Source organism: Haematospirillum sp. H4485 (assembly GCF_012102745.1).
Classification (GTDB): Bacteria; Pseudomonadota; Alphaproteobacteria; order Rhodospirillales; family Rhodospirillaceae; genus Haematospirillum.
Genome location: NZ_JAAVSY010000013.1, coordinates 1 through 57671 on the forward strand (window position 1 = coordinate 1; position 57671 = coordinate 57671).

At 54.2% G+C, this 57671-nt stretch carries 55 protein-coding genes, 1 tRNA gene and 2 pseudogenes (1 of these 58 running past the window's edge); 24 read left to right on the top strand and 34 right to left on the bottom strand.

Annotated elements, in window-relative coordinates; genetic code table 11:
- Positions 1 to 146: 146 nt before the first annotated feature.
- The 8 genes from recA to flgB all read right to left on the bottom strand — a co-directional run bounded on the left by recA (position 147) and on the right by flgB (position 7198).
- The gene (gene recA / locus HEQ61_RS09370) at positions 147 to 1232 is read right to left on the bottom strand and encodes a recombinase RecA (protein WP_168021123.1); all 1086 of its coding nucleotides are present in this window, start codon (positions 1230 to 1232) and stop codon (positions 147 to 149) included.
- Positions 1233 to 1320: 88 nt separating this feature from the next.
- Positions 1321 to 3699, bottom strand: a complete 2379-nt coding sequence (locus HEQ61_RS09375; protein ID WP_322099240.1) for an ATP-binding protein — start codon at positions 3697 to 3699, stop codon at positions 1321 to 1323.
- Positions 3696 to 4835 (bottom strand): flagellar biosynthesis protein FlhB, encoded by a 1140-nt coding sequence (gene flhB / locus HEQ61_RS09380; RefSeq protein WP_168021121.1) that lies wholly within the window; start codon positions 4833 to 4835, stop codon positions 3696 to 3698. The genes HEQ61_RS09375 and flhB overlap by 4 nt, the downstream gene beginning before the upstream one ends.
- A 7-nt stretch (positions 4836 to 4842) precedes the next feature.
- Positions 4843 to 5607, bottom strand: a complete 765-nt coding sequence (gene fliR / locus HEQ61_RS09385) for a flagellar biosynthetic protein FliR (protein ID WP_168021119.1) — start codon at positions 5605 to 5607, stop codon at positions 4843 to 4845.
- A gap of 24 nt (positions 5608 to 5631) precedes the next feature.
- Positions 5632 to 5898, bottom strand: a complete 267-nt coding sequence (gene fliQ, locus HEQ61_RS09390) for a flagellar biosynthesis protein FliQ (protein ID WP_168021117.1) — start codon at positions 5896 to 5898, stop codon at positions 5632 to 5634.
- 31 nt (positions 5899 to 5929) lie between these two features.
- Positions 5930 to 6277, bottom strand: a complete 348-nt coding sequence (locus tag HEQ61_RS09395) for a flagellar hook-basal body complex protein FliE (RefSeq protein ID WP_168021115.1) — start codon at positions 6275 to 6277, stop codon at positions 5930 to 5932.
- Between the two features lie 40 nt (positions 6278 to 6317).
- Positions 6318 to 6728 (bottom strand): flagellar basal body rod protein FlgC, encoded by a 411-nt coding sequence (gene flgC / locus HEQ61_RS09400; protein ID WP_066131760.1) that lies wholly within the window; start codon positions 6726 to 6728, stop codon positions 6318 to 6320.
- A gap of 62 nt (positions 6729 to 6790) precedes the next feature.
- On the bottom strand, positions 6791 to 7198 hold the full coding sequence (gene flgB, locus HEQ61_RS09405; protein WP_168021113.1) for a flagellar basal body rod protein FlgB: 408 nt from the start codon (positions 7196 to 7198) through the stop codon (positions 6791 to 6793).
- A gap of 252 nt (positions 7199 to 7450) precedes the next feature.
- On the opposite strand from flgB, the gene HEQ61_RS09410 reads away from it, so the two are divergent.
- The 5 genes from HEQ61_RS09410 to HEQ61_RS09430 all read left to right on the top strand — a co-directional run bounded on the left by HEQ61_RS09410 (position 7451) and on the right by HEQ61_RS09430 (position 9953).
- Positions 7451 to 7822, top strand: coding sequence for an EscU/YscU/HrcU family type III secretion system export apparatus switch protein (locus tag HEQ61_RS09410; protein ID WP_415877256.1), 372 nt, complete (start codon positions 7451 to 7453; stop codon positions 7820 to 7822).
- Positions 7819 to 8277 carry a hypothetical protein gene (locus tag HEQ61_RS09415; RefSeq protein ID WP_168021111.1) on the top strand — a complete coding sequence of 153 codons (459 nt, stop codon included), beginning with the start codon at positions 7819 to 7821 and terminating at the stop codon, positions 8275 to 8277. The genes HEQ61_RS09410 and HEQ61_RS09415 overlap by 4 nt, the downstream gene beginning before the upstream one ends.
- Before the next feature lie 44 nt (positions 8278 to 8321).
- Positions 8322 to 8675 carry a flagellar biosynthetic protein FliO gene (locus HEQ61_RS09420; protein WP_168021110.1) on the top strand — a complete coding sequence of 118 codons (354 nt, stop codon included), beginning with the start codon at positions 8322 to 8324 and terminating at the stop codon, positions 8673 to 8675.
- Complete coding sequence (gene fliP / locus HEQ61_RS09425; RefSeq protein WP_168021108.1) at positions 8672 to 9436, top strand: flagellar type III secretion system pore protein FliP; 765 nt, start codon at positions 8672 to 8674, stop codon at positions 9434 to 9436. The genes HEQ61_RS09420 and fliP overlap by 4 nt, the downstream gene beginning before the upstream one ends.
- An 88-nt stretch (positions 9437 to 9524) precedes the next feature.
- The gene (locus HEQ61_RS09430) at positions 9525 to 9953 is read left to right on the top strand and encodes an Lrp/AsnC family transcriptional regulator (protein ID WP_168021106.1); all 429 of its coding nucleotides are present in this window, start codon (positions 9525 to 9527) and stop codon (positions 9951 to 9953) included.
- A 28-nt stretch (positions 9954 to 9981) separates the two neighbouring features.
- Here the strand turns inward: HEQ61_RS09430 and HEQ61_RS09435 are convergent, their stop codons facing one another.
- The 9 genes from HEQ61_RS09435 to HEQ61_RS09475 form a co-directional block, all read right to left on the bottom strand.
- Complete coding sequence (locus HEQ61_RS09435) at positions 9982 to 13512, bottom strand: tetratricopeptide repeat protein (RefSeq protein WP_168084783.1); 3531 nt, start codon at positions 13510 to 13512, stop codon at positions 9982 to 9984.
- Positions 13509 to 14219, bottom strand: coding sequence for a flagellar motor protein MotB (locus tag HEQ61_RS09440; protein WP_168021102.1), 711 nt, complete (start codon positions 14217 to 14219; stop codon positions 13509 to 13511). Before HEQ61_RS09440 ends, HEQ61_RS09435 begins: the two co-directional genes overlap by 4 nt.
- 3 nt (positions 14220 to 14222) lie before the next feature.
- Positions 14223 to 14879 (bottom strand): hypothetical protein, encoded by a 657-nt coding sequence (locus tag HEQ61_RS09445; protein ID WP_168021100.1) that lies wholly within the window; start codon positions 14877 to 14879, stop codon positions 14223 to 14225.
- 14 nt (positions 14880 to 14893) lie between these two features.
- Positions 14894 to 15643: a protein phosphatase CheZ gene (locus HEQ61_RS09450; RefSeq protein ID WP_245183235.1), complete on the bottom strand. Its 750-nt coding sequence runs from the start codon at positions 15641 to 15643 to the stop codon at positions 14894 to 14896.
- A 54-nt stretch (positions 15644 to 15697) separates the two neighbouring features.
- Positions 15698 to 16087, bottom strand: coding sequence for a response regulator (locus HEQ61_RS09455; RefSeq protein WP_066131784.1), 390 nt, complete (start codon positions 16085 to 16087; stop codon positions 15698 to 15700).
- A 141-nt stretch (positions 16088 to 16228) separates the two neighbouring features.
- Positions 16229 to 16960 carry a MotE family protein gene (locus HEQ61_RS09460; RefSeq protein WP_168021098.1) on the bottom strand — a complete coding sequence of 244 codons (732 nt, stop codon included), beginning with the start codon at positions 16958 to 16960 and terminating at the stop codon, positions 16229 to 16231.
- Between the two features lie 11 nt (positions 16961 to 16971).
- Positions 16972 to 17778: a DUF6468 domain-containing protein gene (locus HEQ61_RS09465; RefSeq protein WP_168021096.1), complete on the bottom strand. Its 807-nt coding sequence runs from the start codon at positions 17776 to 17778 to the stop codon at positions 16972 to 16974.
- Positions 17779 to 17782: 4 nt separating this feature from the next.
- On the bottom strand, positions 17783 to 18982 hold the full coding sequence (fliM, locus tag HEQ61_RS09470) for a flagellar motor switch protein FliM (protein ID WP_168021094.1): 1200 nt from the start codon (positions 18980 to 18982) through the stop codon (positions 17783 to 17785).
- A gap of 47 nt (positions 18983 to 19029) precedes the next feature.
- Entirely contained in the window at positions 19030 to 19614 is a 585-nt protein-coding gene (locus HEQ61_RS09475) for a flagellar basal body-associated FliL family protein (protein ID WP_168021092.1), read from the bottom strand.
- A 292-nt stretch (positions 19615 to 19906) separates the two neighbouring features.
- Between HEQ61_RS09475 and flgF the strand changes: the two genes are divergently transcribed.
- The 5 genes from flgF to HEQ61_RS09500 all read left to right on the top strand — a co-directional run bounded on the left by flgF (position 19907) and on the right by HEQ61_RS09500 (position 23877).
- The gene (gene flgF, locus HEQ61_RS09480) at positions 19907 to 20653 is read left to right on the top strand and encodes a flagellar basal-body rod protein FlgF (protein ID WP_168021090.1); all 747 of its coding nucleotides are present in this window, start codon (positions 19907 to 19909) and stop codon (positions 20651 to 20653) included.
- A gap of 79 nt (positions 20654 to 20732) precedes the next feature.
- Positions 20733 to 21518 (top strand): flagellar basal-body rod protein FlgG, encoded by a 786-nt coding sequence (gene flgG, locus HEQ61_RS09485; protein ID WP_066131799.1) that lies wholly within the window; start codon positions 20733 to 20735, stop codon positions 21516 to 21518.
- 28 nt (positions 21519 to 21546) lie between these two features.
- Positions 21547 to 22584 carry a flagellar basal body P-ring formation chaperone FlgA gene (flgA, locus tag HEQ61_RS09490; RefSeq protein WP_168021089.1) on the top strand — a complete coding sequence of 346 codons (1038 nt, stop codon included), beginning with the start codon at positions 21547 to 21549 and terminating at the stop codon, positions 22582 to 22584.
- 25 nt (positions 22585 to 22609) lie between these two features.
- Positions 22610 to 23374 (top strand): flagellar basal body L-ring protein FlgH, encoded by a 765-nt coding sequence (gene flgH, locus HEQ61_RS09495; protein ID WP_168021088.1) that lies wholly within the window; start codon positions 22610 to 22612, stop codon positions 23372 to 23374.
- Positions 23375 to 23460: 86 nt separating this feature from the next.
- Positions 23461 to 23877 (top strand): flagellar biosynthesis regulator FlaF, encoded by a 417-nt coding sequence (locus tag HEQ61_RS09500; protein WP_168021087.1) that lies wholly within the window; start codon positions 23461 to 23463, stop codon positions 23875 to 23877.
- A 64-nt stretch (positions 23878 to 23941) separates the two neighbouring features.
- Here HEQ61_RS09500 and dksA read toward each other — a convergent pair whose 3' ends face one another.
- Together dksA and HEQ61_RS09510 are read right to left on the bottom strand one after the other, a co-directional pair.
- Complete coding sequence (gene dksA / locus HEQ61_RS09505; protein ID WP_066131813.1) at positions 23942 to 24364, bottom strand: RNA polymerase-binding protein DksA; 423 nt, start codon at positions 24362 to 24364, stop codon at positions 23942 to 23944.
- 127 nt (positions 24365 to 24491) lie between these two features.
- The gene (locus tag HEQ61_RS09510) at positions 24492 to 24965 is read right to left on the bottom strand and encodes a flagellar assembly protein FliX (RefSeq protein WP_168021086.1); all 474 of its coding nucleotides are present in this window, start codon (positions 24963 to 24965) and stop codon (positions 24492 to 24494) included.
- Between the two features lie 326 nt (positions 24966 to 25291).
- Here HEQ61_RS09510 and HEQ61_RS09515 point away from each other — a divergent pair, with 326 nt between their 5' ends.
- From HEQ61_RS09515 to HEQ61_RS09535, 5 genes are read left to right on the top strand one after another with little or no spacing between them, the layout of a single operon-like run.
- Positions 25292 to 26437 carry a flagellar basal body P-ring protein FlgI gene (locus HEQ61_RS09515; protein ID WP_168021129.1) on the top strand — a complete coding sequence of 382 codons (1146 nt, stop codon included), beginning with the start codon at positions 25292 to 25294 and terminating at the stop codon, positions 26435 to 26437.
- Positions 26437 to 26766: a rod-binding protein gene (locus HEQ61_RS09520; RefSeq protein WP_168021085.1), complete on the top strand. Its 330-nt coding sequence runs from the start codon at positions 26437 to 26439 to the stop codon at positions 26764 to 26766. The genes HEQ61_RS09515 and HEQ61_RS09520 overlap by 1 nt, the downstream gene beginning before the upstream one ends.
- Entirely contained in the window at positions 26763 to 27425 is a 663-nt protein-coding gene (locus HEQ61_RS09525; RefSeq protein WP_168021084.1) for a hypothetical protein, read from the top strand. The genes HEQ61_RS09520 and HEQ61_RS09525 overlap by 4 nt, the downstream gene beginning before the upstream one ends.
- Positions 27426 to 27477: 52 nt before the next feature.
- Entirely contained in the window at positions 27478 to 29682 is a 2205-nt protein-coding gene (flgK, locus tag HEQ61_RS09530) for a flagellar hook-associated protein FlgK (RefSeq protein WP_168021083.1), read from the top strand.
- Positions 29683 to 29693: 11 nt separating this feature from the next.
- Positions 29694 to 31304 carry a flagellin gene (locus HEQ61_RS09535; RefSeq protein WP_168021082.1) on the top strand — a complete coding sequence of 537 codons (1611 nt, stop codon included), beginning with the start codon at positions 29694 to 29696 and terminating at the stop codon, positions 31302 to 31304.
- Between the two features lie 82 nt (positions 31305 to 31386).
- On the opposite strand, the gene HEQ61_RS09540 is transcribed toward HEQ61_RS09535, so the two are convergent.
- From HEQ61_RS09540 to HEQ61_RS09590, 12 genes and pseudogenes are all read right to left on the bottom strand, one after another.
- Positions 31387 to 33363 (bottom strand): motility associated factor glycosyltransferase family protein, encoded by a 1977-nt coding sequence (locus tag HEQ61_RS09540; RefSeq protein ID WP_168021080.1) that lies wholly within the window; start codon positions 33361 to 33363, stop codon positions 31387 to 31389.
- Between the two features lie 27 nt (positions 33364 to 33390).
- Complete coding sequence (locus HEQ61_RS09545; RefSeq protein ID WP_168021079.1) at positions 33391 to 35322, bottom strand: glycosyltransferase family 41 protein; 1932 nt, start codon at positions 35320 to 35322, stop codon at positions 33391 to 33393.
- A gap of 113 nt (positions 35323 to 35435) precedes the next feature.
- On the bottom strand, positions 35436 to 35864 hold the full coding sequence (locus tag HEQ61_RS09550; RefSeq protein ID WP_168021078.1) for a flagellar biosynthesis regulator FlaF: 429 nt from the start codon (positions 35862 to 35864) through the stop codon (positions 35436 to 35438).
- Complete coding sequence (locus tag HEQ61_RS09555; protein ID WP_168021077.1) at positions 35812 to 36246, bottom strand: flagellar biosynthesis repressor FlbT; 435 nt, start codon at positions 36244 to 36246, stop codon at positions 35812 to 35814. The genes HEQ61_RS09550 and HEQ61_RS09555 overlap by 53 nt, the downstream gene beginning before the upstream one ends.
- 97 nt (positions 36247 to 36343) lie before the next feature.
- A pseudogene (locus HEQ61_RS11605) lies at positions 36344 to 36610 on the bottom strand (flagellin); the annotation flags it as partial.
- Positions 36611 to 36865: 255 nt separating this feature from the next.
- A pseudogene (locus HEQ61_RS11610) lies at positions 36866 to 37282 on the bottom strand (flagellin-like protein); the annotation flags it as partial.
- Positions 37283 to 37471: 189 nt separating this feature from the next.
- The gene (locus HEQ61_RS09565; RefSeq protein WP_168021127.1) at positions 37472 to 38584 is read right to left on the bottom strand and encodes a site-specific DNA-methyltransferase; all 1113 of its coding nucleotides are present in this window, start codon (positions 38582 to 38584) and stop codon (positions 37472 to 37474) included.
- Positions 38585 to 38900: 316 nt separating this feature from the next.
- Entirely contained in the window at positions 38901 to 39530 is a 630-nt protein-coding gene (locus HEQ61_RS09570; RefSeq protein WP_168021075.1) for a ribonuclease HII, read from the bottom strand.
- Positions 39523 to 40785, bottom strand: a complete 1263-nt coding sequence (locus HEQ61_RS09575) for a cation:proton antiporter (RefSeq protein ID WP_168021074.1) — start codon at positions 40783 to 40785, stop codon at positions 39523 to 39525. The genes HEQ61_RS09570 and HEQ61_RS09575 overlap by 8 nt, the downstream gene beginning before the upstream one ends.
- An 81-nt stretch (positions 40786 to 40866) precedes the next feature.
- A complete protein-coding gene (locus HEQ61_RS09580) occupies positions 40867 to 41862 on the bottom strand; it encodes a YeiH family protein (protein WP_245183237.1) in 996 nt (331 codons plus the stop codon).
- A 25-nt stretch (positions 41863 to 41887) separates the two neighbouring features.
- Positions 41888 to 43762, bottom strand: coding sequence for a lytic transglycosylase domain-containing protein (locus HEQ61_RS09585; RefSeq protein ID WP_168021072.1), 1875 nt, complete (start codon positions 43760 to 43762; stop codon positions 41888 to 41890).
- A gap of 83 nt (positions 43763 to 43845) precedes the next feature.
- On the bottom strand, positions 43846 to 44712 hold the full coding sequence (locus HEQ61_RS09590; RefSeq protein WP_168021071.1) for a uracil-DNA glycosylase: 867 nt from the start codon (positions 44710 to 44712) through the stop codon (positions 43846 to 43848).
- A gap of 149 nt (positions 44713 to 44861) precedes the next feature.
- Here HEQ61_RS09590 and HEQ61_RS09595 point away from each other — a divergent pair, with 149 nt between their 5' ends.
- Genes HEQ61_RS09595 through HEQ61_RS09605 form a run of 3 tightly spaced genes read left to right on the top strand, consistent with a single transcriptional unit; the run spans position 44862 to position 49303 of the window.
- On the top strand, positions 44862 to 46499 hold the full coding sequence (locus HEQ61_RS09595; protein WP_168021070.1) for an electron transfer flavoprotein-ubiquinone oxidoreductase: 1638 nt from the start codon (positions 44862 to 44864) through the stop codon (positions 46497 to 46499).
- Positions 46500 to 46538: 39 nt separating this feature from the next.
- Positions 46539 to 48320, top strand: coding sequence for a tetratricopeptide repeat protein (locus HEQ61_RS09600; RefSeq protein WP_168021069.1), 1782 nt, complete (start codon positions 46539 to 46541; stop codon positions 48318 to 48320).
- Positions 48321 to 48373: 53 nt separating this feature from the next.
- The gene (locus tag HEQ61_RS09605; protein WP_168021068.1) at positions 48374 to 49303 is read left to right on the top strand and encodes a 4-(cytidine 5'-diphospho)-2-C-methyl-D-erythritol kinase; all 930 of its coding nucleotides are present in this window, start codon (positions 48374 to 48376) and stop codon (positions 49301 to 49303) included.
- Here the strand turns inward: HEQ61_RS09605 and HEQ61_RS09610 are convergent.
- On the bottom strand, positions 49300 to 49851 hold the full coding sequence (locus HEQ61_RS09610) for a GNAT family N-acetyltransferase (protein ID WP_168021067.1): 552 nt from the start codon (positions 49849 to 49851) through the stop codon (positions 49300 to 49302). The genes HEQ61_RS09605 and HEQ61_RS09610 overlap by 4 nt on opposite strands.
- A 130-nt stretch (positions 49852 to 49981) precedes the next feature.
- Between HEQ61_RS09610 and HEQ61_RS09615 the strand changes: the two genes are divergently transcribed.
- Positions 49982 to 50056 (top strand) — tRNA-Gln (locus HEQ61_RS09615).
- A gap of 39 nt (positions 50057 to 50095) precedes the next feature.
- On the opposite strand, the gene HEQ61_RS09620 is transcribed toward HEQ61_RS09615, so the two are convergent.
- On the bottom strand, positions 50096 to 51091 hold the full coding sequence (locus HEQ61_RS09620; RefSeq protein ID WP_245183238.1) for a dipeptidase: 996 nt from the start codon (positions 51089 to 51091) through the stop codon (positions 50096 to 50098).
- A gap of 172 nt (positions 51092 to 51263) precedes the next feature.
- On the opposite strand from HEQ61_RS09620, the gene HEQ61_RS09625 reads away from it, so the two are divergent.
- The 4 genes from HEQ61_RS09625 to HEQ61_RS09635 are packed head-to-tail and all read left to right on the top strand — an operon-like array spanning position 51264 to position 54008.
- Positions 51264 to 51506, top strand: coding sequence for a FeoA family protein (locus HEQ61_RS09625; RefSeq protein WP_209315715.1), 243 nt, complete (start codon positions 51264 to 51266; stop codon positions 51504 to 51506).
- Entirely contained in the window at positions 51503 to 52165 is a 663-nt protein-coding gene (locus tag HEQ61_RS11310; RefSeq protein WP_245183239.1) for a FeoB small GTPase domain-containing protein, read from the top strand. Before HEQ61_RS09625 ends, HEQ61_RS11310 begins: the two co-directional genes overlap by 4 nt.
- Before the next feature lie 44 nt (positions 52166 to 52209).
- Positions 52210 to 53757 carry a ferrous iron transport protein B gene (feoB, locus tag HEQ61_RS11315; protein ID WP_415877257.1) on the top strand — a complete coding sequence of 516 codons (1548 nt, stop codon included), beginning with the start codon at positions 52210 to 52212 and terminating at the stop codon, positions 53755 to 53757.
- The gene (locus tag HEQ61_RS09635) at positions 53754 to 54008 is read left to right on the top strand and encodes a FeoC-like transcriptional regulator (RefSeq protein ID WP_168021065.1); all 255 of its coding nucleotides are present in this window, start codon (positions 53754 to 53756) and stop codon (positions 54006 to 54008) included. Before feoB ends, HEQ61_RS09635 begins: the two co-directional genes overlap by 4 nt.
- 183 nt (positions 54009 to 54191) lie before the next feature.
- On the opposite strand, the gene HEQ61_RS11540 is transcribed toward HEQ61_RS09635, so the two are convergent.
- Positions 54192 to 57260, bottom strand: coding sequence for an autotransporter domain-containing protein (locus tag HEQ61_RS11540; RefSeq protein ID WP_168021064.1), 3069 nt, complete (start codon positions 57258 to 57260; stop codon positions 54192 to 54194).
- A 367-nt stretch (positions 57261 to 57627) separates the two neighbouring features.
- Between HEQ61_RS11540 and HEQ61_RS09645 the strand changes: the two genes are divergently transcribed.
- Positions 57628 to 57671: the 5' portion of an alpha/beta hydrolase gene (locus HEQ61_RS09645; protein ID WP_168021063.1), read on the top strand. Its footprint extends 850 nt past the window's final position; 44 of the gene's 894 nt are visible here — the first part of the coding sequence; it begins with the start codon at positions 57628 to 57630; its stop codon lies beyond the right edge, outside the window.

The following is a 57671-nucleotide window of genomic DNA, read 5'->3' on the forward strand; positions in this document are numbered from 1 at the left end:
ACAGCACCAGACACCAACAAAACCAGAAAAACCAGTCCCTCAGCGTCGGGACGCACCTTCTAAGCCCCAATCCAAAAATCGTCAACACAATTCCTTAAACAAAACAAAAAAAATTCAAGGGCTACACAAAACACCTGGACCGACGATCAGCCTGCTATCACAGCATCTTCGCTAACATCCATTTCGGGAGAGACGGCAATAGCATCCTTCACCAGACCGGCATTGGCCCTGATAGCCTGCTCAATCTCAGCAGCCATACCTGCATTGTCGCGCAAAAACTGCTTGGCATTCTCACGCCCCTGCCCGATGCGGGTTGAACGGTACGAAAACCAGGCACCAGACTTTTCAACAAGCCCAGCCTTCACACCCAGATCCAGAAGCTCTCCCGTTTTGGAGATGCCTTCGCCGTACATGATGTCAAAATCAATAACCTTAAAAGGTGGGGCAACTTTGTTTTTCACAACCTTGACTCTAGTCTGGTTGCCAACAACTTCGTCACGATCCTTAATCTGGCCTACGCGACGAATATCAAGACGCACCGATGCGTAGAACTTCAACGCGTTCCCGCCAGTTGTTGTTTCGGGGCTTCCGAACATCACCCCGATCTTCATCCGAATTTGGTTGATAAAGATAACGAGAGTATTGGACCGGGCAACAGAAGACGTCAGCTTGCGCAGAGCTTGACTCATCAGGCGGGCATGCAGCCCAACATGGCTGTCACCCATTTCCCCTTCAAGTTCAGCCCTTGGGACAAGAGCGGCGACAGAGTCAACGACAAGGACGTCGATTGCACCGGAACGAACCAAGGTATCTGCAATTTCTAGCGCTTGCTCTCCGGCATCGGGCTGAGAAATAAACAGTTCGTCTGGATTTACTCCCAGTTTGCGAGCATAGACAGGATCCAGGGCATGCTCCGCATCAATGAAAGCGCACGCCCCACCGACACGCTGTGCTTCGGCAATAACATGCAGAGCCAGCGTTGTTTTTCCAGAACTTTCCGGGCCATAAATTTCTATGATCCGGCCACGGGGCAAGCCGCCTATGCCAAGGGCAAGGTCAAGACCCAGGGAACCAGTCGATACAGCCTCTATATCTGCTACAGAGTTATTCTGGCCAAGCCGCATGACAGATCCCTTGCCAAAAGCACGTTCGATCTGAGCAAGCGCGGCGTCCAAGGCTTTTTGTTTATCCATGGTGTCCCTGTCAACAAGATGGAATGCGGTTTGAGACATCTCAATCCCCGTTTATTTCACAGCTGGGCGATACCTGCAATGCGAAGAATGTACATGTTTTGTTCTTCTGCGCAAGAGGAACAAAACATCAGACAGAATTTACACTCTCTCTTCGACGAAGAAGGACAGCATGAACACGCTCCGCCAACTGCGTCAGGGAGAATGGTTTTGGAAGAAATGAAAACTCTGTTGAGTCCGCGATGCCGCCACCGGCTGCTTCTTCAGAATAGCCGGAGATAAGAATCACCTGAATCTCGGGCTTTTCTAACTTTACCCTGCGCGCCAATGTCGCACCATCCATCCCAGGCATGACCATGTCAGTAACCAGGAGATCAATATCCAAGTCATCGGCCAGTTTCTCCAGCGCCTGCTCCCCGCTACAGGCTTCAACAACACGATAGCCCTTGTTACGAAGCGCACGTGATGCAAAAACCCGAACAGCATCCTCATCTTCCACCAAAAGAATTGTCGCGCTTCCGGATAGATCCTTTGCTACAGCCTGTCGTTGTAGCGTCGCGGTTCCGCCCCTTCCAATATCTGAGAGTTCAGCTTCTTCTATAACGGCATTGTCTGCACAAGGCAGATAAATGATAAATCTGGTTCCCTGCCCGACACTGGAATCCACAAGGATTACGCCGCCTGTCTGACGAACAATTCCATAGACTGTCGATAAACCAAGACCCGTTCCTGCTCCAACGCTTCCTGTCTTTGTCGAGAAGAACGGTTCAAAAATACGGGCGAGGTTCTCTCTTGAAATACCGGTCCCTGTATCAGAAACAGTAATAACCGCGTATTCTCCGGCAGAAAGACTTTCTGCACCAACAACCATGGCGCTATCAACCATCTCACGTCGCGTTTCTATACTCAGGCGGCCCCCGCCCGGCATTGCATCCCTGGCATTGACGGCGAGGTTGATGATCACTTGGTCCAGTTGCCCTGGATCAACCCTGATCGTCCCAACATCTCGCCCAAGGCGGAGCTCAAGATGTATGCTTTCCCCCAACAACCGTCGGAGGAGATGACTGATCTCGGTCAGGGCATCGGTAACCAGAACCTGGCGAGGTCTTAAAGGCTGTTTCCGTGAGAATGCCAGCAGTTGACGCACCAAGTTAGCAGCACGATTGGCATTTTGCTTGATCTGCATCAGATCGGCAAAAGATGGATCACCAGCCCCATGCCTCTGCAACAGCAAATCACAGAAACCAATCATCGCGGTCAGCAAATTATTAAAGTCATGAGCAACACCACCGGCAAGCTGCCCCATGGCCTGCATTTTTTGTGCCTGGGCAAACTGTATTTCCAGATTACGGTGGGCGGTATTGTCGAAGAAAAAGGCCATAAACAAAGCCCCTCCCAAGGGGACAATGCCGATAGAGGCTGCCTTGTCGGGGCATTTGCAGAAGTGTACTTCACGAGCCATGTTGGCATCAGCACCGCCATCCAGCATGGCGTGTTCAAACAGGGCATCCCATGCAGCACGGTCATCCTCTGCCAACACATTGCGAACAGCTGTTTCTTGCAAAGTCGAAGCATCATACCCGCACAGACGCAGGAAGGCTTCATTGGCATCAGTTACAACGCCTTCAACATCGACAAGACACAACCCTACGGGAAGAGAGGCGAATATAATACGAAACCAATGGCCTACGGGAGAGCAGGACAAGTCTGTTGCATGAGCCTGACGCATGACGACACTACGCGTACGTGTTTCTCCGGCATCGTCAAAAGCTACCTGCTCCACCATTGCGGAAAAAATATTCCCGGTGCGGTCACAAAAACGGAGCACACCGCTCCACGCTTCCTCGGCATCCGGTCGGCTGCCATCAGCCAAAATACGGGACAAGGGCATGCCCAAAAGTTCATTCACACTGTAACCAAGCCAGTCGGCAAGACGCTGGTTCACAAAGCGCAGCTGCTCGTTGGCATCAACGGAGTACAGTCCTGCTGGCATAAGATATAGAAACTCGGCCTGAACATCACGATCACGACGCAGTATATCTTCTATGGCACGGTGCGCTGTAACATCCTGTGCCGTCCAGATCACTCCTCCATCACAAGGCGATGTCATGGGCGCTGGACAGACCCCGATACGCCACCATTCCGCAAGCCCGCGTTCACCCTGTAGCATAACGTCCACATTTTCCGGAATCCGACGCGCCACCGCAGAGATCAAACGCTCCAAAGCACCAAACGTTTCCTCATCTGCGCGATCAATGCGCCGGGCCAACTCAGCATCTGGCTCACTCCCTCTCCAGAAAGTTTTTGCACGGCTATTGGCAGCCAGCACATGACCGTTGGAGTCCACCATAAGCCGGGCAACGTCATCAGCCTCCAGCAAACACCTCAGGCATCCTACATCACGCCGCAAACGCCGGATGTAAAAGACGAGACTGCACGTGGCCAAAAACAGTATGTCTGCAGCCAGTACATAAACCCACACAAAATGCAGATTGTGCAAGATGGTCACAAGGTCTGTCCTCTTTCTTCTGCAGCGACACGATCTGCACCCTGCCCGGAACGCCTGCCACGACCTGTAAGCCCTGCCCGCTTCAGCTTCATGACATACCCAATGACTTCAGCCACAGCCTTGTAATGCTCTGGCGGGATCTCCTGGTCCAGCTCCACAGCCGAATACAGCACGCGCGCCAACGGGGGGTTTTCCATGATCGGGATATCATGTTCCTCAGCAATGGCACGAATACGCAGGGCAAGGCTGTCCACACCCTTGGCGACCAGTTTCGGGGCAGGCATTTCATCCATCTCGTAACGTAAGGCCACCGCATAGTGGGTCGGGTTTGTGATAACAACACTGGCTTGAGGAACCGCTGCCATCATGCGCTGCCGCGAACGCTGCAGCCGCATCTGCCTGATCTTGCCCTTGATCTGGGGGTCACCCTCCGTATCCTTGTGCTCGTCCTTGACCTCCTGCTTGGTCATTTTCAACTGCTCGCGATGCCGGTAGCGCTGCCACCACCAGTCTGCTGCGGCAACAAGCGAGAACGTCACCACGACACCAGCCAGAACAAGAACCAGCAGCGTATGCAGATTCTCCATAACCACATTAGGATCCAGAGCCATATAAACCTCTGGGGTAGCCAGATGCGGTACCACCAAGGCAAGCAATACAGCCGTAACCAGGATGATCTTCAGTACACCCTTCGCCAGCTCAAAAAGCTGATTACGGGAAAAGATACGACGGAACCCACTGATTATACTGATGTTTGATAATTTTGGCGCGATTTTCTTCGGCGTAAAAACAAGGCCATATTGAAGAGTTCCAGACAGAACCGCTGCCAAGAATGTAATGGCAAAAACAGGCGATAAAAAAATAATACCTTTCAGGATCGCGTGCAGAAACCACATTCTGAAACCTTCCGGATCCAGTGAGACCGCATGCACACTGGCCAGAAGACTGCCAAGATGCTTTTTCAATTGCCCGGATAACCAAGGAGCCAACATGGCCACCAAGGCCAGTGCCGTCACCAGCATCAGCAGACTCTTGATTTCCTGGGATATGGCAACCTGCCCTTCCTGTCGGGCACGCTGGAGCTTTCGCTCGGAAGGCTCCTCGGTCTTGGATTCCTTGTCTTCGTCTTCCGCCATTCCGGACTCAGCCTGCGGTAAACGTCATGAGAACATCCTCCAGATGACGCAGGAACCACATCATCAAGGCTGGCACTGTAACCCACAATACCCCAAGTCCGAACAGGATCTGAACAGGCAGGGCAACGAAAAAAACGTTCAGCTGTGGCGACAGGCGGGACATCAATCCCATCGAAGACTGGAAAACAATCCCGAAAACAATGAAAGGCATGGCCATTGACAGGCCAAGCAGAAAGCTTTTTGCCAGAATATCCAGCCACGTTGTCAAATGATCTTCGGCAACCGGGTTCTGTCCCACCGGAAACAAGGCATAGGAATGATAGAGAGCCTGCAACATCAGATGGTGTAGATCCATCACAAAAATGCTGACCAGCGCAATTGTCGTCAGCATACCAATAACAAGTGCGCCCTGCGATTCCGTAACAGGATCAAACACCATGGCATTCATCAGCCCGGAGTTCTGACTGATGGAGGTTCCGGCCAGATGGATGGAAGCTGTCACCGCCTGCCCGATCAGTCCCAGGAAAATACCGTAAAAAACCTCGATGATGATGAGAAAAGCCAGAGGACCAACAGTGGCGGGTAACGCAGGAAGAACAGGTCCCAGAACAGGGGTCATGATCAATGTCACGCCAATGGCCAGAAAGAGACGAGCCTGGACATTGAAATAACCAACCGAAAAACCCGGCATAGTTACCATCATGCTTCCGACACGGCAGAATGTCAGCAGCAGATGGAACGTATTCAGACCAAGGAATTCCGAGAGCGTCACAACGGAGTCTCCAGCCAAGCCTGATCAGGGCAGCGAAATAATCAGATCCATAATTTGCTGGGTAAACTGCGTGATATGACGCAGCATGAAAGGAAGAAGAAAGATGACCGCACCAAACACAATCAGCATTTTGGGGACAAAAACAAGCGTTGCTTCCTGCAAGGATGTCAAAGCCTGAAACAGGGAAACCAGAAGACCGACAGCCAAACCAACCAAGAGAACTGGTGCAGCAATAACAATCATGACCCATACGCTGTCACGGGCAATATCAAGAATTTGCGTCTCATTCATCGGAACGGATCCAGAAAGAAAATGACGCCACTCAGATCGGCATCTTCAAGATTTCCTGATAGGCAGACACAACACGATCCCGGATTGCCACCACGGTATTCAACGTTGTCTCGGCATTACTGACAGCCAGAACCACATCACGCATATCAGCCTCCCCGGCAATACCCCTCAGGCTGACAGCCTCTGCCGTCCTTTGAACCTGTACAGCCTCCTTCAGAGAAGACCGGACCATATCGCCAAAAAGACCATTTTCGGGTGATGGAGCCCCCACAGAAGAGGTTGCTGTACGAACAGTCTCGGCTGTTTCCGTGGCCGATCCCAGAACCTGACGGGCGGCTGTCCGGTATGCCTGTATGGCGCTGGAAATAGAATTGGTCATGGCCGTCATCCATCAAACGCCACTACTGCAAACAACAACATCACCGGAGAAGATCCAAGGTCTTGCCCAGAAGATCACGCGATATGCTGATTGTATTCAGGTTGGCCTCATAAGACCTCTGCGCTTCCCGCAGGTCCATCACTTCGATCAACGGATTGACATTCGGGGTCATGACATACCCCTGCTCATCCGCCCCCGGATGCCCGGGATCGTACTTCCGCCCAAAATCGGTCATGTCACGATCGGTACGATCAGCACGCACTGTATCCACCTCAAGGGATGGATCAAGCTGGTTGCGAAATTGAAGGATCTTGCGCCGGTACGGTTCGCCACCCGGGGTTTTGGCCAAAGAATCGGCATTGGCCAGATTTTCCGAAATCACACGAAGACGCTTCGCCTGGGCTTTCGCCCCAAACGAGGCGATCGACGTCGCTTTCGAAAGGTCATCCATATCCCATACCCCCTACACCACAATCGCGCCTGACAGACAGCGCAGGTGCCACATCCCTCACGTCAACGCTGCCCAAGCGCAGACTTGATCATTGTCAGATTCTTCTTGATCAACTGCAAGGCCAGATCATACTGGGACCGCCCCTTGGCCATCTTTTCCATCTGTTCCTCAAGAACAACGGGATTGCCGTCAATGGAGCGCTCCCATGTTCTACGTACAGCAACCTCGCGATATGGGCCAAGATCAGGCAGGGCAGCTCCCATGTGGGATGGGTTGGTCATGGTCGGCTTGACAGATGGCTCTGTTGCATCAAGGACCATCTTCCCGAAATCAACCTCCCTTAGGTCTTTAGCCTTGAATTTCGGGGTATCCGCGTTTGAAATGTTCTGGGCCAGAACGCGCTGACGCTGGGCAAGCCAGTCCATCTTTGCACGGGCCATACGAAACAACGATAACTTGGATGTATCCATAATTCCCTGTCCCTGCCGTACGGGGCATACAGTCTAGGCTACCCGCTCACAAGTAGCCTCAGGTGTGCAGACATGATCCAGCCCACCCCTTTAAGAAAGAGTAAAGACTGGTTCATAACACCCCCGGAATACCGGGACATAGCAACCTAGCGACAAGCTAAACGATTTTTTAAGCGCCGCCCCCACATGATGGGTCTGTCACTGAATGGCCACAAGGCCGATGGGCTTGCTCAGAGTGGAAGGAAATACCCGGTGAACACCGGCACCCCCAAACCACCACCGGAGTCCGGATCCGGGTCAAACCAAGACGGCAACGCGTCCGCAAACACACAGTCCGTCGCCGTCGCTGTGGATCATGATCCGTCTGTTGATGCAGTTCCCAAGGTTGTTGCATCAGGGCGCGGATTCGTTGCGGACCAGATTCTGAATATTGCCTTCGCAAGCGGCGTAAAAGTCCGACAAGACGCCGACTTGGCCCAAATTTTGTCTGTGGTTGACCTAGATTCAGAAATTCCGACCGAAGCTTTTGCTGCCGTGGCGGAATTGCTGGTGTATGTCTATCGAGCAAACGGGACCTATCCTCTTCTCCCTACGGCACCACACCTCGGAGGAGCAATGCCATGACGGCTCCACCCCGCCCCCCGGTTCCGGGTATCCCTGACAGTGCCGTGTTGCGTCAGGAGCTGCGCCGCATCGGAGACATCCTCTTCCAGGCACGCTCTTCCGTTTCAGATGGTATCCTTCCTCGCCTCGGGGATCTGGAGCACATGATACGAACAGCGTGTAAGTCTATACACTTGATGACAAAAGATGATGCCCGTGGTCTCCGACCGATGATGGAAGCTCTTTTTTATGATCTCGATGCTCTTGAAACTGAGATGCGCAACCGATTCGGAGATCTTGCGCTCCGCCCCGGTGTTCAGCCCGGCAACAAACCGACACAAGCCGTAACCGTTGGTGCCGCATACCGTCATGCGCAGAAACTGCATATACCTCCAATGGGGAAAGAACACCACCACAGTGATACCGTCACACACCGGCAGAGTGATCCGGCAACCCACCCTGCTCGCTCTGTATAATGTTTCTTGTTTCTGATCTCTTCCAGGCCCGATGACCGCATCCCATGGACACAGACTTTTATCTTCGGCCTCTCCTTGCCCTTTTTCTGGTTATCGGCATGATTTTCATGGCGGGTGCTGTTGTGCGACGCATCAGCCCAATACGCTCGTGGGCTGGAAAACGGTCTGCCCCAAGCCTGGAAATTACGGAACGCCTGAACCTGGATGCTCGCCGGCAGCTTGTGCTGGTCCGGCATAATGATCGTGAACACCTCATCCTTCTCGGAAACACCAGTGAATTGTTGATTGATGCGGGCCAAGCAGCACCAAGCTTCACAACGACAGAACAGGAAGCCGCGCAAGATACCATTTGTGCAGACCCCTTGTTGCCAGAGCCTGAGCCGGAGAGAGTACGATGAGAAACAGGCCTTTCAGCATACCGGGCAAGGCAATGCTTTTGTTCCTGTTCCTCATACTTCTGATGCCACACGAGGCCGTTGCCCAGCAAATCAACCTTGATTTCGGGCCATCCGGGAGCGGATCAACAACAGCGACCATTGTTCGGTTGATTTTGCTGATGACAGTGCTGACACTGGCACCGTCTTTTTTGCTGATGGTAACCTGTTTCACACGACTGATTGTTGTTTTCTCTGTCCTGCGGAATGCCATGGGAACAGGAACAACGCCTCCCAATCAGGTTATGGCCAGCTTGGCTTTGTTCATGACCATTTTTATTATGCAGCCAACCCTTGAGACCGCATGGAAACAAGGGATGGAGCCAATGATGAACGACCAGATTGACGAATTCGAGGCATTTGACCGTTCTATTATGCCCTTTCGCCTGTTTATGGTCGAACACACACGCCCCAAGGATTTACAACTTTTCATGGATATGGCCAATCTTGAGCCGGTAGAAGGGCCGGAACAGACACCGCTACGGGCCCTGATACCAGCTTTCATGATCTCGGAACTTCTGCGGGCTTTCGAGATCGGATTCCTGATCTACCTTCCGTTCATCATCATTGACATGGTCATTGCCAGCGTGTTGATGAGCATGGGCATGATGATGCTGCCGCCCATGATGCTGGCCCTGCCTTTCAAGCTTGTTTTCTTTGTGCTGGTTGATGGCTGGCACCTGCTGGTTGGCTCTCTTGTCCAGAGCTACGGAATCCTGCAATAGAACAATTCTCACACACGACCTGTCGCCTGGAACACAACAATGTGCCAGAATGCGCACCCCGTGTTTTCCAAACTGAATGAGAAGACCTATGCTGGATAATCTGGATCGCCAGATTCTGGACGCACTACGTGCTGATGCCCGTGAACCGACCGCAGCCTTGGCCAGGCGGCTGGATGTGTCACGCAGTACCATCCAGCACCGGATCAAACGCCTTGAGGAACAAGGTATTATTGAAAGCTATACAATTCGTCTGGCTGATGACTTTTCCCGGCGCATGATACGGGCACATGTCCTGATCAGCGTATCACCCAAACATGCGGCGCGAGTGTCCGGCGGAATAAAGCCGATGATGGAAGTCAGGGCTCTCCACGCCATCAGTGGTGCATTTGACATGATTGCCGAAGTTGCTGCCGAAACAATGGATGCCCTTGATACAATCACAGACCGCATCGGCAGCATCACGGGTGTAGAACGCACACAGACCCTTATCCTGATGTCGACGCGCTTCTCCCGTTAACAGACAGAAGGCGTGCCACAGCCTCATATCAGTTAATTGTACTAAGCCCCATACTCTTCAGCTTCTCTTCGTATCCAGCCATGAAAGAGCGGAAGTTCTCGGCTTGCCGAATGCGCCCCGACACTGTCCTGTAGTCGATCAACCCGCCTTCGGGGGTGGTCGTGATCAGGTCAAAGGCTGTGTGATAGGATGTTTTCTTCATGGCCGGCATATACAATTTACGCAGGTCCATGATGCCGCGCTCATCCTGAGCCAAGGTCAGGGCCGTGGCCCAGTCCAGCAGCAACCTGGCTTGGGTGTCGGTCAGGACAAGGCCGCTCTCTGGCTCCGGCGTCAGCTTCTCAAGGGTCTGGGCAACAGCGGGCCAATTCTGCTCTTTCCAGTAAATCTCCGTTCGCAGCAAGTCTGCCTCGGTTGATGTATCAAGCCCCAGAAGGTCAATGGCCTCGGTTCCCCGCCCCATGTCCGACAGTGCCCGAGCCAACAGCCGTTGTCTTTGGGCTTCCAGTGGTTCTGGCGTAGCCGGATCTGCTGTTTTCAATAAAGCCTCAACGGCTTTCTGTGGCTGCTTGTCCAGCAAATTAACCAAAGCAAGCCGGGCACCAACCCGGCTTTTTTCGACCCCGCCCAAGCGATAGGTCACCTGACGGTCCAGAAGGGAAGCCGCCTGGGACAACAAATCAACCCCCACCAATCGGTCAGCCAGACGACGGATCATTTCATCGCCTTTCTCGCCAGTGGGCGTCAATTCACGGAATTCATCATACAGGGCAATGGCACCGACCGGACTCATGCTGTCCGCTGCCCCCTTGAGAAACAGGGACTCAAAAGCATCGCGCATACTGGCTGTTGCCTTCTCTGCCTCGCGATAATCCTGAAAGTACGTGGCGGCCTGCTGCCAGATACGCAACGCTTCGCCATAGCGCCCACGATCACGCTCCAGATCCCCCAGAGTCATCAGTAAGTTAAATTCAAAAGCGCCGCCGCGCCATGCATAACGAAGACGCTCCAAGCCATTGACAAGGGTTTCGGTGTCAATTTCCTCTATCTTCTTCTGTAACATCAACCTGTCGTACGAAGCAACGGCGCTATAGTACCGATCGCCTGTTTCGACGGCGTCAGCAAAGCGCTCCAGCGCAATCTCGAAATTCCCCTTCGACTGCGAAAGCTTGCCCTCGATGTAGTTGATGGCAGCAAGTTCACGCTGGGTATTGTGGTCAGACCGGGCTGCTGTCAGGAACGTATTGGTTCCAATTTCATCACTAACACTGACCGTAGCTTTGGCAGCCGTAAGTGCCAGCGGAATTTTCACGCGCTGGGGATAATTGCCGATAACCCCCCCATAAGCCCGCAATGCCTGCGCCTGCAAACCTGGATCTCCCATTTCCACCTGCGCGGCGGCACGCCAGAATGCCGCCTCTTCCACACCCTTCAGACTGGCGTGCTCCAGATCTTCTATGGCTTCAGGGTAGCGTCCCATCAAGAACGAGGACACCCCACGCAAAGCGCGAAATGCGCCCGTGTTGACGATTTCCTTGTCATCATCAGCCAGCACCTTGAGGATACCCAGCGCTTCGGCCGCACGTCCGTGCGCAAAGAAGAACCTGGCCAAGTCAAGCCGGGCATTATTGCGCCGTGCCGGTGGCGTGCTGGCAACGGCAATTTGCAGCTGCTTTCTATTTTTCGAGAAGTCCTCTTCCGGTCCATGCATCCAAGCATCAATATCCAGTACCTTTTTGAAGTCTGTCTTGGTGCCAATGCTGCTTAACAGTTCAGCCTGGGCAAGATCAGGCGAGAAGGTCAGACCACCACGGGCTGTTACATCAACCCCGTTCCGGGTGGAGTTCACAACAATACGATCTGACTTCGGCTCAACCAGAATGCCCTGCACGGTGACAGGAATATCGACGTCCGGGAAACTATAAGCTGGGAAAATCCCGATCCCCAGAGGAACCAGAGGAACAACAATAAAACGATCGCCCACTTCCGGATCTTCCAGCACCATGGCACGACCACCTTCGGCCACAGGCACGAACAACCGGGGACCAACCGGGCTTTTAGGCTGAGCCTCGACCGAGGTTGGATTGGCCGGTCGCCACGGCTGACGCAACAGATCAACAACCCACAACAAGCCTTCACGGCGTACCGATGGATTATAGCCCGGCTCAACCAACATGCGGATTACCGTAGCGGAGCGACTAGGAATTTGCTCAATCTCGCGCACAACACCACTACCCAGACGGCGCAACAAACCCAGATCCATCTCCTTGGGGCGATCAAAGACGACCCATGTCCAGCCGCCACGCCGAAAAACGGCAGCCGCTGCCGGCTCATTCCAGGGGAATGAGAGACTGGCGGCAACAGGGGCATCCCCACTGCGCCCCTCCTCTACCTGGACGAAATCAGAGTCTGATGAGGAGGGCGGAGGAGGAGGAGGAGCAGGCTTGGCCAGTCCCAGCCTATCTCTCATGGCCTGCTCCAAAGCCTGGACAGCAGCGCTGGGCGGTGGAGGAGGTGTTGTGGTCGCAGAGGGAGAGGCTGCCTCGGTATCGGTTGCAGCCTTGCCAGCAGGTGGACTAGCCGCCGCTTCTGTTGGAGGTGCATTTGCAGCAGGGACGTCCGGTGCTGTTGCCGCTGCCGCCGAATCAGGCGGGGATGGAACAGGAGATGTCTCTCCCCCTGTTTGCTTGACATCAATCAGAACACGCTTGCCATCCGCTGCCGTCATCAACGTTGCACGCGGAGGAACCGGAACGGTTATCGCCAGACGTCCACGTCCTTCTTCTACGGCGATACTTTTCAGGGACTCTGGTAAGGCAGATCGCAACGACGCAATATCAATCGTTGCCGTACGCGAAAATGTTACTGTTGTCTTACCGTCACCACGCTGCACGGTATAACGCTGCCGCTGTGGCCAATCCAAGGCAATACGGGTAATTCCCCCCGGTTCGCTGGAGACCGACACCTCCACACCGCTGGACTTGATACCAGATACAGATTCAGGGGGCGCAGGCTGCACCGGCGATGGCCCACGGTCTGCCTCTGCGGGTGGTGATGCTGCAGGAATAACAGGAGGGGAGCCCCCCCCTGCTCCTGCGGGGGAAGGCGACACTTGAGCAGTAGCGGGCTGCACAGGCGGTGGTTTCGCACTACTACCGGCTTGTTGTGAACCTGACTTCACATCCTTGGAAAAATCAACAGCAATAGCCGTACCGACAGTTAGGACGCGCACTGACCATGGCTCTTTCATAACCATGGTGACAACCAACGTGTCCGGGGACAGTGAAACTGAGTCAACATAGGACCGGATAGGTTTGATCACGGAAGACGGATCTTTTTCCACCGGTTTGTCAAAGGTCATGGTCGCGGTTGTACCGGAAACCGAAAGATTGTATTTAACGGGAACGCCCCAATCAAAAACCAGACGACCATAGGTATCGTGCAACCCTGCCCTGGTTTCAAAAGCCTGGACCGCAGATGATGAGCCAAACGCCAGCAACACCGCCACCAAGAAGAGCGGGGCCAGAACTGCAGCACACCATCTCCACGCGGACATCATCGCCTGTTCCGCTCCGGTAGAATGAGGATATCAACCGGTTGCACAGCATCTGCTGGAACCACCGCAACCGGACGAGCCCCCCCATAACCAACAAGACCAAGATCGCCGGGGTATCCGGCAGACCGCATGGCCTGTGCAACAACACGCGCACGGGCCAAAGACAAGGTCCACGCCACAGCAGACCCCGTTTGTCCTCCATCTGCTCGCCCGGCAATAACCAAACGGTTATCCAGACGAGATACAAGGTTCGCAACTTCTGCCAAAATATCCGATCCACCCGGTGCCGGAACCGCCTCCCCAGCCAGAAACAGAACCTTCCCCGGCAATGATAATACAAGCTGATCATCAGACATGGTCATTACCATGCCGTTAAGACGGGGTTCATTCTGAAGCGTTTGTCCGATAAGGGCACGGAGATAGGAAATATTTTGTCCAGGAGAAACAGCAACCTGCACCATGGAAAGGTCAGGGCTTGTTTCAGATACCTCTCGAATCACCAAGGGTGCTGGTCGGGTTGATATGCCATCAACCAAAGAACGCAGATAACGGAGATCAGGGTTCCCCATGGCGTACAGCATCACAAAAAAGGACAGCAAAAGCAGGATAAGATCTGTGAACGTATAAATCCAGACGCCGGATGATGTGCCAATATCCTTTGATAACGCAGAGTCTGTGGAATACGGTTCCCCATCTTTGTACCCGGCCAAGGCTCACCCCCCATCAGGCATCAGACGGAAGGCTAGGACAAGATCACCTTCCTTGCCAATTTCCTCGCCAACAACAAGCTGGGACAAAGGCATGCCACGAGCTGTCGCAAGACTGGCAAAACCAACCACACGCTGTTCAGCCAAAAGCACCTCTCCAACCCGGTCCATAGCGGAAACCTGGATCAGGACACTCATCTCGCAAGAAAATCCAGCAGGGGGAGATGACAGTACGGCAACCAAGCGATCCAGAAATGCCTGACGTTCAGACCGGAATGAAGCTTTACCCGGCTCAAAAAGGGACTCGACAGGAAGTACTGCCCTCAGGGTATCAGCGCTAACATATTGAATAACCGGAAGAACCCGTAAATCCGTCGTCAGAGCCTGTGTCAGCGCAGCCTCGAAAGAACGCGCACTCGACAACCAGCGACCATGCCGCCCCGTAAAGGATCCCCGATCAGCCAAGCCATCATGATGACGAGAGTCAGAGAAGGCCCGTACGACACCTGACAGGACAGGTGTTGCACGATGACTGTCATAGCGGGAAGAGGAAACCAGAATAATGAAGAAACCAAGTAGCAGCAGCGATAAAGAGAGGAACAGTGTCGTGGTACCACTCAACAGAACTGAACGACGGGAGGATGCATCGACAGAATCAGTCATTACGGCCCAGCCACTCAGGTCCGCTTGGGACCCGTACCGTGAAGCAGAGAATCGATATCCCCCTGTTTCATCGCATCCCCATCCAGCTGTGGACCATTGAGCAAGGCATCATCCCCCTCGTTATCACCAACAGCAGATGCACGGGCACGCCCCCTGTTCCCTGCCTGCTGAACCGACTCAGCCGCTGCCGCATCACGTGCAGCAGCAAGGAGCTTGGGATCGAATGCCTTGACCAGACTTTCGACCCGCTCCTCAATGCTCTTCAGCATACGAACAACTTTTGTGATGCGCTGCCCTGTCAGATCCTGAAACGAGCAGGCTTCGTATATCATTGTCGCCGCATCCATGAGCCGGGAGCCCAAGTCTTCGCTGACAAGACCAGAAACCTCCTCGACCGCTTCGGTCGCATCCATGATGGAACCCGTAGCATTTTCGGTAGACTGGATAATCGCATCCAGTTCATCCGTTGCTGTAGGGAGAAACTCTTCCCGGATATCGGTGGGATTAAGGGCCGCAATCTCTGACCGAGCCTGACGTATGTACTGGGCCAGCTGCTCTACCTCTTGGTAAAGCCGCATATCCTCAGCAGACAACTCGCCGGAAAGGGTATCCAGAATATCCGCAACGACACCGCCAATATTGTCGACGGGCACGGCAACGCCGTGAGCCTCGCGGATTCCTGCAATACGGGAAGCAACAGCACGATGAAGGCCGCTGTCCTGTCCAGACGACGGAGCCTCTTGAGAGGAAGGGTCACCGACCATGATCATGGGCCTCCGGTCTGAAATCCAGAATCAGGACGGCGCGCCGGGACAACCTCAGAAATCGCCCAGAACGCTGACCATCTTGGCCTTCAGCGTTTCAGCATTGAAGGGCTTGACGATGTAGTTCGAGACGCCAGCTTCCTTGGCTGCGATAACGTTCTCGGACTTGGACTCGGCCGTGACCATGATGAAGGGCAAGGCCTTCAGCTTGGGATCAGCTCGAACTTCCCTGAGGAGCTGGAGTCCAGTCATGGGCTCCATATTCCAGTCCGAAATGACCAAGCCGTACGTTGGCCCGCTTCGAAGCTGGGACAAAGCCGCGCTGCCGTCGGACGCCTCATCTATGTTGCTGAAGCCCAGCTGCTTCAGCAGATTGCGGATGATGCGAAGCATCGTCTTGTAGTCATCCACAATCAGAATGTTCATGTCTTTGTCGACAGCCATCTCACACTCCGTTCATGACGGCCAAACGGGCAGCCACAGCGATCTCCAGAACATCTTTCCCATTGTTACTAAAAGACTCAACCCCTTGGACGCAACATCTTTCCAACCATACTTATACCCAACACATAACGGAACCCATATTTACTTGCCGGGCTCCCCTTTGCCAGGGGCAGGAAGCTGGTGCCGGCGGCTCATCTCCATTGTCACAGCCCGCGCCTTCTCTGGCTCCATCGCAGCAAGGATAGGCGCTGTCTTGGCTTCCTTCATGTTCTCCATGATAGTCAGAAGAATGCCCATTTCCAGAGCATTGAAAATACCGGCCGCATCTTTTGGCTTCATAGTGGCATAAATCTTGACCAGCTGGTCAATTCTGCGCTTCTCGGCCTCGTTATGACGATTCAAGAGCTGGTTGATTGTCTTCTCCAGGTTCTGTAGCTCGACAATTTTACGATCTATGCGTTTCTCTGCTGCCTTCAGCATGCCATCGCGGGTATCCAGCTCTTTTTCTCTACGGTCAAGAAGTTCACGCCGTTCCGCCAGCCTCTGGAGAACATCAACCTCTGTGCGCGTAAATGACGGCCCTCCACCACCCTCAAGATCGGACAGGGACGAGGGCCCGGATCCTGCTGTCTGAGCGACAGCGGAACCAATGTGAATACCCAGCTCTTCTGCTGGACTCGGGACAGGGACAGCCCTTGTAGCAGGCGATTCTGCTATGCGGGGCAAAGAAATGTCCCTGCCCGGTTGGCTGGCCCGGTCAAAACCAGCCCCAATATCGTGCCACAAAGACTCCAGCCGCACGGACAACATCAAAACCGCCACAAAAATGACCAGTGGCAACAGGCGAATCCGTGGGGTTCTGAGTCCAGCCATACCCTGCCCCCTCAACGCACCGACCTGAGGGCACGCAGAAGCTCCTTCTCGGCTTCAGACCGGTCATCCTCCCGGGGTATCGGTGCGTGCTTTCTCTCTGATTCAACGCGCTTGGGGGGAATAGCAGCTCCGACCCCCTCTGTTGCTGTCAAAGCACTCCCCAAAGATGGGGGCTGGGATACAGCCAAACCAGACTGGTCAACCGGACGCACATCAGGCATGACGTAGGAGTCGTCCCGAACAATCTCTGCGGCTGATGGTGCTCTTGCAACAGACGTCTTTTCGGCATACTCCGCAGCAGCAGCAGCGCTCTCAATATCAAGCTGAGCCGGGGGAGGAACACGGGCTCCGGATGCAGACAACCCAGCCGCAGCAGCAGCAGCGGCAGCAGCGGCAACAACAGACTCAGCGGCCGCAACAGGATCAACCGGCGGACCTCCCGGAACAGAATTCCCGGAAGCAGGGATAACAGAAGACAGAGCACGCCCGGCCTTTTCCTTTGCTGTACGTGCAGCTCCATCAAGCCGCTCTGCCATTGCAGAAGCACGTTCCACCATGAACGCAAGGTCATCACGCAAGACCTGTGCTCTTTCAATCTTCTCTTGCAGAAGACGTCCTGCATCTTCACCGGCCTTGCGCAGGCGGGGAATACCACTCTCGGCCCTTACAGTCGCTTCATTGAAAGCAGCAATCAGACGCGCCAGATCCTCACGGTTCCGGCGTAGTGAGGAAAGCCTGTTGTTAAGAAGGACGGCAAACACAATCGTTGGCACCAGAAGCAAAACAACCAGCACATCGAGGATCAGCGCAACGTCCATGGCACTACCTCCTCTGCTGCCTGATTTTGGAATCAACCCGGATCGAGATGTGGTTGCCCCTGCGCCCCATTTGCCCGGAAAACATGGGAATATCGCCACAACGCAACTCAACAGGAGAATTAGGAGCTGCATTCAGCATAATCCGGGACCCCACTTCCAAGTTCAGGATATCGCGCAAAGACATGGTCTGTTCATCCAGAACAGCCTCCATCTCGACCTCGGTAAACCACATCTCTTCAGCCAAGTGAGTTTCCCAGATCGAGTCACGACCGAACTTTTCCCCCATGAACATCTGCAACAGGAGCTCACGGACAGGCTCCAGGGTCGCATAGGGCAACAGAAGCTCAACCCTGCCGCCGCGATCCTCCATATCGATTCGGAGTTTGGCCACAATCGCAGCATTGGAAGGTCGGGAAATGGTTGCAAAACGGGGGTTTGTTTCCAGGCGATCAAAACGAAACGTAACCGGTGACAGCGGGTCAAAGGCCGCAGAAAGGTCGGCCAGAAGGACGTGAATCATCCGCTCGACCAAGTTGCGTTCAATGGTCGTATAGGGGCGCCCTTCTACACGCATGGCAGCTGTCCCGCGGCGCCCACCCAGAAGCACGTCAACAATGGAATAAATCAGGGCGGAATCAACCGTCATAAGGCCGTAGTTATCCCACTCTTCAGCCTTGAAAACAGTCAGCATCGCCGGCAAAGGAATAGAGTTCAGGTAATCGCCGAACCGAAGATTATAAATGTTGTCGAGGGAAACCTCGACGTTATCAGATGTAAAATTACGCAACGACGTAGACATCATACGCACAAGTCGGTCGAACACCACCTCCAGCATTGGCAGGCGTTCGTACGACACCAAAGCGGAATTCAGAATAGCCTGAATACCCGTCTTGTCGCTTCGCTCGTCGTCGGAATCATCAAAGCCCAGAAGACTGTCGATTTCATCCTGGTTCAGAACACGTGTACTTTCACGCCCCGAGGAAGAGCTGGCTGTAAACTCAGGCTTTATTTCGGTCGCAACTCCGCCGCCACCTTCCCCGCCACCCAGCATGGCCTCCCATTCGGCGGCCATCGCATCGGCGTCATCCCCTTCTTCTCCACCACCTCCGCCGCCGCCACCGCCGCCGCCGGACATGGCTTCCCATTCCTTCATAAGGGCTTCTTCGTCTTCGGCGGTCCGATCTGCATCCTGAGGCGCGGTCATCCTGCTTCCCTCACTTCACCCCACTCCCCCTCTACATGAACAGAGGGCTACTGAACCAGCATTTCCTTGAACAGAACATCATTCACCTTGGCTGGTCGTACAGCAGAATTAACACGCAGCAAGAGTTCCTCTCGCAGGCGATAAATCCCGGCAGCACCCTGAAGATCCTCGATACGCAGCTCACGCAAATACACCTGGAAATTATCAACAATACGCGGCATGACACTTTCCACGATGGGAACATCCGCCTGCGACGATAACTCCAGACTGACCCGGACTTTCATAAAAGTCCGCTTGCGGCCCTGCCCGGCAATGTCCACCACCATCTCCGGCAGGTCATAAAAAGCCGGACCAGCAGGGGCTCCGGGCGCACCAGAAGCGCCGGGCGCACCAGCGGCACCGGCTGGCTGTGGCGCAGCTCCTTCGCCAGACGCAGCGGCTGCCTCAGCCTCCGGCGGCGGCTTGCGATCAAAAACACCGGCAAACCATGCGCCGGCAACGCCCCCGACAATCAACAGGATCGGCAGCAAGATCAGCAGAAGCAGCTTTTTTCGCCCGCCACCGCCGCCACCGCCACCGCCATCGCCCTCGGCATCATCGTCGTCATATTCTTCATCAAGATCTTCGGCCATCGTCCCCTCGGCATCAGCCAGTCCATGTGCGGGCGAGGTTCACCACGTACAAACATGTATCCTTCTTGTGCAAAGACTACGCAGGAACCCTTAACAAGGGGTTAGGGCTTTCTCGTGTCGGCACCAGCGGAAATTTCTGCCTTCCCACCATACACCTTTTTACCTGAGGCCAGGGCAAGATGGTGCGCCGTAAAATCACAACACCTTCATATATAACCATTAAACAAGCTGGCACGATATGTGCTTTCCCTGATCGGCACAAAAGCAATGCCGACGGGAGACCAGAAAGGCCATGCAAAATACGGGTTACATTGCCCTGTCTGCCCAAACAGCCCTGTGGCGCCGTATGGAAACGGTTGCCAACAACTTGGCCAATATGAATACGACAAACTATCGGCGACAGGACACTTTGTTCACCGATTATATGGTGCGCACACCGAATACAGACTCGGTTTTCAGGGACCAGGTTCGATTCGTACAGGATTTTGGAACAGTCAATGACCTGAGTCAGGGGCCAATCCGGCACACAGGGAACACACTGGATGTGGCCTTGGAGCGCCCGGATGTTTTCCTGTCTGTGGAGACACCTGCCGGCGAGAAGTACTCACGTGGGGGGTCACTGATCCTGAACGAACAGGGGCAACTGTCCAATCACGACGGCTACCCGATCATGACCGACAACAACACACCAATCTTCATTGCCCCGAATGAATCCCAGATCTCCATCATGGCGAATGGAACAGTGGCAACAGAAAATGGACCTGTTGGTCGGCTGAAAACAGTGACCTTTGAAAACCCGCAGCGCCTGAAACGCTATGGATCAACTTTGTGGGAAGCGCCTGCGGGAATGAACGCGGAACCGGCACAGAGACCCGGTGTTGTCCAAGGCGCACTGGAAGGCTCCAACGTCAATGGAATCATAGAGATCACACGGATGATCGACATCCAGAGGGCCTATGAACGTTCAAACATGATGATTGAAAGAGAAGACGAGCGCGTCCGTCGCACCATGGATACATGGGCACGGCGTAGCGCATAACCGGTTGGATATGTACTCCCGGCAACGGGAAAGAAAAGCATGGCCCCACACAGGGGAATGATGCGGAAGGAAAAAGAAGATGCGGTCGTTGGCTATTGGCGGAACGGGGATGCTGGCTCAACAGACAAACGTTGAGGTCATCTCCAACAACATCGCAAACATGAACACAACGGCTTATGCCAGAAGGCGTGCCGAGTTCGCTGATCTTCTTTACCAGGATGTCCGCAGGCCTGGTGACAACTCTTCCGATACAGGAACCATTGTTCCAGCCGGTATCCAGCTGGGGCTTGGCGTTAAAACCAATGCCGTATACCGGATTGCCGAACAGGGCAGCATGACATCCACAAACAATTCGTATGACATTGCCATTCAGGGCAAGGGATACTTCCAGATCACCTTACCTGATGGCACCACGGCCTATACCCGGGACGGGGCATTCCAGCCAGACCCCAATGGTCAGCTGGTGTCACACGATGGTTACACACTCCAGCCGGGGATCGTAATTCCCCAGAATGCCACCGGCGTCACAATCAATGCTTCGGGCGAGGTGATCGTCAAGATCGATGGACAGGTTGCCCCCCAGAACGTAGGTCAGATTCAGCTGGCAACCTTCGCCAACGACGCCGGCCTTGCCGCGATCGGGAAGAATCTTCTGGTTGAAACACAGGCATCCGGGGCTGCGACCGTCGGAAACCCGGGCGCACCCGGTTTTGGCGGCCTGCTACAGGGTTTTCTTGAAACCTCGAATGTCAACGTTGTGTCAGAGATCACCGAGCTGATCTCTGCCCAGCGCGCTTATGAAATGAACTCCAAAGTCATTACCGCATCGGATGAAATGATGCGGACGATCAGCCAGCTCCGCTAAGAACCATGACTGACTGGACCTTGAAACCATGACCACCACCCTGCGTATACTTGCCGTGTTTCTGGCTGCCGGCCTTGCCGGTGAAGCCATGGCCCGGACGGGTTCAGGACCCATTCTGGTCAGCGTACCGGAAGCCTTGATGGCTGCGGCGCAAAGAAACGGGACCACCGCAGTTCCGGTATCCCTGAATCGCAACATCGTTGTCACGGGGCATTCGGTTCGTTTGGGGGACTTGTTCAGTCCCGTAACAGGAATCCTGGAAAGCGGGGATATCGAGGTCATACATGCACCCGCAGCCGGAGAGCAGCTGGTTCTGGGTGCTGATCGCCTGACCGCCATTTCTGCAGCATGGAACTTGGGATGGCTTCCCACCAGCCCCATGGACCAAGTCACCATCACACGTGACAGCACCACCTTCGGGCAAGACGACATTATGAATGTCCTGCGTCAGGCACTGGAACAACGCGGCATCGAACCAGGGACGGACATCGAGCTGACCACCATGCCAGCGCCCGTCGATATTCTTGCCGGTGATCTCAATAACATCCACGTCGTGGATATTGCCACAGATCGGTTCGGACGTTTCAGCGCCACACTGACCCTGCCGGTTGGTGGTTCTGAACCCAAAAAACTGCGTTTGTCAGGGCGACTCCACGAGACAGTGGAACTACCGGTTCTGACCCGTCCGATGACCCGTCGTGAAATTATCCGTGCCAAAGACATCACCTGGAAGCGCGTCCGCCACAAGGAATTACGTGACTCCGCCCTTGTGGATGCAGACAGGATCATCGGTATGGAGTTACGTCGCTCCCTGCGCCCGGGCGAACCTGTCAGCGCGGGAGACGTGGAACGTCCTGTCTTGGTCGCGCGGGGCCAAATGGTCGTCATCGAGCTGCACACGGCAAACATGTCACTGACAGCACGAGGACAAGCTCTTGAGAACGGAAGCCTCGGCGATAACATCCGGGTCGAGAACCTTCAGGGCAAAAGAACTGTAGTCGGTACCGTAACGGGCCAACGCACAATCCGGGTATCCGGTCCTGTGCAATCGGCATCACTCCGTTAGACCCGGCGGCGCAAGGAGACATGGTATGAAACCATTACACAAAGCAGCCAAAGCCGGAATTCTTGCCAGCGCCCTGCTCACGGCCAGCGGATGCGACACAATGCAAAGGCTGTCCGAAATTGGAGGGGGACCAAAAGTCTCCACGATTGAAAATCCGGTCAACAAGCGGGATTACCGTCCCGTATCCATGCCTATGCCCGCAGCAAATGTGGCCACATCCAGCCCCAATAGTCTGTGGCGTCCCGGTGCCCGCGCGTTTTTCAAGGACCAGAGAGCTGGGCAGGTTGGTGACATTCTGACTGTTGTCGTCAACATAAAGGGCGAAAAAGCGTCCTTGAGCAATTCTACAAACCGTGACCGTGCAAAACCCACAGAAGAATTCGGCTTTACCAACTTGATGGGGCTAGAAAATTCCGTCAGCAAGATTCTCCCTAACACGGTCAATCCTGCAACAATGATCGGTGGGATCAACTCCAGAAGCACACATGGTGGCAGCGGTACCATCAAACGCGAGGAAACCATATCCGTCCAGCTCGCCGCCGTTGTGATCCAAGCTCTTCCCAACGGGAATCTTGTGATTGCGGGACGTCAGGAAATCAAGGTCAACGGTGAGCTGCGCGAGCTGGCGGTTACAGGCGTAATCAGGCCCGAAGACATTGGATCAGACAACAAGGTGTCGTCGGAGAAAATGGCTGAGGCCCGGATTATCTATGGCGGACGCGGCACACTGTCTGATGTCCAGAAGCCACGTTATGGGCAGGAAGTCCTTGATATTATTCTTCCTTTCTGATCCATCCGGATCAGAAGGAGAGTGAACCCGCAGACCGGCAGCGGTGACACCGGAAAATCCAGCCGGCAAAGAAACAGGAGAATATCATGAGTGCACGTACGCTTAGTGAGACCTGCGAGGGAGAAGCTCTTGCCCTGTTCCTCGTCTCTGACGCCATCAGTCTGGCAGAAGAAAAAGGCGACCAAGCCTTGATGGACGCAGCCATAGAGAAGAATCTGGATATATGGCTGACTGTCAAAGCTCATTGCATAACCGGAAGTACGATTTTCCCTCAGCACATCCGAAATAACCTGATGGCACTGGCAGACTACGTGTCGCGTGAAACGGCCTTGATCATGCAGGGAAACGGCGGTAACCGCAGCCGGTCTCTTGCTGCCATCAACCTACAGATTGCCGAGGGCCTTCTGGAGTCGGTACGCAACAGCGAGGCATCAAATGACAATGCCTTGGAAAACAGCGAAACAGAAATGCACGGCACGCTTGAAGACAGCGCCGTGCACTAATGGAAAAGGAACAACACCTAACGTGAAAGACCACCATTGATCGGATCAGAACGATAACACTGAATCAGTCCGTACGGTGTGTACGCTCCATCCTCTCGTGACGCTCTTGCGCCTCAATAGAGAGGGTGGCGATGGGTCGTGCCTCCAGCCGGCGTAAACTGATCGGCTCACCGGTTTCCTCACAATACCCATAAGTGCCGTGCTCCAACCGCTCCAGCGCGGCATCAATCTTGGAAATCAGCTTGCGCGCACGGTCACGGGTACGCAGCTCCAAAGCCCTCTCCATTTCGGCCGAAGCACGATCAGCAAGGTCTGGTTCCTGCAATCCTCCTTCCTGGAGATGCTCAAGCGTCTCCTCGGACTCACGTAAAAGCTCGGAACGCCACTTCAACAGCTTCTGTCGGAAATACTCCCTCTGGAGCTCATTCATGAACGGCTCATCATCCGAAGGACGATAGTCCGGCGGCAAGATACTCACTGTTGTCATGACGTGACGGACCTCCCAAATCCGGTCGGGACTATAGGGTGCAGCGCAGGATAGCGCAAGAAAAGTTGCACTACCCTAACAAGATAAGGCGCTAATAAATAACGCAAGAAGGGTATTGACGCCGCCATTACGAAGAGGGCTCCCGGGCTTTGGCAGCATCCCCGGATCCGGAACGTGTTGCGAGTTTTGCCAGCTCCACCTCGGCCCTCAGTTCTATTTCATCGAGAATAGCGACCAAGTGGGGATCACCACCCGCATCCCGACGGGCACGGACCATACGAGCCAGATCAGCCAGCATATCCCTCGGAATGGCACCAACCAAAAGGCCGTGACGTACATCCTCCAACTTGTCCAATAAATCCTCGGCACGCTGCATCAGGCGACGGTTGGCTTTCCCCCCACCTGCATCAGGATCGACCGTCTGCACAGATAAAATACCGCTGATCGCCGCTAAAGACGCTGGCGCATCAGGCCCGGAAGAGACATCAACGGCTCCGGCTGTATCATCAAGATGACTGGCAAAGCTCCGCGACGGGCTTCTGGATTTCCCGGCACGTTTGGCTGAAGACGTGGAACCACGGCCAACACCTGAAACTTTCATTGATATCCAGCCTACCCATTTATTGCACGAAGACAGACCCCGAATACAGGGTACCCCTCTTTCCGGAGAGATTCTAAGGTGTTGCTGACAGTGATAAAAGGGGAAATCAACACGGGGAACCCGGCAATTATTGCCGGGCCGATCCAGATGAAGAGCAAGAAGAGCATGACGTCGTACAATATTATGCATCCATAACAAGAGACTGTTACACGGCATATACACACCGGCATCATGGCATAATTCTGGCATATGAGAGGAGCGCAGACTGATTGTTTTGTCCCCGAGAGACAGACATGACCCTGCCCTGGATTGGAGGACTGCTGGAAATGCCCTGTTTCCGCGCTTGTTGTGCGAAAAAGTTGCGCGCTGTCACCACGGCAATAACTGCCGCTCTGGTTTTTCTGGCTGCAACGAACACGGCATATACAGCACCATCCCGGATCAAGGACATTGCCGAGTTTGAAGGCGTACGGGAAAATATGCTGATTGGGTATGGCTTGGTTGTTGGCCTGAAAGGAACGGGCGACAAAATAGAAGATATGCCCTTCACCCGGGAAAGCCTGATCGGGATGCTGGAGCGTCTGGGTGTCAACACGCGGGATGCATCAAGCCTGAAACCCAAGAATATAGCGGCTGTCATGGTTACGGCAAGTTTGCCGCCTTTCGGCCGTCAGGGATCCCGCATTGATGTTACCGTTTCGGCTCTGGGGGATGCCAAGAGCCTTCTGGGTGGTACCCTGCTGGTAACTCCGCTGGTCGGTGCCGATGGTGAGGTGTATTCCGTTGCCCAAGGGCAAGTGCAGGTTGGCGGCTTTGAAGCCCAAGGACAAGGGGCCAGCATCAGCAAGGGGGTTCCCACATCTGGCCGTATACCCAACGGTGCCACGATTGAACGTGAAGTTCCCTTCACACTGGCCGGGATGCAAACGGTGAATATCTCTTTGCGCAACCCCGACCTGACGACCGCACGGCGGGTAGCGGCAGCAGTCAATTCCTATCTGGGAAGCCAGCAAGCTGTCCCCGATGATCCGGGAACCGTCAAGGTAACCGTCCCACCGGGACGTAATGTGGTCTCGCTCCTGACCGATATCGAGCAACTGCGCGTGGAACCAGATCAGCTGGCACGAGTCGTCATTGACGAGCAAACCGGCATTATTGTGATTGGTGAGAATGTCCGGGTTTCACGGGTGGCTGTCGCACAGGGAAGCCTGACAATCCGCGTTACCGAAACGCCCCAGGTCAGCCAGCCCAATCCTTTCTCGGCCGTTGGGCAGACCGTGGTCGTTCCACGCACAGATATCCAGGTGGATGAAGGCGCTGATCGCAAGCTGGGCATCGTGGATGCTGGAGTCAGCCTGCAGGAGGTTGTCAATGGACTCAATGCATTGGGCATTGGCCCACGGGACATGATCAGCATATTGCAGGCCATCAAGGCCGCCGGGGCCCTGCAAGCAGAGATTGAGGTGATGTAATGGTGCCTCTGGCTGATACATCGCTGGTTTACAGCAGCGCCCGTCATCAAAATGAACTGGCCGCCCTAAGCAACCACGCAGCGGGAAGAAACTTGGACAAGGTGCAGGCTGCGGCCGAAAGCTTCGAATCCTTCTTTCTCTCGCAGGCCCTGCAAGCCATGTTCGCCGGCATAAAGACCAACGAAACATTTGGCGGGGGGATTGGGGAAGACAAATGGCGCAGCCTTCTGATTGATGAATACGGAAAATCCATTGCCAAGGCCGGCGGAATCGGTCTGGCCGATCACGTTGTAAAAGCCATGTTGCAGGCACAGGAGACAACCCCATGATGACCTTTGGTTCATCCAAACGCCCCGGTCGTCTGACACGAACGGCAACACAGGACGCACCCCCCCGTGCAGGACGGCAGTCTGTTGCCAGCCTTGGTGCCCCAAGGCAAGCCAGGGCTGTTGCTGCCACCGGTAAACCGCGCAATACGCCAAGAAACACGCATCAGGAAACAGCAAGCCGGGCCACCCGTGAATCCGGACAGGACAGAACATCTCCGATCACACCCCCCGATCGTCCGGAAGATCTGTTAATGGTCGTGACCGAACTGACCCGCATCCTGGATCTGGAAAATGATGCCCTGCGCAAACATCGTTATGGGGATGTCGAGGAACACAGCGAGCGCAAGAAGGCCCTGACCCGGGCTTATCTGGAACAGATCGTTGTCCTGCACCGGGAGCCGGACATCGCCAAAGGCATGCCGCAGTCACAGGTCGAAAAGCTCAAGGTTGCCGGAGAACTTCTGGAGCAATCCTCACGTCTGAATGAAAGCTTGCTGCGAGCCGGTATTGTGGCAGGCAACACTTTTATGGGTGCCGTTGCCGATGCCGTTCGCGAAATCCAGGAGAAAGGTCAGGCCGCTTATGGCGAAAGTGGGCGCCTGGATGGAAATCAGGTGGAGAACAAACGCCTTGCGATCGCCCTGAACAAGGAATTCTGAAACCGCATTTATGGAAAAAGCCGTTTTCAGATGGTAACCAAAGGATAATCCCATGTCACTGACACTTGGACTTTCTGCTGCTCTCAGCGGGCTACAGGCCTCCAAACAAGGCTTGGACCTGGTGTCAAACAATATTGCCAACCTGAATACGCCAGGCTTTTCCCGCAAGCTGTTCAACCCGACAAGCCGCGTTCTGGCGGGCTATGGGGTTGGGGTAGAGGTTGCGGAAACAACACGCCGGGTTGACGAGAAGTTAAGAGCCAATTCTTGGCAAGCTGCGGGCTTGTACCAGCAGTACGCCGCTACACAAAAGTACTTTGATCGCCTGCAGGACCTTTTCGGCAAACCCGGTGACAACACAACAATTGCCCACACTATCAACAATCTCTCGACCCAATTCGAACAGGCTGCCATCAACACGGGGCAAAGCGACCGCACTGTCCGCAAGATGCAGGACATTGCGTATCAAATGAATACCCTGTCCAATTCCATACAGGATCTGCGGGCCGCAGCCGACCAAGACATTTACGCCAACCTTGAGATCATGAATGCAGCCGTCAAGGATATTGCTGTCCTGAATGAACGGATCGTTCTGGCCAGGGCAACCAAGCGCGGCACCGCCGACCTGGAAGACAAGCGCGATACGCTTCTGGGTAAAATCAATGAAATCATGGATGTGCAGCACTTCGTCCGGGAAAACGGGGCGGTTGTCATGTACACGGCATCTGGCGTGACCTTGATTGACAGCGTTGCCAAACAAATCGTCTTTAACCCGGCAACGCAGGTTTCGCCCACCGACACATTTGCCTCGGGGCAGTTCTCAAAGATGTCCGTCGGAGTTCTGGATATCACTGGCGATATCCGTCAGGGAAAACTGAAATCACTGATCGAGGTTCGTGACCGGGAACTTCCCGACCTGCAATCCCAGATGGACGAGCTGGCTACAAAACTGCGGACATCTGTGAATGAAGCCCACAACCGGGGAACCAGCTTCCCGGCCGTGGCCAATGCTATGATCGGATCACGTTCGTTCATACCCGATGCGGCGACCACAAACTATAACCAGACAATCTCTCTGCAAAAAAGCGACGTGACCTTGACTGTTTTCAATACAGACGGTTCACAGAAGTCAACCACAACACTGAATACAATCATGACCGATGGATCCTTTGCCGGTGGAGCTTATCCAGCCAACGGCCCATGGACCATTGATCAAGTAGCAAGCCGCATGCAATCCTGGTTGCGGCTTCCGGCTGGTCCCAACCTGGCTGATGCAACAGTCAAGGTCAACGCAGGTGGAACCTTTGAGATCCAGCTGAATACCGCCCAGGCATCACTGGGTTTCCGCGACCAAGTTGACTCCAGTCTTGGGGCTGAAGCCACAGATGCCACAATCCTGTTTGATGCCAATAATGACGGAAATGCAGATGAGACCGTCAAGGGTTTTGCCAACTTCCTTGGGCTGAATGACCTGTTCCACAAAGGCGTCAAGAACAGGACCTGGGACAGCACAGTTATATCGAAAGACTACTATACCGTTGGCAGTGCAACCCTGCAGTTTTCAACGGACACCATCGGCATCAACTTTGCCACGGTTTCCGTTCTGCCGGGGGATAGCCTGAGAACACTTGCTGATCGTATCAATGGAACCCCGGCTCTTGCAGACCGCATTATTGCCAATGTCATACCGGATGGCACCGGAGAACGGCTGCGCCTGAGCAATCTGGATGGTGGAGAACTGGTTGTAACCAGTGCCACAGGCCCCACAACAGCGTTTGGCCCGCTGCAACTGGCCCCATCCGATACCGGAAACGCACGTAGCATTGTTGTCAACCCCAGCCTGACGCTCAGCCCCAGTCGGCTGCACCGGGGCAAGGTACAGTTCAATCCCATTACGGCGCAATACTATGTATCGGTCGGGGACAACAGCAACATCAACGAAGTGGCAAAGGTCTTCACAACACCACGGAGCTATAATCTGTCTGGCGGACTGGCCACCGGAAGCCTGAAACTGACCGACTATGGTGCCGCTATCGTCTCCAACGCTGCGGGCCGAGCCGCCACAGCCAAGGAATCCGTCACTTATCAACAGGGGTTGAGCGAAGCACTGGTCATGAAAGATGCCCAGGTAAGCCAGGTAAATTTGGACGAAGAGCTGTCCCAGTTGATGATCTTTGAACAATCGTACTCCGCTGCCGCCAAGGTCATTTCAACGACCAAGCAGATGCTCGACATTCTCAATGATATAATTCGCTAAGGACAACGGCCATGACACGTGTTCCAAGCTATGTCAGCAGTCAGGTTCTGTTGAATCGCATGGTAGACCTGCAGGGCATGCTCTATGATTCAACCCTGCAAGTAAACAGCAAGAAGAAGAGCCAGACCTACGCAGGGCTTTCCATCGAAAGCTTCCGGCTGGTCAACATGGAAACCATCCGTGATCGCGCCGAACGATTCAAGGCGGGAAATGTTGTCGCTGAAGTACGGGCCAACCAGACCCAGAATTGCGCCAATGACATTGAACGCAACGCACAGAAAGTCATTGCAGATATCCGCGAAGTCGCCAAGCTGCGCACAGACAGGCCTGCATCGGAATACATAGCGTCCCTGAACCAGATGCGTAAAAATGCCGTGGGATCCTTGGCCCAGATCCGCGATACCCTGAACACAGATCTTGAGGGACGCTATCTCTTTTCGGGGGGGCGGGAACAAACACCACCGGTCAAGATGCCTGTATCCAGTCTGGAAGCATTCGAGGCTGTTTATAATGGCAACACCGTAACCTTCCCTGAAACACGCGCTGCCAACCTGTTTGACATCGATTTCCGTGCTGTGGATGTTGTATTCAACAACCCCGCTGCTATTTCCGGAACAAGCTATGGCACTATCGCAGCGGATACTGGGGCGGGTGAAACCAAACGCTTCATCACTGGTTCGATATCGGCTGCAACAGCCGGAACCATGACATTCGCGACCTCTGTTCCGGATCCCAGACCAGCACCTGCACCCGCCGAAGGTTCCATCACTTCGCCCAATGCCAATGCCTTCAGTCGACTGGAACGGGGGATGGCACTTCTGATTGACAGTGGCACGGCAGCTAATGATGGTGTTTACACCATTACAGAAATCTCGGAAGACGGGCGTTACATGAAGGTAACACCTCCATTTCCCAGCGCGGCAACAGAAAGCATTAATCTCAACGTCGGGGTTCCGAACGGGGCCGCCATACGACTGGAAAATAGCACCGGCAACAACACGATCTTCACAGTACGCTACCCGTCGAACACTGACATCACCGGCGCGGGTACCATGACCCAGATTCTGGCTGGGGAAATGATTTACACAACGCCGGTGATCCCGACCATCGGCAATCAGACAGACGTCAATATTGTCAGCACAGGCTATTATCAGGGCGACAATCTGCGCAGCGAACACAGGGTTGATGAAAACCGGATTATTACCATTGGTGTCAACGCACAGGATGCCGCATTCGAAAAACTGATCCGCGGACTGGGTATTATTGGTCAGGGTTTCCCGGTAACAGGTACGGGAGATATTGACCTGCCTGAGTTCTATCGGCGTCTGGAAACAGGAATCGCGTTGATCAACGACGCAATCCTGCACGATGAAGGCATGAATGAAAGCCGCAATGACCTGTCTGCACTCCAGCAAACGATCGGCTTCAACCGCGTCGAGCTAAAAGGTGCCGAAGACAGGGCGCGGAATTTCATTGCCTTTCTCGAAACCGGGATTGCCGATATCGAAGAAGTTGACATGGCCGAAGCCATCACCCGGCTTAATGAAACCCAAAGGGCTTTGGAAGCATCATACCAAGTAACTGGACGATTGGCGAAGTTGAGCCTGAAAGATTACATCTGAACAATGAACTCTGAAGAATAAAAGGCTACATCCAGCCTATGTACTGTCCGAACAGGGTCACGAGAACCTGCCTGCCAGAACCTCAGGTACGAATTCCTTTTGCCTTCTTCGCAGCACTGATCTTCTCGTCCATATCCTCCAGAAATTCCTTGATTTCGGCCGTAATGACCTTGCTGCGCTCTTCATAACATTTTGCGAAGAAATCAAAAAACTTCTTCCTGTTATCCGAATCCTTGACCCTCGTCCCAACAAAGGCACCATACCGAATCATGGACTCAAACGTCGCACTGGCCATACGGGCGATAGGCATAAATGTTGTACTGGATGATAAAAGCTCTCGGACCTGCTTTAAAAGCGATCGATAGCTGGGTGATTCACATCGCAAATCCTCCAAGATGCACGAAAGCGCATCATCATAAGACTCTATACCCTGAAGCCAACTGGATACAGTAATGTCACGCAAAATATCCGGAGGCTGGAAAAGTGGGAGTTGACGCTCAACCCTCTCAAGTATTTTTGACTTTGATACAGTGGATACATCCAGACGAATTGCCCCGGCAGCCAAAGGAGAAAATCCTTCTATCTTGGCTCCGTCAGAGCAATTCCACACGTCAACAGACAGCAGACGAACCGTCTCCACAAAAACACGACGGGACATATCCAGATGCCAAGCACTGCTGACAGTGCCACCGAAATTTCCAGGCACAGTCCGAACCAGCTTATTCTCCCAGTCCGTGTCAACTTCAGCTTTCCCATTGTAGTCAATATTATAGAAAACCTGCTCGGCATGATGTTTTTTAGGGTCACGTGCACCACAGTCACAGCCAAAAAAATAGAATGTACGAAATCCAAGACGGACCATGCCTGAAAAGGCCGCATTTGCTACCAAAGGAAATGCGCCAAGCAGAGGCACTTCACGACCACCAAACAGGTAAGTACTAGACAAGCCACCTCGGAAGTAGAACCAGATCGAACCAAAGAGCTCACCAATCTCCGGCGTTGCCGTTGTTGACGCCATCAACCTGATTGTACTCAAGTCATATTTTTCTGCAGCGCTGGAGAGAATCTCCGCCACCAAGTCAACATTCTCATTCTCAACATGTATATCAGGCGTTATACCGGACTTTAGAAGGATTCCCAATGCCGTACCACAACTAACAATAACAGATCGATCGATCCATTTACGAATATATGGCATGTCTTTATCAAGAGAAGGGCCAGATCCAATAATGAAAACCGGCATTCTCTGCTCAAGCATTTCTTGGGCACGAACAAGCCTGAATGGATACCGCGTGAAGTTTGAAACTGTATTCTCAACCATTTTCACTTCATCTTCATAGAATCCACTAGTTATATAGTGATACTTTATCATATCGCTGAATATATTGTACGATTCCTTCAGGGCCCAAGAATAGTAATGTACATAAATATATGATCCGTCCAAAAATGCGTTACCTCTGTTTGTAACGACATCTTCTATGGACCTGACAGCACGCTCCGGCATATCTGCTGTGATGAAATATAAAGAGGCACCCCGTTCATATATTTTCTCGATAATAGGAACCCAATCAATGACATTCATTGAGTGAATGATAAAGTCTGCAACAGGCTCTATGATAATAAATGTATTAACATCTTCAGAAGAGAGAAGTTCACTCAGGTGGTAACCAAGACCTACCCCAAAAATAAAGCTATATTCAATCTCATTAAGAGGATATGCATCACATTCAATGCTTTGATCAGATAAAAAATTAGCGCAGTCTTTAGCAAGCGGAAATCCGATCGCGGAAATATTACAGTGTTCAGGGCTACCGAAAACCAAGCGGTCCATGGTATCAGAACGACCGCGCAACTGACCAGCTGTCCAAGAAGGAGCATCACCCGGATAAAGGTTGGTCCCTCCTATGTCAATGTTGACCGCTTGGTCACCACTCCAAACAATGCGGGATGATGGCGTACCAATAGTGCGTAAATCGGCAGCCAGCTTGGGAAAACGTTCTTCAAAAATCTTATAGTTACGAGCAAGACGTTCCTCGACTTGCTGATCAACATCATTCATGTCTATTGCTGACCCCCACCACTTTTCTCAACAATCAACGGGATCCCCGAATTTAGCGAGAAGATTATCGTAAATACCTTCCAGAGAACGACAACGTGCCTTGAAATCAAAGGGTGGCGCCTGACGCAGGCGGTCACGGATCGTATCACGAAAAGACACCAAGCGTCCCCTGTCAGAAGCCCAATCCGCAGCCAGCTCTGCGACATTATCCGGCGTGGATCCCACGCACTCCTCACCCAATCCGGCCATAGTCAGGAAAGAGGAGACACCCCGCATGTGCCGTCCCTCCCCGGCTAAAGCCAGAACAGGCACACCAGCCCACAACACACTGACAGCATGCACCGCCGACCGAGGAGCAGGAGGACTGAGAACAAGATCACACTCGCAAGCCAGAGCCGCTTCATCATCAACCTGGATCAGATCGATACGATGAGCAACGCCGAAAGTTCCAAACATTGTCAACAAACGACCAACTGTCTCACCAAATGAGAAATCACGGTCAATCAATATGATCTTTGATTCAGGAATTTTCAGAAGACACGCCGCCGCCAAGGCAACCGAATAATAGTTCAGCTCCCGGAAATAGACAGGGAAGCCTATCAGAAATTCGCCATCACATGCACGATCCGATAGAGGAGCATCATCCGGTGGCAAACCGGTACACAAGGCTCCCCCATGCAGAGATACAAGCTTCTGTTCATCAAGAGCAGGAGCAGCACGTATGTGGTCATCAAGAACCACAGCGTCAAAGACGTCCGATCCAGGATTCCAGGGAAGCCCTCCCCACGATACCTGAAGCGGTGCCATCCTCGGAATGAAAGCCTCAAATTGACGAGGAAGAGCAAGGCCAGACGTATCAACAAGGACGTCGATCTCTTCGCCCTGAACCAATCTGGACACTGTAAAACGATCCATGTCACTGATATTGTGCCATACAGAGAAGCAGTGCTGGAAAAGCCCGTTCCTGATTTCTGACAAAGCACCCTCACCGAAACCAATAACACGCCAGCGCACAGGATTATGAGCCGCAATAACCGCAGCCAGCCCCAAATCATCCAGTGTCACGGTTCGCCGCGACACGACGTAGCCAATGGTTATCCGGCCAGAGCCACGCGAATACAGGGAAATCGTATCATCCCGCCCAACATCAGCAAGGGCGGTTGAAACCAGACCTTGGTAACTCTTTTCCAGAACGCCAGCATCCTCCAACGGATTGGAAAGGCGATCAATGAAAGCATGCGCACGAGAGGAGAATGAGGAGTCTACCCTGACAGCCCAGTCATGCACAACACGACCGGCTTCGTAATCACCTGTACTATACAGCGCCTGAGCAAGCGTCATTGCCAATGCGCCACTATCGGGCAGAACATGCATGGCCGCTCTCAAACCGCTTTGAGCAGATAGATACTGCTCCATGGACATCATGCAAACCGCAATGGCCAAGTGCCCGTCCACACTGGTGGGATGGAACGCAACATGCCCTCGGAAACACTCCTCAGCTGCTACATAGTCTCCCGTTGCCAACAACGCAGTGCCCCGCTTCATAAGGGAGTCGTCCTCCATCATGGAGAACGCCTTCCCGGCATCAGGAATATGTGCAGACGCAAAATCACAAAACCACTCAACAGGAGAAGAATCAAGCGTGCCCGCGATCTTGAGATAATACGCTGCATCAGCCATAGATGATGCCTTGGCTGCAAGCGCAGAGAATAACTCGGCAGCTTCCTGACTGGATGGGTCCAGCTCCAGTGCTCGCTTGTTATGGCTATGCGCCTTACGCCACAAACCAAGGTTCAGACACGAGAGTGCAGCCACAACAGATGCAATCGCAAGATCCTGCGTATCTCCATCTTGATCCAGCACAGCTTCCGCACATTCCAGAACAGAACGCCAGTCCGGTTCTGCGCCAGAAAGCAAGTCGCGGAGAGAGTTGATGGACAGGGAAGCAGTCTCGCTCATTGCACACACTCACGAACAGCCGACCAGAACGGGTGCAGAATCACAATACACCACCAGAAACTGTCGTAAATCTGTAAATCGCACGGCGGACCCCAAAACCAGGAACAAACAAGCTAGGTCTGCACATTATGACCACTTGGCACAGCGGCTTCAGGCGTACCCCCCGAAGCAGAGCCGCTTTCATCCGTCGTAGATAAACCGGCGCTAATTTCCCTGTTGATGGAAATCAAGGTATCAAGAAGACGTGCATCCGGATTGGCCATAAACGCAACAGCCTGACGATCGACAAAGTTTGAAAGGGAAAGCATATTGGCGCGCAACTCTGGCGGAACAGGACAATCCGGCTCCAAAAGATCTGACTGCAGGATAGTCCAAAGCCGCCAGTTCAGACGCAAGGCCGTACGCATCTGATCAAAGTCACCGCTGTCCTGCGCCAGCTTCATACGCACAGCTGCCTGCATCAGAGCCCAAGCCTCGGTTTTCCGGGGATCACCCGGCTGGATCACTGTGTTGTAACTCTTCAGCAAGCCTTTGTTCGACATGGCGGAGGATATCTCCCTCGTGGGTAATCAAGCGTCGGGCAACTTTCAGTGCCTTGAAGTAGTCCTCATCTCCAACAAGCGCAAAAATCTCCTCGGTGATCTCCATCGAACTGGGCACAGCATCAGTAAACGATGTCAGGAAATCCTTAAAAAGGACTAAATGACGCGAACGATCTTCTGGAAACAAATAGACACACTGCAGCGCATAATAAACACGGGTGGCTGGCGTGATTGCTTCGTCTTGGGTCAGGATATCCTGCTGTCGCAGAATGGAGACTTGGTTGTGTACCAACAAAGAGACAACACGGGCCGATGCATTTTCCAGAACAGCACCATTAATCACCAGTTTCTGGCCAGGTTTGATTTGGACCTTCAACGCCATGACAATTCGCCCCTCTCCGTCAAGCACGATGAACAACCGGCATAAAAAAAGACCGGAAAGAGAATGTCTCTTCCCGGTCACTCTAACGCAGGGATGCTTAACGGAACAGCCCCAGAACAGCCTGTTCAGACTGACCGGCGAACGACAGCGCCTGAATACCCAGCTGCTGCCGGGTCTGCAGGGCCAGAAGGTTTGCACCTTCCTCGTTCAGGTCAGCAAGCGTCAGCTTGTCCGAACCTTCCGTCAGGATGTTGGTATAATTCTTGGTGAAATCCAGGCGAACCTGGAGAATAGCAACAGAGCTACCAAAAGCAGCCGACTTTGCACGAACGTTGCTGATCGTCTTTTCAAGACGGGTTACAACCAAGTCAGCTATTTGGTTAAAGGATGCCAATTTGGCTGCAACGGAAAGATCATACTTCTGCAAAGCACTCTTGAAGCCAAGCCTGCTCAAAACAACAAGAGCCGAAGTGTTGGCCTTGCTAACCTTAACACTGAGTGCAACACCAGCAGAATTCAGGAAGAACTTGGAAGCATTAAAGTTGATACCATTCACATCCAGCTTGGAGTCGGACTTCTCAGAGAAGTAGACTGTCAGCTTGGATGCTGAGGAGTTCAGGAGGTTCTGACCTTGATACGACGCATCATCAACCAGCTTCTGGATCTGAAAAGCCAAGGAACCAAGCTGAGACGTAAACTCAGTACGCTGGTCCTTTGTTGCTGAGCGGGCACTGTTAACGATACCACGCATCTGGTTGACCAGCTGCTCAAGACGGGTAGTGGTCTCGACCACCACCTTCAGAGCGTTAATCCCTTGGTCAATCGAGTCCTTACGGGCTGACAAGTCACCCGCACGGTCAGTCAGGGACTTTGCGCTGAAGAACTTCAACGCATCATCAATAACCGAGGACACCGCCTTCCCGGTGGAAAGACGACCTTGGGTCCGGTTAACAAAGGATTGGGTGGTCTGCAAAGAAAGTAGGTTCGACCTGCTTGCAGCAGAAAGTGCAATATCCGTCATAACGGTACTCTCCATTTCTAGAGAACATGCCGTCCATTCTGGACGCAGGCACCCCTATCAAGAGATGCAGAGAGAACTATACAGATATAAATATCAGAGACCCAGATATTATTTTTTAATATAGCATAGTCCTTAATAACCATACGAAGAAAGGCTGCCAATCAGCAGCCTTTTTATTGAAAAAATATTGCAACAATAATGCCATTATTGAACAGACTGATATACGTCAGCCCTGACCTTTTGACGGAATACATCTAAGGGAACCAAGTTACCTCCATATCGGGTATGCCAGAATGTCCAGCCATTACAAGCTGGAGCCCCCTGCACAGCAGCGCCGACCTGATGTATAGATCCGCGAACTTCTGCGGAGATAATGGTCCCGTCAGCCCGAACCTTGGCCGTAAACCGCCCCGATACATCCGTAAGGAGGGCGCCCGGGGCCAGCAAGCCACGTTCCACAACAGTCCCAAAGGGCACACGGGGCTCGCTGCGACGTGAAGGCGTCAACAGAAGATCTGGCTCCGAAACAGGTTCAACAGCCGCAATTCTTGCCTTTGCAGCCATACGGTATCCGGAATCGCGCTCGATACCTATAAACCGGCGCCCCAACCTTCGGGCGGCTGCACCCGTCGTACCTGTCCCGAAGAAAGGATCCAGGACAATATCACCAGGATTGGTGGTCGCCATAAGAATACGGTATAATAATGCCTCAGGCTTTTGGGTTGGATGAAGCTTGCCGCCGCCATCGTCCTTCAGGCGTTCGCTGCCGGTGCAAAGGGGGAGCGTCCAGTCGCTGCGCATCTGCGTGCCATCATTCAACGATTTCATGGCATCATAATTGAACGTGTACTTTGATCCTGCACTTCGGGCACACCAGATCAAGGTCTCGTGAGCATTCGTAAAGCGCGTACCCCGAAAGTTTGGCATTGGGTTGGTCTTGTTCCAGACCACATCATTGAGAATCCAGAATCCAATGTCCTGAAGCGCTGTACCGACACGAAAGATATTGTGATAGGAGCCGATAACCCACAGCGCCCCATCGTCTTTCAGCACACGCCGCGCTGCCGCCAACCAGTCTCGGGTAAAACGGTCATACTCAGCGAAACTGTCAAATTTGTCCCAATCACTGTCAACTCCATCAACCCGGCTGTTATCAGGACGCGTCAGCTCTCCACCCAATTGAAGATTATAGGGTGGATCCGCAAAAACCAAGTCAACCGACTTTTCCGGCAAGCTGTTCATCACAGCGATACAATCACCTGAGTGGACAACATCTGTTTTCAACGGACTATGCGGCACAGGGGGGGCAGAAACCATTTTTTTGCGTGACATGCTCGGGTCCTGGACAATCGGGTCAAAAGAAGGAAAGAAGGCAGGAATCGTTTTCAGCCACGTCGAGTCGCAGGTCAAGAGTCACTGCACACCGAACCATCAGCCATCATTCTTCTGAACATTGGCTCGGACAGACCACAGACACAGCATCATGTGTTACCTGGGGTAAAGCATCCACAATCCCTTGATGGTGTTGCGGCAAAGCAACACAGAAAGAAAATCACACTATCCACAAGCTGTGGATAGTGTGATGCGACTCGTTGTATTGCCTGTGAATCATAACAATCTTGCAGGAAAGAATTCACACACTCTCAAACAGGCTGCCCTGACCGGCAAAGCTGCGCCGATGATGCGGGGTTGGCCCATGCCTGGTAATTGCTTCGCGATGAGCAGCCGTTCCATAGCCCATGTTTCTATCCCAGCCATAAGCCGGGAAATCTGCCGACAATACCTCCATCATGCGGTCACGAGTTACCTTTGCCATGATAGATGCTGCGGCAATAGACAAGCTCAAGCTGTCACCTTTCACAACACACATCACCGGACACGGAAAACTCTTCGGAGCCTGGTTTCCATCAATTAAGGCCACATCAAGGCACACGCCCAATCCATTCACAGCTCGTGCCATGGCCAGATGCGTTGCTCGCAGAATATTGATGCCGTCTATCTCTTCCACGCTGGCGATACCAACCGACACGACCACACCAAGACTGCTGGTCAGCATCGAGAACAAGGCATCCCGCCGTGAGGCCGACAGCTTCTTGCTGTCATTCAGACCATGGAGCAGAACATCCGGCAACAGGTCTGGATCAAGCAAGGCAGCCCCCGCGACAACAGGTCCTGCCAAGGGGCCACGGCCAGCCTCATCAACACCGGCAACATTTGAACCAAAGCGGGACCGTGCGTCATTTTCCAGATAAAAATCAGGCATCTCTACTCCTGGAGACAATACGGGAAACAAGAGCCCAATAACGACGGGCTTTATGGATCTCGGGCGCGCAGGCCACACGCAAAACATCGGCAGGGCCAGAGAAAGATTCCGTGCAGGTATTCAGGCGACGCACCGGTATTTGCCACAGAGGACTGATCGTCAGGGACAAAACTGTCACAGCAACCACCAACTGCCCCTCCCCGCTCTCCAGGAGCCTGCGGGAAACCCCGGCTCCCGCCAGCATAAAGGAGAACTCCCCGATCTGTGCCAGCGTTACCCCCACACAGAATGAACGGCGCCAACTGATCTTCTGCAAACGCAGGGCAAGCACGTTGATCGTCGCCTTGATCACGGTAACAGCAACCAACATCAGCAAGACGATACCGATATTGTCACGGAGGAATGTCAGATCAAGCAGCAGACCAACAGACAGGAAAAACACCATCAGCAATAAAGCCTGTATCGGGTGGGCATGATGCCTCAGGCTTTGTCCATCCGCACTGTTCCCGATGACCAGACCGGCCACAAAGGCCCCATACCCAGGTGAAAGTTCAGCAAAACCAGCCAAGGCAGCCGCCCCGAAGCAGGCTCCAAACGCGGCCAGCGGCCCAAGATCAGGGTGCCCCGAGACTGTTCCGACAAAGGGTAGACGAATGTCCCGACGCAACAAAACCCAGACCAGAGCAACCAGAATAAGGATCGACACGGCAACCCGCAGCATGACCTTGGGATCGATACCATCACCCGTCAATGCCGACAGCGTCAGCATCATTGGAACAACAGCCATATCCTGGGCGATCAGGATACCAACCGTCAGCCGTCCGGACGGACTGTCCAGCTCTCCTCTTTGCTCAAGGACCTTGATCACCACAGCTGTCGAGGACAATGCCAGACAGAAGCCCAGCAGAACGGCGGTTCCTGCACTCCAGTCAAGCAGCCGGTGAAACAGGAGCATGACCCCGACACTCCCCCCCGTCTGCAAAAGCGTGGTCAGAACCGCCACACGCCACACTTCAGCAAAGCGATGGACCGACAATTCAAGCCCGATCACAAACAGCAACATAACAATGCCCAGCTCGGCCAACAGGGCAACACCACCACGATCCGTGACCATTCCCAAGGCCGAGGGGCCAAGGATAACACCAGCAAGGATGTAACCAATAATCGCTGGCTGACGCAAACGCGTGAAAACAACACCACAAGCCATCGCAGCCAAGGCTGTTATGGCCATCCCTGTGAAATCATGATGCTCCATCGGACACTACCCTGAACGACAAGACACGACGACCCGGCCAACATGCCTGCCGTGACCGAGCCAGAAGAAAAACAATAACCGTCAGGACATAAAGGCCAAAAGCAGAACAAGGGCAAGCGCAACCATGGCAATCCAGGCCACACATCCCAACAACAACGGGGCCATCCCGAGACGATGCAACTGGCGGAAATCTGTACGCAAGCCCAGCGCGGCCATACCCGAGGTCAACAGCATGGTTGCAAGCAGGCCCGCGTGCTCTTCTACAGAACCAGGCAATACTCCAGCGCTACGCATGACAAAAAGAGCTGTAAAACCGACCACAAACCATGGAAGACCCATGGGAACATGCACGTCGTCACAGTTCTGTCGCCTCTGGAAGAAAACAACAATAAACAAGGCAGGAACAAGCAGAACAACCCGCAGAAGCTTTGCCAGCGTACCAATAACTCCGGCATCAGGACCAACCTGCCAGGAAGCGGCAACGGCCTGGGCCACTTCATGCAAGGTTGCCCCACACCACAGTCCGCCCCTGAATTCATCCAGATCAAACCAGTGTACAAGGTATGGCAGGATGAACATGCCACAGGTACCAAGCAGGGTAACCAAGGCAATGGCGCAGGCGACGTGCTCGGGAGAAGCCCGCGCCACATCACGACCCGCCGCAATCGCCGAAGCCCCGCACACGGATGTTCCCAAGGCAATCAGGGAAGTCAGGCGGGGATCAAGACCCATTCCCCGCCCCAGCCATAATGTCAGCAGCAACACAAAGAGAAGGCACACGACAACAAGGCCCATGCCTCCAAGCCCGATGGCCTGCATCTCTGCCAATGAAACAGTTGCTCCCAGGCACACAAGGCCAGAGCGCAGGAGAATGCCGGCCATGGCAATCTCACCCGGTTCACGGCAAACAGCACATGGAAGAGCAGACCGCGCGACGATACCAAGAACAATGGCCAGACTCAACGTCCCGAAGCCAAAGGCAAGGTTCAGATGGTGCAGCAAGAAAGCCACCAAGGTAACAAACGACACGGACAATACGCCGGGGACGCAAGACAGATAGAAGGTTACGCTACGCATCAGATATGTCTTCTTCTCCGTATCCCTACATAACCCTGACAATCATAGCAGGCGGAAAGACATAACCTGAACGGAAAGACAGCGACTGATCCTGAGAAGTGGCCGGGGCCGTGCGGGCATCCTGCGGAACATAAAGAGGCCAACGCCCGGAAGCCACCATGTCCAGTCCGGGATTGTCCTGCCCCAGGCGATCACGATAAATCCACAAATCTGCCAAAACACGCTCGATATAGGCACGCGTTTCACGAGACGGGATAGCCTCTATGAACAGCAAGGGATCATCGTCGTACCGGACCGTCTTTCTCCAGCGCGCCAGCGTGCCCGGTCCTGCGTTATAGGCAGCAGCAACAAAAAACATGTTTCCCTTTATGTCCGGCAAACCCAAAAGATGCTCAAGGTACGACTGCCCCAAGGACAAACTGACTTCGGGATCCATAACGGCCCGAGACCCACCCAGCCAACCATTATTCTCCATACGTGCAACCGCACGGGCCGTAGCAGGCATGATCTGCATCAACCCGACCGCACCAGCCGGAGAACGCGCTGCCGGATTAAAAGCTGACTCCTGGCGGGCAAACGCATACAGCATGGCACGGTCCAACGCCCATCCATTGCGAGGCTGCCAGGCAGGCACCGGATACCGGGCCGATTCAAAGGAGTTATCCATACTCTGGGTACGAACAGATGACAGGTGCAGGGCCAGACTGGCCATCCCTTCCCGCTCTGCGAAATGGAGGATCGCCTGCCTTTGTTCATGACTGGCTGCGGGGTACAAGCGGCGCAACTCATCTTCTGCACGATCATGCTTGCCGACCAGAACCAATGCCAAGGCACGCCGCCCAGCCGGTGTGTCAGTGATCGCCACCGCTTCCTGCTCCGTGATTGTATCCGTACGCCACGAAAAGTCCAAAGGCAGGCCAAGTGCCCGCCGTGCAATCAACCCATAAAATGTATGCGGATAGGATGCTGCGATATGAAGTGACTGGCTGACTTCCTGCGGCCGCCGATTTTTCAGGGCAGAGCGGGCGGACCAATAAGCCGCAGCAGAACGAACCCAAGGCGAGGCATTATCTGCATCACGCAATGCAGAGAACCATACAGCCGCCTCCTCGTAATCATGGCGCCGCCAGCTTGCCAAGCCACCGGCCCAGTGGGCCAGCGACAGAGCACGCGAGTCCCGGCCACGTACCTGACGGGCAAAACGCAGGGCTGTTTCATCTTTTCCCTTGATAAAAGCAGCATAGGCGAGAGAGGCCCACAGACGATCACGATCAACTGAAGACAAAGGACTTGTCCTGAGAAGATTGCTTGCTGCATCAAAGCGACCGGCAACCAGGTGCCCCCGGAAGATACGTCCTGTCTTCAGAACAGACGCTGCACGGGAGGATAAAACAGATGCCTCCCTCTCCCACCGCGGATCATCACCGGAGATACCCGCAACAAGCCCTTCCGGCGAGACGGGATGCGGCAAGGCTCCTCCACCGCGTTTGCGGGCCAGCCGATAGATGCGGCGGGCATCATGGTGATCTGCGTACAGTTCCATCCACGACCGGAGTTCCTGGAAAGACGCCTTGCCATAACGGGCGGAAAGATATCGATCCTGCAAGACATAACCAAGCAACAGCTTGCTGTCCAGAGAACGCACAACATGATCTGCGGCGGCAAAAAGACCTTGATCCTGAAGGGAAAAAATACGCTGGTAGCGTTCAACATCAGGCGCCGACAACACACTGGAAATACCAACATGTCGCGCCCCGTCATCACCGGGATCGGGGGAGGAAAAAGCGCAAGCTGGAAGCCCTGAAAAGAGCAAGCACAGCAGAGACAAAACAATCCCCCCTGCACACTGGCGCAGCAGAACAGCCACACCACACCCTGCACACCAAATGGGCTGGATCATCAGATATCACTCCGCTATCGCCGCCAACCTGCTTATACGCGTGGGGTGACTTGGCAACAAGGTGAAGGAAACAGGCGACATGATCACAAGGGCGCGAGCGATCCCAGCTTCAGCTTGACTTCCAGAAGATCACGCCATGCCTGGCGCTTGTGAGCCGGGTTACGCAGCAAATACGCTGGATGAAAAGTGGCCAGTGCCGGAACCGGAGCGGAAAGCCCCGGACTTGACCAAGACCGCCAATGCCCACGCAAACGGGTGATACCTTCCGTACGCGCAAAAAGGTTCTTGGCCGCCAATCCCCCAACCAAAAGAAGGACTTTTGGCTGTACCAACTCAATATGACGAACAAGGAAGGGAAGACAGACGGCAACTTCGGCATCTGTAGGGGCACGGTTTCCCGGCGGACGCCACGGCAGCAGGTTGGTGATGTAGTAAGAACGACGATCAAGGCCAATGCTGGAAAGCATGCGATCCAGAAGTTGGCCACTGACCCCGACAAACGGTTTGCCTTCCCGGTCTTCATCCCGTCCCGGTGCCTCGCCAACAACCATCAGGTCTGAATCCGGGTTGCCATCAGCAAAAACAGTCCGTGAAGCCGTCACCTTCAGAGGACATCCTTCAAAAGCCTCGACAGCGGCACGCAAAGTTTCCAGATCCAGACATTCTGCGGCAGCACGCGTTGCACCAAACCGTGCCGCTGCCGGCTCATCCTGCAAGGAGGAAGACGCAACAGAATGACTACGGGGGGCCGCAGCCGGTGCCGACGGGCTCACATCTTCCGGCAACGAGGAGACAGGCCGCACAAGACCACCATCAACAGCAGGACGGGACAAGGCAAAGCGATCTTGCGGCTGTTCACCAACAACCTCGTCAACGCCGGCATCAAGATACCAACGTAAAAGAGCCGGTCCCGACAGTACATCCGGGGTACACTGTGTATTCTCGATCATGGCCCATGACCATAGCACACACTTTCCCGGATCGTCACTTCTCCGTACACGACCCTCCCCCTCTTTCCATATAATCCCTTTCCTGCAAGCTCTTGCCCCCGTATGCTGGCCGCTTGATACAGCCGCGTGACAAGACAGGGGAATGACCGATGAAGCGGGAGTCCATGGAGTTTGATGTGGTTATCGTTGGCGGTGGCCCCGCCGGACTCAGCGCATCAATCCGGCTCAAGCAACTGGCTGCCGCAGAAGGGCGGGAACTGTCAGTATGCGTTATTGAAAAGGGATCAGAAATCGGAGCCCATATCCTATCAGGTGCGGTCATTGAAACGCGTGCCCTGGACGAGTTAATTCCAAACTGGAAGGTCAAGGATGCTCCCCTCAAAACACTGGCAACAGACGATAATTTTCTGTTTCTGACAGAAACAAGAGCCTTCCGCCTGCCCACACCGCCACAGATGCACAATCATGGCAACTACATCGTTTCCTTGGGCAACCTTTGCCGGTGGCTGGCAGAACAGGCCGAAGAGGCCGGTGTAGAAATCTATCCGGGATTCGCAGGAGCAGAGATCCTGTACGATGAAACCGGCGCGGTGCGCGGTGTGGCAACAGGGGACATGGGGCGAGACCGTAACGGGGAGCCAACAGACCAGTTCCAGCCCGGCATGGAGCTTGTTGCCCGCCAAACCCTGTTTGCAGAAGGCGTACGCGGTTCACTGGCCAAGGAGTTGATGGAACGCTTTGATCTACGCAAGGACTGTGATCCGCAAACGTACGGGATCGGGATCAAGGAAATCTGGGAGGTAGACCCATCCGTACACCGTCCGGGACGGATTGTGCATACCATTGGCTGGCCAATGCGGGCCGATACCTATGGCGGATCATTCCTCTATCATATGGAAAACAATCAGATCGCCATCGGCTTTGTCGTCGCCCTCGACTACTCCAACCCATATCTGTCTCCTTTTGATGAATTCCAGCGTTTCAAGACCCATCCATCCGTCAGACCACTTCTGGAAAAAGGACGAAGGGTTGCCTATGGCGCCAGAGCAATCAATGAGGGAGGCTTCCAGTCGATCCCGAAACTGACATTTCCCGGCGGGGCCCTGATCGGCTGCTCGGCAGGCTTCCTGAACGTCCCGAAAATCAAGGGAACTCATACCGCCATGAAATCCGGCATGGTTGCCGCAGAAGCTGTCTTTGAAGCCCTGTCAAACGGTGCATCATGCCGGGATGAAGTCAGCGCTTACGGGCATATGATGAAAGCCTCGTGGGTGTGGCCGGAATTACACAAAGCCCGCAATATCCGCCCCTCTTTCCACAAGGGTCTCTGGGGCGGCCTGATCTATTCGGCACTGGCAACCTATGTATTCAGGGGCAAGGAACCCTGGACGTTCCACAACCACGCCGACCATGCCTGCCTGAAGCCGGCCTGTGCCGTCCCCGTGATCCAGTACCCCAAACCAGATGGCGTCATTACATTTGACCGGCTTTCCTCGGTCTTTCTGTCCTCAGCCAACCACGCAGAGAACCAGCCCTGCCACCTGACCCTGAAGGATCCAACACTGCCTGTTTCTGTAAATCTGAAGATCTACGCAGGGCCTGAAGCACGATTCTGTCCCGCCGGAGTCTATGAGTTTGTTTCTGACCCAACAACCGGGAAAGACCGTCTTCAGATCAACGCTCAAAACTGTGTACACTGTAAAACATGTGATATCAAAGATCCCTCCGGGAACATCAACTGGGTTGTTCCGCAAGGGGGAGACGGGCCCAACTACCCGAATATGTAAAAACAGGGTACAGGTACAAACAGGCTGAATCGATTGGATATGCTTTCATACAAGATTTGTGGCAGATGGCCTCGTCGGCGCAGCCTGTCCCGTGCCCTGCCCCGGGCGGCCACTCTCTGGGTATCCGGAGCAGCCCTGTTGCTTGCATCGTGTGGTCCGGTCTCGGAATACGGCAGTGTCAGTCTTGCATCCGAGCTTCAGGATCACCCCCCGCCCTTGTCGTCTGCTTTCGGGCAATATCTGGCCGGACGTCAGGCGCAGGTGGAACACGACAGCACCGCGGCAGCCACTTACTATCAGAGTGCCCTTCTGCGTGACTCTGCCAATATCGAGCTGGCACGCCGCACGTGGTATTACATGCTGGTCTCAGGCCAAAGCAAGAATGCCATTGCCTTGGCCGCAGCAACATTGCCACATGACAAAGGGAACACGCTTGCCCCGCTTGTGGTCGCAACGGGGGCCGCCCATGAAGGGCGCTGGCATGATGCGCTGGAGATTCTCGCGCCCCTGAAGACACAAGGCCTGAACAGCTTTGTGGTTCCGCTTATGCGGGCGTGGATCCTTGCCGGGTCGGGGCAACACGACCAAGCACTGGAAACACTCAGGCCCATGCGTCAACAGCAACAGCTTGTACCGCTGCACGATTTTCACGCTGGCTTGATCCTGGATACGGCAGGCCGGGATGCCGAAGCTGGCTACTGGTACGAGAAAGTTCTGGATGGGTCATCGCTTTCCCTGCGGGCTGCCCAGATTATAGCCGCCTATCTGCACCGGAATAGTAAGACAGAAGCCGCGCTGGAGCTTTTTGAACGCTATAGACGGGAACACATGTCTTCCGTTCTTGTCGACGCCGCATTGATGGAATTCCGTTCAAGTAATGGACAGGACAGACCTGTTCGCTCTGCATCGGATGGGTTGTCCGAAGCCCTGTATGGTACCGCCTCTTCCATTGTGCAGGAGAAAGCGTGGGATGCCGTTCTGGTCTTCTCTCGCATGGCCTTGATCGCAAGACCCGACTTCAGCTACGCACAGCTGATGATCGGAGATGTTCTGTATGAACAGCGGCGTTGGAAAGAAGCGGCCCACATCCTTGGCAGCATTACAAAAGATACCCCCCTGTTCTGGCCGGCCCGCCTGAAAATGGCCGAAGCGTTTGAGCAAGATGGCCTTCCGGATAAAGCCCGTAACGTCTTGAATACTCTCTCGGATATGCACCCGGAAACACCGGAACCCTTGATGCTTCTGGGCGATCTGGAGCGACGACAAAATCGCTGGTCAGCAGCCATATCGGCATATCGCTCTGGCCTGGAGCGGCTGAAAGGAACAACCATACCGACGTGGCCGGCCCATTACAGCTTGGGCATGGCCTTGGAGCGCAACGGGCAGTGGAATGAGGCGGAGAAACACCTGCTTCTGGCCTTGGAGCAACAGCCAGACCACCCGATGATTCTGAACTATCTTGGGTATTCATGGATCGACCGTGGCCTGAATCTGGAACGTGGCAAAGCCATGATTGAACAGGCCGTTGCCCAGCGCCCTGATGATGGCTTCATAGTCGACAGTCTGGGGTGGGCCCTGTACCTTCTGGGTGACTATCAGGGCGCAATCACCTATCTGGAACAAGCCGTCGAGCTGGAACCAGCTGATCCAACCATCAATGATCATCTGGGCGATGCATACTGGAAAGCAGGGCGCACGCGGGAAGCCATTTTTCAGTGGAAACGGGCCTTGAGCCTGAAGCCAGAAGACAGCATAGCCCGAAGTATCACGCAGAAACTGGACGAACACGCCAAGGGCCGTGAAGGCACATCGCCGCAGTAAGATCTTCGTACCACCCGAAGAATGAAAAGAGACGGCACCGCCAAGGACAGGACATGACCACTTCTGAAAAGACAGTGTGCGTTGCAGCCCCAGCCAAGGTCAACTTGACCTTGCACCTTACGGCACGTCGTGACGATGGCTATCACATGCTGGAAAGCCTTGTGGTGTTTGCAGGCATTCTGGACCACATCACACTGGAACCGGCAGAAACATTTTCATTGGTTATTGAGGGGCCCCAGGCCCACAATCTGGACACCTTGGATCCAGCAGACAACATCACCCTGCGAGCCGCACGGAGCCTAGCTGCTCTTGCAGGACGTAAGGATGGCGTGCGGGTGGTTCTGGAAAAAAACATCCCTGTTTCTGCGGGAATAGGTGGAGGCAGCGCTGATGCCGCAGCAGTCCTGCACGGCCTGATACCCTTGTGGTCTTTTTACCCCACAAAAGCAGCCCTGCATGAATTGGCTCTTGGCTTGGGTGCCGATGTTCCGGTGTGCCTGCAGGGACGTTCAACAATCATGGAGGGGATTGGCGACATCCTGCATGAAGCCCCTCCCCTGCCTGGATTCTGGCTGGTGCTTGCAAACCCGGGCGTAGAAGTCTCCACACCTCGGGTCTTCCGGGCCCATGCCGGTGACTTTCTCCCCCCGGTCCGGCTGACCGATACACCCCGCTCCGCCGAGGATCTGGCCATACAACTGCGTAAAGGACGCAATGACCTGACCGCCGCAGCCATAAGCCTGGAACCGGTTATCGGGGAATGCCTGGCTCTTCTGACAGCCTTGCCGTCGTGCCTGCTTGCCAGAATGTCCGGTAGCGGAGCAACGTGCTGGGCACTCTTCTCTACAGAGTACGAAGCCCGGACAGCGGCCAAAGCCTTACGGACAACCAAGCCTGCGTGGTGGGTTGCAGCAGCCCCGGTTCTACATACCGTGGACCCGTTCGGGCTGGCGGACTCACCGGTCTCGCTCACCGGGATCTAGTCCTTCGTCATCACATCAACCGTGGTGGTTGCCAAGGATAGGCGCAACAACTGCTTGTCAAGAGGATAGCCCGGCATACCCTGCCAGGCATCGACTGGACCACTCTTTCTGTACCCGGCTGCCAAGTAAAATGGCAGCGCTGTCCTGGTGCTTGTCAGCGCGACGGTGGAATGCCCTCGCCCCGATATCCATGCCTCAAGATGCGATAAGACAGCCCGGCTGATCCCTCGAAACCGATGAAGAGGATCTACGTAGTCCAGAAGAATCTCACCATCTACACTGGCAGCACCAACGCCCACAACACAGTTGGCATCTTCTGCAACAACGAACCTGAGGCTCTCGGAATCAATCCAGAGAGCAACCGTATCGGAGGTCTTGTTGGCAAGCCAGAGCGCTATCCGCTCGGGTATTCGTCCGTGATCCTCTTGGCACAACTCCACAATAGAGCGCCGCAGCACATCTGTTGCCGCGCATACATCACCGAGCTTCCCTGTTCGTATATGCACAATACCCCCCGAGACATCAAGAGAGCAGATAATAAACCCCAAAATAGCCCTTGCGCACCAGATGTATGTTGTGGACCAAAGTGTTGGCGTGTGCACAAAAGACTGTTGCACAGGTCAGAAGAATACCTTATGGTGCCGCCCTCTCGCACAGGGTAGTCTTTACCTTGTCTGTTGGGGTGTAGCCAAGTGGTAAGGCAGCGGTTTTTGGTACCGCCATTCCCAGGTTCGAATCCTGGCACCCCAGCCACCATCTCGTCAGGCATAGCATGCACTTGAGACGCCCGGTTCAGACACTGGCGCTTCCCCATGTTGCGCTGGCAACCCGCCTGAAGTTCCCCCCCATAATTTTGCTGACATCATCCCGATTGTACCCGTGCGCAAGCAAAGAACGGGCAAGACGTGACAGATTCTCCGGGGCATAGACCTTGACCGGATAACCAAGCGTGTATCCACGCGCAACAGGCCACCAGTATCCCCGGTCAACACCGTCGGGAAAGTCCGTCATTCCGGGCAGTTCGTGCATGACATCCAGGCCAATCCCGACGTGATTTATACCCGCAACAGCAACGACATGATCGATATGACGGATCATATCCTCGTCCTGCACATCCGTCTGGATACCAAAAAAACGATTCAATCCGGACAGTCCGACCACACCCCCGGTCTGCGCACAGGCACGAATCAGATCATCATCAATACAGCGCTCATGCCCGCACAATGCACGGGGATTGGTATGGCTGAAAACAACGGGACGCTGCGCAACCTCCATAACATCAAGGGAAGAACGGCGCCCCATATGCGAACAATCCATGATCATCCCGTTGTCATGCACAGCCCTCACCATACGGCGCCCCAGTGCAGTCAGAGGCATGTCATCGTCATGACAGCCCCCGGAAACACTGTTGTTACGGTTATAGGCAAAGTGAATCTGGCGTACACCCAAAGCTGAAAAGACCTCCAGCATCTCGGGCATATCCTGAAGCATTAACGAACCTTCAAGATCAAAGGCTATGGCAAGGGCCCCCTTGGACCGTGCAACATCAATGTCCGCCACTGTACGAACAAGAGACCAGCGGTCAGGAGATTCCGCAATTTTGGCACGGAAGGCGGCCAAGACGCGCATAATCTGGGAGATCTGGTTCATATCCATGCCAACATTGACAGAGACAAACCCGGTCCCACCGCGAACATGGCTGTCCAAAAGAGACAAAGGTGCCCGCACATCAAGGGGCAAACAGACATGCGAATCCCAGATCAGGTCAGGCAGCCAAGAGTCCATCATGCAAAGCATCCTTTATAGGCAGAACAAGGTGTAATAAGGGCCACGTCCACGTTTCAAGTTGAGGCAGATCAATTCATCATATTGACAGATAGCATATGAAAATCAGATCAAGTTGCAGCAGCCCGCACTCCTGCGGCCCACTGCCAGAAGCCGATACCCGAACAACAGAACCATGGCAGATATGACTCTTCAGGATCTATACCCCGGACAAGCCGCACGTGTCATCGGATTACAGGGAGGGAATGCCGGATACCGGCAGCGCCTGTTGGCCATGGGCCTGACACCGGGGACCCGCTTTACAATCACACGTGTTGCCCCATTGGGAGACCCGCTGGAGCTGCATGTCCGGGGTTGCAGTCTGACCATACGCCGTTCTGAAGCCAGTATTGTCGCCGTGGAGGTCCTGTTACCATGACCCTGCACATTGCACTGGCCGGCAACCCAAATTCCGGAAAAACAATGCTTTTCAATGCGTTGACAGGGTTGCGGCAACACGTTGGCAACTGGCCCGGCGTGACCATCGAGAAAAAAACCGGCACCATAAAATTACCGAACGGACGCTGCGTCACACTTGTCGACCTGCCAGGAACCTACATGCTGGGTGGGCAGGATACCGGCAGCGAGGATGAACGAATTGCCCGTGATGCCCTGCTGCTTGACAAGCCCGCCTTGATTATCAATGTGCTGGATGCCTCGGCGCTGGAGCGGAACCTCTACCTGACCACACAGATTCTGGAAATGGGTGTCCCCCTGATTCTAGCTATCAACATGATGGATGTGGCAGAAAGCAAGGGAATCACCATTGACCATGAGCAGCTGTCCGCAAGCTTGGGATGCCCGGTTATCCCTTTGATTGCCTCTCGCTCCCGTGGACTGGAGCAACTCAGGACAACGCTGGAGAAGGCAATAAAGGCCCCAAGCGGAACAGAACGACGCCCGGACCATCACGCAAGCATTATTGAAGCCTCTCGGGCGCTCGTTCCCTTCGTCAACGACAAGGCCAGAATGGAAGGTATTGACCCCACATGGGCAGCCCTGTGCCTGATTGAAGGTGACACCTGGCCGAAACCCTGACCGATGCTGCGGGGATTAACGCTGCAGAAACAGCCCGTAACGACATCAGTACAAACAGTGGTGAAGACGCGGATATCCTGATTGCCGAAGGACGTTACACCTTTATTGGCGCGATTCTGGCTGATTGCTGCAAAAAGACCCCCACGAAAACGGCAGGCACGACAGGGAGGCTTGATTCCCTGGTTCTGAACAAATTTGCGGGAATCCCCATCTTTCTGGCCGTTATGTACCTGATGTTCCTGCTGACCATCACGCTGGGCGGGGCCTTCATCGACGCCTTTGACTTGGCAGCAGGTGCTTTGCTGGTTGATGCTCCGGCCCGCCTTCTGGAAGCGACCGCTGCCCCCGCATGGCTTGCTGCCGTTGTAAGAGCTGTCGGCCAAGGCATACAAACCGTTTGCACCTTTATTCCCATTATCGGCTTTCTGTTTCTCTTCCTGTCTGCCTTGGAAGATTCGGGCTACATGGCTCGCGCGGCATTCGTTGCCGATCGGGCCATACGCAGCCTCGGCCTACCCGGAAAGGCCTTTGTACCCCTGATCGTCGGGTTTGGCTGCAATGTCCCGGCAATCATGGCAACCCGAACCCTGGAACATCGGCGTGAAAGAATCCTGACATCCATGATGGCACCTTTCATGTCATGCGGGGCCAGATTGCCCGTTTTTGCGCTTTTTGCCGCCGCTTTCTTCCCCGAAAACGGCCAGAATGTGGTGTTCGGTCTTTATATTCTGGGTCTGATGGCCGCTGTAGGCACTGGGCTTGTCCTCAAACACACATTTCTGGGGGGAGGATCGCTTCCCTTCATCATGGAATTACCCCCGTGGCATGTTCCTTCGGGACGAACAATCCTGCTGCAAACACGACAACGCCTTGCTGGTTTTGTCTTCCGGGCCGGCCAAGTGATTGTTCCGGTCGTGACCGTTCTTTCCCTCCTGGCATCAACAGGCACGGATGGAACATTTGATATTACAGACAAGCAGAATTCTGTCCTGGCATCAGCAAGCCGCGCCCTGATCCCTGCGCTCGAGCCTCTTGGTATTGATGATGACAACTGGCCCGCTGCAGTCGGGCTGGTAACCGGCCTATTTGCAAAGGAAGCCATTATCGCCACACTGGACAGCCTGTATGTCTCTAACCACGATGATCAAAGCACGGCGGACTCAACAGCTCCACTCCTTACAGCGCTGGCTGATGCCTTCGCTACCATCCCCACAAACATAATGGCCCTGACCGGACTTGGAGCGGCTGAAAACAATGCGGATCACCAAGAAACACCCCTGACACAAGAACTGGCACGAAGGTTCAGCAGCCCACCAGCAGCCTTGGCCTATATGGTACTGGTGCTGCTCTACAGCCCATGCGTAGCGACCCTCGGTGCTATCCGGCAGGAAATCGGCACACGCTGGATGCTGTTCTCTGCCATCTGGACAACGGCACTGGCTTGGCTATCAGCTGTCGCGATCTACCAAGGCGGAACTTGGGCCACAAAACCGGGACACCCCGTAATCGCCACAAGTATAAGCCTGATGCTGGCCCTAGGAGCTCTGGCTGGCATCACCCTGAACAGACGCCGGAAACAGAGAACAGCATGAACAGCTTGTTTGCCATACGGCACTGCCTGCAAGCCTATGGCCCCTTGTCTGCAGCCGATATTGCTGCGCATGTCAACAGTACCGAGGAAGCCGTAGAACCCCTGATCGAACGATGGATCGCGAAGGGACAGATTCGCCGTGTAACCGCTCCCCCACCCTGCGGTACACACCGTGGGGGATGTGCCACATGTTCTTCTGTATCTGTTGATCGATATGAATGGATACAACACAGAGCTGCCTTGCACCCATAAAAGACCGTGAAGTACCTGCCCAATGGCTTACGCAGAGAGGCAACTTGCCTCTTACGCTCTTCATCAATGTCAGCATGGGCAGCGAACTTTGCATGATAACGCAAAACCCCCCGCCGAAGCGAGGGGCTCTGCCAGATAGCAGGGTCGGATGTACACAATACACCCAACTGACACTACAAGGGATCAGAAGTTGACACGACCTGTCAGCATGCCGTTGTGACCGACATAGCCAGACCGCATTTCTGCGTCATAGTCCGCACGAACTTCCCACACACCATCAGCCGTGGTGTAGCCCAAGCCGGCACCAATGGTACCACCGAACCGGGACCGCTTCAGGCCAGAGGTGTTGAACAGGGTTGTATCGCCGGAATACTTACCGGTGCTGGTGGCATCATCACCGATGAAGTCATACAGCGCCGCAGCCCGCAGTTCCGGACGAACGACAGAACCGCGCAGGGTTTTGTGTTCATAGGCCAGCGAACCACCCAGGCTTCCTTCCAAGATGCTGGTTGCCGAAGGATCAACAGTCATGTTGAACGCACCGGCACCGGTTTCCGTGTACTTTGAAGGATCGGTATAGGTGTAGGACAGACCTGCTTTCGGGGTCAGGGTGACGGCACCACGGTGCAGCGGGGATCCGGCGGCGACAGAGGCAGAGTACTGGTTGGCGTCATACTTGCCTTTGGCGGTCCGGTCCAGACCACCGATGGTAATCTGGCGGGAGGTCTTCACGCTGTTCTGGGCATAAGCCAGCTGACCTTCAACGAAGAAACCCTCTGGCTCATACGAACCGTACAGGGCAACCTGGTAGGATGTCACATCGGTCTTTGTCTGGCTGGCACCCTTGCCCTTCATGTCGGACTTGGATGTGCTGAGGGCCAGACCAACGCGCACGTCGTCGGCAACCATGTTGTCCATACCAATGGTCATCCCATAGCTGTTGGTGCTGTTTCCAGCCACACCACCACGGGATTTCTGGGTTGCGGTGCTGCCTGCGGCCTTGACCCAAGCGCCATTGCGCAGGGTGCTGTCACCGGCGGCGGTACCGCTTTGTTGCAGACCGGCCACATCAGTACCGGTACGGGCCGATGCCAAGCGGGATGTAACGGCATCAGCCGCAGCGCGGGATGCGGTGTTGATAGCCTGGTTGGCCTGAGACACCGTGGATACAGCCGACTGACGAGCTGCATTTCCGGCATCGCTGCCCTTTTCCAGAGCCATATTCAGGGCTACACGGGCCTCGGCATCATCACCCAAAGAACGAACCACAGCCTTAATGGCCTTGGCTTCATCGACGCTGACCGACAATCTACGGGCAATCTCACTGTCGCTGCGCGGAGCAACCACTGTATCAACCAGCTTCCCGTCGGCTGAAAGGGTGTTGGTCACCCGGGCCAGAATGGTGCCATAGTCATGATTAAAAACAGATTTTGCAAGGCGGAGATCGTCACCTGCAAGACCAGACAAACCATTCGTCAAACTCAACGACTTGCACTTGCCTTCCAGGACCGTATTTTCTACTCCAAATTGATAGAATGAAGCCTTCTTATTTGCACTATCAAAGGTAAAGCCAGACGTCGAGTTAGCCTCCAACACTGCCTTTCCTTCTTTGTTGGCAGCATCGATACCCTTCTGGGAGACAACGATTTGTGCACGCCAGTAATTATAGCTGACACCACTTTCGTCGATGAACGTTTCCTTGGTGGCTTCGTCCTGCGTCGGGGCGTTCAGCGCACCATGGACTTTGACTGGCCCATCAAGCAGCAGCGCGGTATTGGCTTCCAGATGCAAGTTCTTTGCATGCACCTCGCCGGTACCAAGACGAAGGTTACCGTGCTTCAAGTGAACGTCTTTCAAAGACTTGCCAGCTGCACCAATTGATCCAATGCTGGACCCTTCGGTAGCGTACAGGTGCAGAACGCCCTTCCCGTCACCCGTAGCTTCCACTTTGCCAATGTTGAAGCCTGTAGCCTTGTCGCCACTGCGACCGATTCTGCTGGTGCCCTCTCCATCAAGCATCAAGGTTTCTGTGCCAACGTAACCCAGATTGATCGCATTGCCGCTGTATGTCACAGAACTGCCTGAACCGCTGGAGGTACGTTCAATTCCAGCATTCAGGGTCAGCTTTTTGGCATAAACATCGCCACCGGTTGCAACGGCCTTGTTTTCTGTTGCGTTGATGGTGACATCAGCAAAACGACCGCCGGGGGTACCAATATTGCCAACGGTGCCGCCCTTTTGGGTTACCTTGCCACCAGCCACGGTATCCACGGCAGCGCGCAGTTCCAGCTTGCCCTGGCCGTTCTTGGTGGTGGTCACATTGCCAAGGTCAAAGCCTTTGTTCCCGGCACCAACGATGCTTGTGCCCTTGCCTTCAACGACCAAGGTACCTGCCTTGGCATAACCAACCGTCGCGGTCTTGCCATCGGCTGCATTCATACGCAGCGCGTTGGCATAGACATCTTGTGCCGTCGCATTATTGCCAGTGGCTTCAATCGTTACACTGTTCAGCTTCTTGTCGGCAGCACCAATGTTACCAACTACAGACTCGACAACAGCACCTTCTGTGCCGAGGACCAGGTTCCCCTCGCCATCTGTCTTGGTTGTGACCTTGCCAAGGCTACCGGGCATACCGGCATTGCCAAAGTCAAAGCCATTTGTGATCTTCAGGGTGCCCTTACCCTCCAAGGTAAGGTCGTTGCGGGAACCACCACTCACTTTTATAGCGAGGGACTTCAGCGTAACGGTTCTGTCATCTCCAGTCTTGATACTCAGCTTGTAGGTATTGACAGCCTCGGATACGGATGCATCAACAGCCTCGGCCGTAATCTCGACCTCACGCAGGGCCCTACCCGCACCGACAAGACCCGCAATACTGGATGCACCTTCTTTAGCAACGAACTTCAGGACACCAACCTTATCGGTGCTGGTCAGGACGCCCGTTACCTTGGAACCATCGGAAAGATCCAAGGTGATTTCTTTAGCCAAGACATCCGCACCAAGGGTGATGGTGCCGGTATGATGGTCTGGAGTGACCTTATACGTTCTTGTCGCTGAGGCGTGCTTCTGAATAGTTACGTCGTCAGATGCAACTTGACCAGCACCAGAATCAGGCGCTGTGGATTGCACTACGGTATCTGAAGAAGACGACAGGTCAATAGTCCTATCCGCCGCCCCTGCCACGCCGGGAATTGCCATAACAACTGCGGCCAGCGCCGTTGTTGCCAAAAGATGCTTACGTTTTTGTAACACGATCGGTTCTCTTCCTGTGTTGTGTTGATGCCAACCACACGCACCGGACATGGACACCTGCGGTTATGGGGTTCCCTGCCTGCGCGCCGGACTCTCTTGATAATACGTTCCGGCCATGGGTCAACATGCAAAACACACCCATCATGTTGATTTTATTTAGTTTTTTAACTCCATAATTGCTATCTGAACAAACTACACTTTTTCGTTGCCACCCCTGTTACATAGATGCCACAGCACGACAAATGCCATGATTGCTGCTTGCAGAAAATTATATTCATGGTTGAAACGTAAAAGCACGTTTGCCATGACGCCTTTCCCCGGGTGGTGTACACAGGCCACGCTAATCTTGATCACGGAGCCCAATCCCATGACATCCGCCGCAAAAACGCCTGTATCCCGGTGCGTACGTGC

Bases quoted from the DNA above. Each gene is read 5' to 3' on its own strand.
- recA (WP_168021123.1), bottom strand. From the start codon at position 1,232: ATGTCTCAAACCGCATTCCATCTTGTTGACAGGGACACCATGGATAAA.
- flhB (WP_168021121.1), bottom strand. From the start codon at position 4,835: ATGGCGGAAGACGAAGACAAGGAATCCAAGACCGAGGAGCCTTCCGAG.
- fliQ (WP_168021117.1), bottom strand. From the start codon at position 5,898: ATGAATGAGACGCAAATTCTTGATATTGCCCGTGACAGCGTATGGGTC.
- HEQ61_RS09395 (WP_168021115.1), bottom strand. From the start codon at position 6,277: ATGACCAATTCTATTTCCAGCGCCATACAGGCATACCGGACAGCCGCC.
- flgC (WP_066131760.1), bottom strand. From the start codon at position 6,728: ATGGATGACCTTTCGAAAGCGACGTCGATCGCCTCGTTTGGGGCGAAA.
- flgB (WP_168021113.1), bottom strand. From the start codon at position 7,198: ATGGATACATCCAAGTTATCGTTGTTTCGTATGGCCCGTGCAAAGATG.
- HEQ61_RS09415 (WP_168021111.1), top strand. From the start codon at position 7,819: ATGACGGCTCCACCCCGCCCCCCGGTTCCGGGTATCCCTGACAGTGCC.
- HEQ61_RS09420 (WP_168021110.1), top strand. From the start codon at position 8,322: ATGGACACAGACTTTTATCTTCGGCCTCTCCTTGCCCTTTTTCTGGTT.
- fliP (WP_168021108.1), top strand. From the start codon at position 8,672: ATGAGAAACAGGCCTTTCAGCATACCGGGCAAGGCAATGCTTTTGTTC.
- HEQ61_RS09430 (WP_168021106.1), top strand. From the start codon at position 9,525: ATGCTGGATAATCTGGATCGCCAGATTCTGGACGCACTACGTGCTGAT.
- HEQ61_RS09435 (WP_168084783.1), bottom strand. From the start codon at position 13,512: ATGATGTCCGCGTGGAGATGGTGTGCTGCAGTTCTGGCCCCGCTCTTC.
- HEQ61_RS09445 (WP_168021100.1), bottom strand. From the start codon at position 14,879: ATGACTGATTCTGTCGATGCATCCTCCCGTCGTTCAGTTCTGTTGAGT.
- HEQ61_RS09450 (WP_245183235.1), bottom strand. From the start codon at position 15,643: ATGGTCGGTGACCCTTCCTCTCAAGAGGCTCCGTCGTCTGGACAGGAC.
- HEQ61_RS09455 (WP_066131784.1), bottom strand. From the start codon at position 16,087: ATGGCTGTCGACAAAGACATGAACATTCTGATTGTGGATGACTACAAG.
- HEQ61_RS09460 (WP_168021098.1), bottom strand. From the start codon at position 16,960: ATGGCTGGACTCAGAACCCCACGGATTCGCCTGTTGCCACTGGTCATT.
- HEQ61_RS09465 (WP_168021096.1), bottom strand. From the start codon at position 17,778: ATGGACGTTGCGCTGATCCTCGATGTGCTGGTTGTTTTGCTTCTGGTG.
- fliM (WP_168021094.1), bottom strand. From the start codon at position 18,982: ATGACCGCGCCTCAGGATGCAGATCGGACCGCCGAAGACGAAGAAGCC.
- HEQ61_RS09475 (WP_168021092.1), bottom strand. From the start codon at position 19,614: ATGGCCGAAGATCTTGATGAAGAATATGACGACGATGATGCCGAGGGC.
- flgF (WP_168021090.1), top strand. From the start codon at position 19,907: ATGCAAAATACGGGTTACATTGCCCTGTCTGCCCAAACAGCCCTGTGG.
- flgG (WP_066131799.1), top strand. From the start codon at position 20,733: ATGCGGTCGTTGGCTATTGGCGGAACGGGGATGCTGGCTCAACAGACA.
- flgA (WP_168021089.1), top strand. From the start codon at position 21,547: ATGACCACCACCCTGCGTATACTTGCCGTGTTTCTGGCTGCCGGCCTT.
- flgH (WP_168021088.1), top strand. From the start codon at position 22,610: ATGAAACCATTACACAAAGCAGCCAAAGCCGGAATTCTTGCCAGCGCC.
- HEQ61_RS09500 (WP_168021087.1), top strand. From the start codon at position 23,461: ATGAGTGCACGTACGCTTAGTGAGACCTGCGAGGGAGAAGCTCTTGCC.
- dksA (WP_066131813.1), bottom strand. From the start codon at position 24,364: ATGACAACAGTGAGTATCTTGCCGCCGGACTATCGTCCTTCGGATGAT.
- HEQ61_RS09510 (WP_168021086.1), bottom strand. From the start codon at position 24,965: ATGAAAGTTTCAGGTGTTGGCCGTGGTTCCACGTCTTCAGCCAAACGT.
- HEQ61_RS09515 (WP_168021129.1), top strand. From the start codon at position 25,292: ATGCCCTGTTTCCGCGCTTGTTGTGCGAAAAAGTTGCGCGCTGTCACC.
- HEQ61_RS09520 (WP_168021085.1), top strand. From the start codon at position 26,437: ATGGTGCCTCTGGCTGATACATCGCTGGTTTACAGCAGCGCCCGTCAT.
- HEQ61_RS09525 (WP_168021084.1), top strand. From the start codon at position 26,763: ATGATGACCTTTGGTTCATCCAAACGCCCCGGTCGTCTGACACGAACG.
- flgK (WP_168021083.1), top strand. From the start codon at position 27,478: ATGTCACTGACACTTGGACTTTCTGCTGCTCTCAGCGGGCTACAGGCC.
- HEQ61_RS09535 (WP_168021082.1), top strand. From the start codon at position 29,694: ATGACACGTGTTCCAAGCTATGTCAGCAGTCAGGTTCTGTTGAATCGC.
- HEQ61_RS09540 (WP_168021080.1), bottom strand. From the start codon at position 33,363: ATGAATGATGTTGATCAGCAAGTCGAGGAACGTCTTGCTCGTAACTAT.
- HEQ61_RS09545 (WP_168021079.1), bottom strand. From the start codon at position 35,322: ATGAGCGAGACTGCTTCCCTGTCCATCAACTCTCTCCGCGACTTGCTT.
- HEQ61_RS09550 (WP_168021078.1), bottom strand. From the start codon at position 35,864: ATGTCGAACAAAGGCTTGCTGAAGAGTTACAACACAGTGATCCAGCCG.
- HEQ61_RS09555 (WP_168021077.1), bottom strand. From the start codon at position 36,246: ATGGCGTTGAAGGTCCAAATCAAACCTGGCCAGAAACTGGTGATTAAT.
- HEQ61_RS09565 (WP_168021127.1), bottom strand. From the start codon at position 38,584: ATGGTTTCTGCCCCCCCTGTGCCGCATAGTCCGTTGAAAACAGATGTT.
- HEQ61_RS09570 (WP_168021075.1), bottom strand. From the start codon at position 39,530: ATGCCTGATTTTTATCTGGAAAATGACGCACGGTCCCGCTTTGGTTCA.
- HEQ61_RS09575 (WP_168021074.1), bottom strand. From the start codon at position 40,785: ATGGAGCATCATGATTTCACAGGGATGGCCATAACAGCCTTGGCTGCG.
- HEQ61_RS09580 (WP_245183237.1), bottom strand. From the start codon at position 41,862: ATGCGTAGCGTAACCTTCTATCTGTCTTGCGTCCCCGGCGTATTGTCC.
- HEQ61_RS09585 (WP_168021072.1), bottom strand. From the start codon at position 43,762: ATGATCCAGCCCATTTGGTGTGCAGGGTGTGGTGTGGCTGTTCTGCTG.
- HEQ61_RS09590 (WP_168021071.1), bottom strand. From the start codon at position 44,712: ATGATCGAGAATACACAGTGTACCCCGGATGTACTGTCGGGACCGGCT.
- HEQ61_RS09595 (WP_168021070.1), top strand. From the start codon at position 44,862: ATGAAGCGGGAGTCCATGGAGTTTGATGTGGTTATCGTTGGCGGTGGC.
- HEQ61_RS09600 (WP_168021069.1), top strand. From the start codon at position 46,539: ATGCTTTCATACAAGATTTGTGGCAGATGGCCTCGTCGGCGCAGCCTG.
- HEQ61_RS09605 (WP_168021068.1), top strand. From the start codon at position 48,374: ATGACCACTTCTGAAAAGACAGTGTGCGTTGCAGCCCCAGCCAAGGTC.
- HEQ61_RS09620 (WP_245183238.1), bottom strand. From the start codon at position 51,091: ATGATGGACTCTTGGCTGCCTGACCTGATCTGGGATTCGCATGTCTGT.
- HEQ61_RS09625 (WP_209315715.1), top strand. From the start codon at position 51,264: ATGGCAGATATGACTCTTCAGGATCTATACCCCGGACAAGCCGCACGT.
- HEQ61_RS11310 (WP_245183239.1), top strand. From the start codon at position 51,503: ATGACCCTGCACATTGCACTGGCCGGCAACCCAAATTCCGGAAAAACA.
- HEQ61_RS09635 (WP_168021065.1), top strand. From the start codon at position 53,754: ATGAACAGCTTGTTTGCCATACGGCACTGCCTGCAAGCCTATGGCCCC.